Source organism: Sodalis endosymbiont of Henestaris halophilus (assembly GCF_900161835.1).
Lineage (GTDB): Bacteria > Pseudomonadota > Gammaproteobacteria > Enterobacterales > Enterobacteriaceae.
Genome location: NZ_LT897836.1, coordinates 1,268,775 through 1,326,445, shown reverse-complemented (window position 1 = coordinate 1,326,445; position 57,671 = coordinate 1,268,775). Strand labels below are relative to the sequence as shown.

Sequence of the window (57,671 nt, the reverse complement as noted above, 5' to 3'; positions counted from 1 at the left end):
TATCTTTTCACTTATTTATATTACGTCTTCTGCAGAACAGTTTGTTATGGCTATTATTTTAGCAATTACTTTGCTGGATAATATTTTTTGCTTCGTGGGATAGCACGACAGCACCGCTTAGTGTTTATAAGTACATAGATATTTTTATTGGCTATTATAAAACAATATAATACAAGATCTACCATGTAGCCGCATGATTTATTTAAGCCTTTTAAGGGATATCGTTAAGTTTTTAGCTAGATCGGCCTCCCTAAATTCACCTAGTTACGGGTGAAGCAAAATGCAGTACTATCGTCAGATAACCCATTACTTTCCTTATTTATATTTTAGTGATGTCACCTAATCAGGTTTTGCTGGGCATGTATCATGGCGAGCTAGCGATCAAAAATTTAGCATTATAATTTATTTGTTGCTACGCATCTGTATTTATAAGCCGTCGTTTGGCATCCGGTTAGTTAACTAAAAGCCTATCTTAAATCCAGTTAATATAAATTACGATGAAAGCGAATTTCTAGCTACGGCAGAGGGTTGTAACTATTAGTTGCAACTCTCTATCATGAGGCTGTGTTTGTTTAATAATGCGCAAAGTATAAGGTTTGTCAGTCTGGCAACGCCATAGTCAATAACTACCTGAGATAAACATCAAAATATAGCGCAGTCTATATAACTAATTATTGCTTTCTGAATCTCTTGATTACGGAGAGCTATTGAATGAGTTTAATATCAAGAACGCAGTCGTCTTTTTTTTTAAGACTCATGTATTTTATATTAAGACGTAATATCTTTTTTGAGAGCTATGAATTTAATCTATTTAGGAATTAACATCAACCTTTGCCGAGGTTTTTGTTGTTAGAAAACGATGTTTTTATTTAGCTAGTGATAGCTACTAAATTGACGTTCATAGTTTTAACTACATCTTAATTAGATGATATTCATCGAAGATTACTGTAACTATTCGTTCTTAAATTAAGTAACTAATTATTTTCTTATTAAGTTCCAAAAGAATTTTAGGAAAACCGAAATGCTTTAATTGTGGTGGCAAAATTTAGATGTACTTTCATACACCTTTTATTTAAATTAAATTTATTGATAGATGTTTTGCGGTTGTTTAATGTAAGATTTACAGTGTAGTTCGCTACGTCTTTTAATTTAAGCTATGCATGTAAGATATTATCTTACAATTATTAAAGTAAATGAGCATGCTATTTTGGCTATGAAATTTATTCCAGAAATTATTTAATAAACTTATGGCAAGTAATAATCATCAACTTATGGTTAATAGTATAAATCACCTTAATTAATGCAGTAACATTGCATATTTTAATTATTTATTTTGTAATAAATGCTTTCAATATTTAGATAGGTTCGACTAACTGCTTATTGTAAACACACGTTTATTGGTGGTTAGTAAAATGCGCAAGTGCACTCATTTGCATCTGCAACTACCTGACAAAATAGCAAAATTCATAAGTCAGTAACATAATTTATCTTGTGTGCCATTACATAATTACTTGATTATTTTATCTTTATTGCATACTACACGTAGTGTATGCACTACTTTGCATACGGTGAATGGCCATAATTGCCTAATATTTTATTGGCATTTGTAATGAGATACATTTCATCGTTCATCATGTCATGATGAACAGAGAAGCGTCTTCATGAGCTTCTTAAGCTACGTTCGGGTATTTTAGGTATTAAAGGCTATCGAAAAATTACAAGCAGTATGCTTAGTTTATTGCCCGCTAGCATTTACCATAAAAGCAAAATAGCTAGTTATTAATGTGGGAAATAAACTGCATCCCGTGCATTTTTTTGCTATTCTTTAAGCTTTTATGAAAATATATTTTAAATATAAATTTTCTATAATGAATAGGATGTATTTCATAGTGAGTGCAATCTTGAATTATGTGTTATTGCAAATTAGTTTTTCAGGTTTTTTTAAAACTAACAAGTGCAATCAAGTAAATTATTCCAATGTTTGCATGATTATCTAAAAAAGAGAATGCGTTGAATATGATGCTTTTGCAAAGTTCACAAAGCCTTAGCTTAGCCAGGGTCTGGCTTGCATTAAGTGAATTTTACTACAGTGCAACTGTGGTACACGATAACAATGACAGGTAATGTTGGTTTGATCGCACAGTGCTGATCTTAGTAGTGCTTTACTAACGATAAGTATGAATTACCTGTTTAGAGTACTGATAAAAACCGCGTACTATTCGAGATCATTAGTTTGACTGATTGATTGCTTCATTTTATAGAGCCAACGTTAGTATAAGCATGCTAAAGAGCATTTCATAACATTAAATTATTGCCTTGATTTAATTTATATTTGTATAATTATCGCAATTTAGTTGCCGATAGCAAATATAACGCTACCTATTGTTTTCTTGTTATCAATAGCCATGATGGCCATCATCGTCGTACTTAGTTACCCAATACGAGTTTGTAGCGTACGATATGCATTTGATTATAATAACGTTATGAATTTTACCGAGGTTAATTACTTTCTTTTCACAAGATGCTGTAGAGCAAACATATTATTTATGCTTAAGTATTTAACTGTAGCTAAGAAAAGAAGTTAAATGAAGCAGCAATATATTGTCATCAACTTTAATTTTGTTTCTTTTTTGCTTATCTAAAGCAATTTAAGCTTTGCAATATATGTGCAGTCTTTGTGATAAAAGTCAGCGTAACTTATTCTTATCTATTAAAATTTGATAAAACACAAGGCGCTGATAAGATGTATATTAGAAAATATTCCTGGAGATGCGATATATCTGTGTATATCTTAGGATATATATTAATAAACATTACATCATGTTTAGTATTATTTAATAAATAATTATAATTTAACTTATTCTTTAAAGTAACAGCAAGAAACTTTATTTAAAATGTAAGTCTAAACTTGGTACTTTAAATTATGGTAATGATTACTGTAGATAAGGTTATAGGTATTTTAAAGTGGTTAAGAGTTAGCCATAAATTATTACTTACAGTCTTCACTAATCTTTAGCAAACTAAATATCAGTAAAGACTGTAGAACCAACTCATCTAGTTATCATACAGCGTATCATTTCAATACGAAAAGTTTAATAAAAGAGTTTATTTAAATAGTGACTAACAGTTTAGTGCTAAACAATTTTTTAGTACTATAACCGTCCAGACTGGAGTCTGTATTATGTATGATACGTCTGGTCAGGTAATTTATATCGGTAAGGAAAAATTTTAAAAAGCGCCTGGCAGGCTATTTTGGCTCACAGGTTTGCTAGTCGCAAAACCAAGCTACTGGTGAGGAAAATTTATTATATTGATTTAATCAATACCCATACAGATACCGAGGCGCTGTTGATTGATTATAACTACATTAAGCAACATCAGCATGCTATAACGTATTGTTTTGCTATGACAAATTTTATACTTTATATTCCTAAGTAGAAATATGTATCCCGTCATCATGGCTTATCACGGCACTAAACATTCAAAAAAGGATTATTTTAAGCCGTTCCCAACAGTTATACAATCAAGAAAATGTTAACTTTGTTTCAAAAATTGTTTCCCATTTTACAATGATAGAATCGTGTATACCAAAAACGTTCACGCTCATGCTTGTAGTATCAGATAGGTCATTGATTGGGACCGTGCGTAAAGGAAGCTCTTTAACTATGAGTTATATCAGCAGCAGGTAAAATATGTACGCTTATTTCTATCCGACAAAAATCAACAGGTACTTAATAATCTTGTTAAACAGATGTAGCTGACTAGCAATGCGTTGAAATTTGAAGAAACGGCGCGCCCGTGCGATCAAATTCAGGCGGTGCGGTTTATAATGGAAAATAGTTCGTTTTAGGCAACAAAAAAATTAGACGCCATAATAATTTTATTAGAAGTTGGTATAGCTTGCATGCATGTTTTGTTTATTCGCTAAAGTAAAATATTAGGCAGTCGCAGTTTTTTTAAAAGTACCAGCTTATACCGAATTGGCAAAAGTAGTGCAGACATTTGTTGGATGATTTTATATGCACGGCAGTCAAATGCAGTCTTTACCGGAAGAAATTCCGTTGGACTTTACTCTGTCTAAAAAACGCTATTGGCGGCAGCGATCAAATAAGCAAAAATTCAAATACAGACGCAACCGTGTAGCCGATCGTGATCGCTAATTAAAACTGGCCAAAACCAAGGTTACTACGGCGTTGAAAATAAAAACTTCTCAGCAATCAACGATACATGAGCGTTTTGGATGTGCTGGCGGAGCTGTTGGCATCGAGGCGATTAACCGGATGGAGTATTTTGACATTAGCCATATAATGGTGGAAGCAGACTCCCGCTGCTTGTGCTGTTTTTGACAGCAACGGACCAGCTCGAGATGAATATCGTTATTATAATATTAAAGGCATTACCACACAATTATTATGCTGCTATGTATTAAGTACTACGTCGCCGTTATAGTAAGGTTTTGAACGAGAAAAATTCCTGACATCGTAATTATTAATAATAAAAAGGTTATTTAAGCATAACCAAAGCCGTGTTCAAGTAGTTAGATATTCCTTGGAATAAATCACATGTAATATTACTAGGTGTAGAAAAAGGGATAGATCGTCAGGCGGGACTAGAAACTTTGTTTGTAGAACCGGATAAGGCAGGAATAGCACTGCCATCAGATTCGCTGGCGCTGCATTTAATTCAGCATATCCGTGATGATTCACATAAACATGCTATTACTAGTCGTCGTAATAAACGTGCTAAGGTAAAAAAAATACCAGCGTGCTGGAATTGATTGATGGTGTAGGTCAGCGCCCGTAGATAGTCGCTGCTGCATTATATGGGCGGCTTGCAGACGTTATGTAATGCCAGTATAAAATATATTGCCTAAGTACCTGAAATTTCAGGTTATTTAGCAAAATATTTAATGCGTTGAAACAATAATATCAATATAGCAACATGCTTTTAATTTCTACTATTGCCAAATATTTAAAAAAAGCACTATGCAACTGAATATACCGACTTGGCTTACCTTATTACGTGTCTTCATGATACCGTTCTTTGTTCTGGCTTTTTATCTGCCTTTCAAATGGGCTCCATTAAGTTGTTCGTTATTTTTTATCTTCGCAGCTGCGACAGATTGGGTTGACGGCTTCTTGGCTCGTCGTTGTAAACAAATTACCCGTTTTGGCGCGTTTCTCGATCCTGTAGCAGATAAAGTCATGGTCGCCACAGCGTTGATGTTAGTGGCGGAACATTTTCATTCATGGTGGATAACAATTCCTGCAGCTACCATGATTACTCGTGAAATCATTATTTCTGCATTGCGTGAATGGATGGCAGAGATAGGTAAACGAAGTAGTGTCGCGGTTTCTTGGACTAGTAAAGTAAAAACCACAGCGCAAATGCTTGCATTGGTGGCGTTGCTGTGGCGGCCGGAAGATATCGTATCTGTGATAGGTATCATTGCGCTTTATATAGCGGCGGGGCTAACTTTCTATTCAATGTTTCAATATTTGTATGCTATCAGGCACGATTTATTTGGAGATTGAGAAAAATTTGTAGAAATTACCAACCGTGGTGGTAATATTTATTATGGTGTTCAACGCATATGAACTATTTTATCTGCACTGTTTATAAAACAGTATCACTAATACTTTTGTGATTATATCTTCATTATACGATTAAATCTTGATGTCGCTATAGTATTCTATGTAATATATCAGTATATATTATCTACCATTAAGGTAGCATTTAGATACTTTATCTCAGTATCTTTTCTGTTTTTAGAAACCATAAAGCAGTTTGAACAGATTTGTTATCCCAGCAATGACGTCGCGTTGTTCTTTTGTTTGCATGATTCGATAGCGCCAATAGTGCCTGCTAACATACTCCTGGTATAAAATTGTTTCCTTTGGTGACTTAATAAAACTTAACACTTAAAGATCGATTCCTAACCTTCCAGGTTACCTGCAGCTCTTTACGAATTAGATTAAGTCCCTGGCTAGGGGGATAACCTTACTCAAAACTGCCCGATTACGGGCGATCAAATATCGCACCACCATCTCAAATACGCTTAACCTTCTAACGTCGAAATTTCAGTGATGTAACCTAGCTAGACTTGACTAGTTTTGTATTATGTTGAAGTAGCGATCAAGAAGATTAAGTATTTCAAAGTTTTTGTTGATTACGTTTTTGTTAGCAAGCACTTTGGCAATTGACTATCGAAAAATATTTTAGACGATTAACTAATACGGATAATTTAAATATTATTTTTAGTATGAATGATGATGAAAGTAATGGTGTTGTTTCCTGAAGAGCTACCAGCTCTAGGCAGTTTCAAGCTTCTGTGATAAAACAAGGTTTGTTTAATGATTAACTTAACATAAGGTTTATCGATTTAGAAATGCCGTAAGTGATATCTACTGAGATAAATATCAAAAATCTAGTACAACAATTAGGTTGGGTATTGTTTTATAAATTTATCGCTTACCTAAATTCGTTGAATTAATTTAACATCAAAATAATTATTCTTTTCTAAGAAGTTACACGTCATGGTAAGACGTAGTGTTTTTTTCTTAAAAATTTTGCATTCCCTCTATATAAAAGAATGATGGCAATTATGTTGAGATGTTTACTCTTATGTTAGAGACTAATATTCTCACTTAGTTAGTCATGACTGAACGATTGGGATGTATTAATTTAACCTCATCTTCATCAGTGTAATCTTTATCAAAGACAACTTTAGTTTTTCATATAAATTTATCAGTAAATACTTTTATTATTGTATAACCTATAAATTCACCTTGAGGTGAGTAAAACAACTGAACTTAGGTTGCAAGTGTTACAGTATACGTTGCTATAGTAATTCATTGACGCAATGACTTCAAAGATGTTTCCTGGCGCTAGATATGCCTGTTGAATACTTGTAAGTAAAAGGCAAGATAATTTTTATTGCGTATTCGGTTTAGCTGTGATCTAATGCTTTGGTGTTTTTGTGTCAAAAAAATTAACATCGATGCTTGAGTAGATTTAAATTACATTTTTCCCAAAACATAAAACATCAGCAATTTGCTGATTAAGTAGTATTTAAAGTAAGTACAAACGATAAGATTAGGCGCGTTGGCAGAGTGGCCATGCAGCGGATTGCAAATCCGCCTACCTCGGTTCGACTCCGGGACGCGCCTTCAAGTTTTAAGATTCCGATGCCCGGGTGGTGAAATTGGTAGACACAAGGGATTTAAAATCCCTCGGCCTTTGGCTGTACGAGTTCAAGTCTCGTCCCGGGTAATAAACATAATATGTTAATGATTATTAATAAATTGTATTTACAGTAATAAATTATTTCTTGATTTTATTGTTTAATATTTTTGCTTTCTTATTATTAAGAATCTAAACAATTCAAATAGTTATATCTCAGCATGCTGTTAATATTGTATTTTACGTTCACATATAGCAACTCTTAAATTTAAGACGCCCTATTTTAGGTAGGAGCTGATTAACAAAATAAAACATAATAAATGCTTTTATTTTTTCTAGTCGTCATACAGATACATTATCTGTTGTATATAGCATACCTAATGAATATACACACATGAGTATTGATTATAAGTTTATTTAGTTTTACTTATCATTATTTATTAAAATACTTATGATTATGCTATATTTATTTTACTTTACTACATTGACGTAATGATTTTGCTTGTCAAATATTTAGCTTAATAAAAGTATCAATATATATTAATAATTATTTTCGTAATCATATCATACAAGGCATGAGATGCTTTTAAATTAACTCATAATAATTATGAGTTATATATTTATGTATGCACATTATTTATAATTATTTATATTAATTTATTTATATATTGCATGATGTGCTTTATGTCAATATGACATTAGTTTAATTTATCAATATAAAATTAAAAACATTTCATATAATGAAAATGTATTTATCTAATCATTAAGTGAAAGCGCCTGATATTGAACTGCTTAATAAGTCATTAAATAATGATAATTCATTGCTATAATTGTTGTGTGCTTTATATGTTATATAGGTGATAAGGTTAAATAACGCAGCGCAGAAAATATATAACATAACAAATATTTTTTAATTTGAGTTAAAGCATGAAATATCTATTTACCTAGAGTAACTCGTGGTAGTAGAGCATTGTTGTTATTATTTTTTTATCTTCATTAATCTCAACTTATGGTATATATAATATATTTATCTTTTTATTATGTATGGCTAAATATGTAGTTTTAAGGTTAATCCATGTTAAGCAATAAAGTTTATTTCTATGAAATAAAGAAAAACTTAAATTTTAAAATAGTTCTCATCACGTTTATAAAACGTAATATTATTAACTAGATTATCCTTACATTGACAAATATTATTTATAGAAATTTTAAAATTATCTTTTTTTAGTTCATCACTGCTAATGAAATATCTTCAACTTTGCTATGCAAGTTCGTGTGTGCTTGATAAGCAACGCATTTACTGGTGCCATTAGTGAAACTTTAGGTTTAGTGAATTAATACCAATCTTAGGAGTACGATTTGCACTCACCAGATAGCGCTGATGTGTTAAATAATTTGCTAATATTCCTTAATTTTCATATACAGTCAAAATGACTACCTTACTTAACTATTAATTGAATAGTCGATCTAATTTATTTATCATTCAATATCTATCATAATCATAACAAGTAAGGAGAGGCATTGATAATGCTGTAGTAGCTCACCGATAATATATTTTTTTAACAGCTCCGATAACTTTTTTGAGACACCCGTTCTATTTTAGGTTTCTGAATATCCGTATCAACTTGATATGATTTAGTAGAAATCTTATTTAGCTTATATTAAACGATCGGTCTAACCAACGGATTTATATTGTTGACCCCGTATGTTATGTACGTTAAAACGATAAATATATATACTGACTAAACCATGATTGCATGATGCCTTTTATGAGTTGATGAAGATCATAGTAGTAGCGACCGATAAGTTGGTATTGCAGTAGCAATAAACATTACTTCATGGTAAAAAATCTTTGTTTGACCCTTTAAAGTTATATATTTTTAGTTATAGCTTAGTATTTTTTAGATCCCTGTGACAGAGTCTACTAATCTCTGTCAAAATAGGTACCGTTGGGATAAATTAAGGTAATACATGCGTTAAACAACTCTTCGCTAACATTGCTATCATATGGATATATTTCTTCAGGAAAGATCATTTTCTTTAGCTTCAGCTTCACTTCCTTAAAAAGAAACGATCCTATTCAGCTTTTGCCAACCGTATTACCATTAAGCTTTTTAAATATTTTAATGATGCAAATCATATTAAATTATAAGCCCCTTATTCGCCGCGTTGATAAAAGAAATTAATTCGCATGCGAACACTGGCATAGAGAACGTTAACCTCAGCATAGCCAATGCGTCGCGTTGTTGTTGGGCCCAAACAGATCTGTACTCGGTGGGGATGGTACACTAAAGATGTATTTTTTCAGTAAGTCCTAGCATACTGTTTGCTAGAGTGGTCGTGGTTTTGCTTTTCAATTCAAAAATTGACAGCCCCCCGAAAACCTCAATGCATCGAAGATGCGTGACTGGATATGCACGTATTGCATCAATTATCTGATCAGCACCACCAATGATATTGAATATCAATTAGAGTCTTTACTTAACACTTGTGTATTATTAATTTTAGGATTACTTAACATAGATTGGTGCATCGTCGTTGTCGGTATAACCAGCGCTATTTTTATTTCATTACTACTAGATTGTAGTGAAGTTACCTCTGAACCAACCATTTATTAAGCAATAATATATAACTTACTGAGACTAAGATTACTTTCTTATCGTGATCATGAGGTGACTTTAAGTTTTTTCTTACAGAAAAATGTTACATTTCTTTTCATCATAAAAGTACGTGTAAGATTCAAGCAATTTATACATTGTATAGATATACTACTGCGCCGTTTTTGTCATAATCAAAATAAAAAAAACCTAAAGGTCGTGATAGATTGCAGAGAATGCTTAATAAGCTATCTATTAAAATAGTATACTCTCCAGACACCTAAGATCAGAAATAATGTTTTAATTATATAGGTCGCAGTAGATGTAAGTGATATTTGTTACTTGTCTTTAGCGGCTTGCCGTAAAAACTTACGTATTTGTCCGCTACATTTAGTTATAATCCTAGTTTTGCTAGGATGTTAACTTTTATACTGCTTCTACACTTTCTATTTAGATTTTAAATAAAAATACTTATTTTTAATAATCAAAAAATTAATATTTAGCTAATAAATTATTATATAAACCTTTCGCGGCAGATAAATGGTCTTGATAAACCGCAGAACATTCTCCCTGTAGATAACCTTTCAAGGAAATAAACCATAAATAATACCTAATGAATATTTGCGCGCATACAACACGCTTGTATTGTTAGATCCTCCTGGCGTCGTTATTCATCATCAGCACCGTCAGTAGATAGCAATTAATCTACCTTGGCTTTATTGCTTAAATCCGCATTTCACGCGAAATTTTGACCGTATTTTTCAAGAGGATATCTATTGTCACTCTTGATTAGCTAAAATCAACGCTCAGTTAAAAGATGAGTTAGTTTATAAATAAATTGAGATTCAAAAAATCTGCGATTTCGTTATATTTACCTGGTAATTATTACTTTCTGTTAGAACTTTATTTGTTTTTATCAAAGCAACCATTATACTTATATTTTATTCTTTAATGATTTTATTGTAAGAAATTAGACATTTTTGTTAAAAATAGCATCTTTTCCGCTTGGTTGAGAGTACAAATATAATAACCATCTCGGCAATATTTAACATTTTGCAATATGCAGTGAACTGATAGTGTTTGGTTCAACTTATTGTGGGACTGAAATACCTAAAGTTAAGCTATGAACATGTGTTTTTCATGATGAAATAGTAATCAACATGTTTTTCTCGGCGGTATACATGAAACCATGTATACAAAAGGATAATAACAATATTACCGTCGTTCTGCGCTAATTACTTGTGGCAGTGTTAATACCAATAATCTCGCTAATTATTGGTTAATTAGTTCATTAATGACATTGTCTCAGTTTATAACATCATCGGTCTAGATAAAGTTATCATGATTTTTGCTATTTAATCGGCTACGTCCGAGCAACTAGATAATATTTAGTGTCGTGGTTTCCTACAATCCTTAATAATTTCTGATGGCCACGATATAATCTACTACCTATAGCTAATTTGAATTAATTTATATCTAATAAAGATTAGATCTTTAAACTAAATTAGTTGTATCGGCAATATTTATAATCACAAACCCTAATTTGTTAAAGTTTATTCTTTATTAATATATTTTGTTTTGAAGCGTTATTCACTACATGATTGTTAGGCATTATTATATAAAGCTATATATCATAGATAATAATTAGATGTTTCCTAGTGTATTAAATTTATTTAATACTGTTAGTCGATTTTTGTTGCTTTCTTCATTCTTTATACTCTACACACCAATATCTGAAATAAGGAGTAATTTTGGTTCAGCGATGCTTTTAAGCAAAAATTAGAAGAATTATGTGAGCTAATCAAGAAGTTGCCGCGATATGATTAATGTGCAACCCTTAATGTTGAGATTCACTATTAAGGATATGATTCTTTAGCATCAGCGTCCATAGTTTAGTTTATTGCTGATGAATTAAGGTGGTCTATATCAACATAACAGAAATAGGACTTCGCTTTATATCTAGATTTAGAAGCATATTTATCCGGACGCATATAGATGTTTATTTATGATTTTGCGACCTAAAGTAAGATGTTGCTATGCATAATGATTTCTTATTCTATAAGAATAATGCAGCAATTTTTGTATATCAGTATAAAGTAAAGTTACAAAATACATAATCATATTGATTTAGATTATAAATTAACGTCATGTTCGCAGTTGCTCAGTAGCTTATCAGACTATGGAATTCATTTCAGCTATAATAAATTATTTTACTAATATTTAATATATTATTAAACTCCAGTAATAATAATATAAAGCTATAAGTAGCTGGTTGGCATAATAGCGGTTGACTATTTCATCATTTATTCATCTGTTAGATCATTTTGATAAATAGTTTATGAATACAGTTCAGCGAACGATGAGATGTACAGAATAGTGATCCTTTACTACCGATTGTTGCAAGATCACCTGTGATATTTTAAGCAGGGTTAATTTCTGGTAAATTTTTAATTATTAAATAACTTTTTAGTTATAATTATTTTAAGTAAAGTTAGATACATGTTAGATAGCATGTATCTACGTATACTTTAATAGCTAAAGTATCGTTATGAAGTTTTTATTAACGTTTGACTGTGAAATGTTATCGTAAATAAACACTAGATTATTTAGCAAGCGTTGCATTGTATGTGTAATTAACTGTTCATAGTATTAAAGCCTTTTAATACATAAAAACTAATTGACGATTACCTGCTTTTGGTAATCACCTTATTACGTTGCAAGCCTGTTCTGTATCGCCGCATTGATACAGATTATCTTTAACTAAACTGTTCCAGTTTTTAGTAAATGGTACAATTATTTAATAAAATATTTTCAACACTTTTACAGATCGATAATGAAATAAAATATAAATCATTAATTTCCAAAATATAAATTACCGGGAAAGTTTTACTAAAAATAATTTCCACTATAGTTTATACTATACTACATTGTTTGCGAGAGAAAACACAACTTCCCGTCATAAAATAGTTGCACGTCTACGGTCCAGACCAGTAGGTTGTCCGGTTGCATTTTAAAATGCAGCCGATCTGCTTATAACGTCAATTAATCCTTAGTAACTTAATGTACTATAAGGATTATATTAATGTTATTTCTGTAAATATAGTACAGATCGAGATTAATGGAGCCGTAATATGCATTACTATCTTTTTGCTACAAAGTGTGTTAGTACACAGGTTATTAATCTAGCAAAATCCTTACAAATGGCCTGCCTGCTTTAGACTAGCGATATTTATGTTGGCGACAAAACCTGTTGTTGATTATTACTTTGTGAAAATAGTGGATGATGCATTATCAATATTCTACGATACAGATCATCGTAATTAACTTTTGCATGGATTTTCTAACTGCAATATAAAATAATCCCAACGCATCACAATTTATCTCTATTGCTTTTGAGGAGATAAAAGATCTTTTTAACAATGCTGCTTCCGACCTACTGTACGATTATCATCGAGAGTACATTAGGCATAATGTATTATTAAGTCATATGTTGTGTGGCCTAGTAGGTGGTGCTTCGCTTTGTTAGAGCCGGCGTATATTGATAATGTGACAATAGAATTGCTGTCAAATTAGCGCCTAATAAAATTATCAGACTCGTGCTAACCGGCGTACTAAAATGTTAAAATTTATCTTTAGTTTAAATTAATATCAATTTATTTTCTTTACATCAAATTCATATCATCTATTAATTCTACAAACACTAGTCACACTATACCCCTGAGTAAAACGTATTAAAATGCGTTATTTTGACATGTATGTTATTTAAAAATGCGTTAACTCTTATTAGTAAGAGAATTCCTTGCATGCTCATTGGTATTATTTGCTCAATAAAACAGGAAATCGCGCTACTGCGCGATCGCTTAAGTTATTCGGTTATCTATTAAGCAGGCGTTTTATGAGATGATATTAATCAGTTATGCTTCGTTGATATAGTGCTAATGAAATTCGGTATTGGCAAGGTTCCTGTCGCTTTGAGTACTACGCTGATGCTAGATTATTTCGAACCATAGTTGTTCATCAATACTGGCTCTGCTGGTAGTTTAGCGCAGACTATTGAAAGTCCGTGTTATTGTAGTGCGTAATGAAGTGCTATATCACGATGTCGATGTCACTGCTTTCGGTTATGAATTTTGGCCAGATGTCTCAGTGTTCGGTATCGTTCAATTCTGCTCCATTGTTAATAGTTCTGGAAGAGAAGATGATCGATAGTCTCTGCATGCATGCTGTGATAGCTTTGGTGGTCAGAGGTGATACCGTTATAAAAGGTTCAGTAGAGGTTCCTGGCTCGTATCCGACAAACCTTCCCGCAGGCACTTCTTACTGTGGAAATGTGGAGTCTATCGCCATAGCTCATGTGTGTTACTAATTTTCTGTTCCTTTCGTTGTGGTGCATGCCATCTCTGATGTCGCAGAACAAGCGTCTCATTTAAATTTTAAAAATTTCTTACTATTGCGGTGAGTAGCTCGTTTCGTTTGGTCGAGGAAATGATACAAAAGCTAGTTAGCGGGCTAGTTAAGCGGTACATGAGCAACAAATGCGTAATGTTATCCATATTATTTTCTGTTACTAATTTATTCTGCAACTAGTATTGCAGTGTGAGTCAATGTGTTTATCACGCAAGCTGCGTTTTTACCTGCGTTACTAAGATAGAACTTGTCAGTGATCAATGCTATCAAACTGGCAGTGTTTGTTTTAGTATAGGGAATTAGTAAAACCGTTTGCCTGTGTCGTCTTGACGTTTGCGACAGTTTAATAATGGTAAAAGAATTACCAGCGTTATGTTGTGGTATATTCATTAGGGAATATATTGACCGGCCAACACTTTATTTATCTTCGTATTTTAAAATTTATGTAATGGCCTGTATTATCGGCAGTATTTGTGCATAGCGCAGCGTTTAGTGCATTGTAAAGTAACTTTTTTTTGCATTCCTTATTTTTTAGAATGAGTTAGATTAGCACTAATCAGCTAGCAGTTATTCGCTTACACCTAAAGCTATTGATTTTAAATTGGCTATCGGTGAAGTCACACATGCGTCGCGTTAGATACTGAATGATGACCCACAACCACAGGTAGTTTTAGCATTGGGATTGATTATTATAAAACGCGAACCTTCCAGCCCTTCGCTGTAATCCACTGACCCCCCTACTAAATATTGTAAGCTCATAGGATCGACTACGAGCGCCACACCCTGTTTCTCGATTATGAAATCGCCTTCGTTTACTTTATTGTCAAAGGTAAAGCCATACTGGAAGCCGCTACAACCACCACCGATTATATAAACACGCAATTTTATATTCGAATTAGAATTACCTGCATCTGCAATAAGGTTTTTAACTCTAATAGCTGCAGAATCAGTAAAATTTAATGGCAATGCTACCTTTTTGATCATTATTTTTATTCTCTGTTCATTATAGAATATAAAGACGCATTATTCTATTTTTAGTTCATTGTATATTATACTATTGTACAGTAGCAATTATATGGTGGGATACTGAATCCAGTGAATTAATTTAGGTATTATATACATTATTAATACTTTATAGGTAATTAAATAGGCAACACATTGATTACTAAATTTAAATGTGAAATAGTTAATTGCCCGGAACAAAATTATACTAATTAAGATACAATGAATCTATACATATCAGTAGTTCGGTAATAATTCTCTGTAATACAAGATTATTCTTGTATTACAGAGAAGATTTCGTAAGGTTTTCATCAATCTCTTTTGTTATCAATTTTTACAAACAGATTGAAGAACAGTCATCAAGAAAAGAAAAAAACATTTTGCATGAAGCATAAGATCCTAAAAAGATGACAGTGTTTTAGATGTAGAATTCATGCAGCGATTTTCGGTAATCGACAAATGAAGAATGCAATATTAGTTTCATCTACTTTGCTATATTTTCATATTATCTTAGTAGTTAGTTTATATCTTATTGTTAGGTAAATGAACTTGGTGCTCAGCTTTTCATTAAACAAATACAGTTTAAATGATAAATATTTAAAACCTTTAGCAACAGCTCTTTTGTTTTGATAAGTGTTGCTGCATAGCAATGCATACCCACTATTATAAGATAGGCTATGAGTTGGTAGTACAAAATAACTATCGGTAGTGCTTAATTTGTTTGTTAGTAAACAAAAATGAATATAACATATTGATCTTGCTATATTTAGTGCTAATCGTAAAATGTTTACGAATAGCCTGGAAGTTGCATTGTTAGATCTTTACATAACTATTTTACAGCCTTATCCAAGTCAACCACACCATAAGCTATAAATACTAGTAAGCGTTCTGGGCGCTATTGTATCAAGAAAGCATAAGTCTGCGATCTAACTGTTGATATAACCGTCTTCTCAAACGATTCTTCATTAGATTGAGGATAGAATATGTGCCGCTAATGAACAACTAAAAGATTTCTGGTACAACCATTATGTTTTTGCTATATCAAATAGTATTATAGGCGCTGTTAAGACTCACTTGTATTAATAGATGTTAATAATACACAAAGCTGCGCGGTTGTTTCAAAAATAGCTGAGTAATATTTAAGTATGAGTTAATTACTCATCTTAAAGAAGCAGGCTTTGACTATCTACTATATTATGATTGGAGATACGCTATCTTGTTCTCGATATTGCAAACTAGCGTATGAAAGAAGCGTTCTACAACAAGCTGTTTGATCTTTATTGCGTGCGAAGAGGTAAGTAGCGCAAATGACTTTGCCGTAGTAAGCAAAATAGAAACAAGTCTAGATTATTTTTAATAATCTCATTTTCTTACCTGCGATCGACGTGGTACGTACGCTTGAGCGTAATTTGCTAACTTCATATTATTTTACTTATGCTTGAAGTTTTTTAGTGAGGCACTGTCGATTATGAGAGGTAGTTTATTTAATGCGAAAATATAATATAATTGATGATGATTAAAGTGCCAAATAAGTTAGACGCACAGTTGCTGCCAGTTAATACATGCAGATCATGTAGTGATTTGATAAAATCACTTGTGCTTGCATAAGTAAGCAAGGAGAGATAAAGTTGTAGAGGTATAGTGCTTTAGCGCTAAGTATGCAAGTATAAGTGTTATGTGTTAAAATAGTTGGTTATTTTTTTAGCCGTACTATACAGTACGGCTAAGATCGTTTCCCGCAAATGCAATAACGCCCAGGCAATCGTTTTTTAGGCTGCAGCTTTCAAGGTATTAGGCTCGAGTAGAGAGTATCAACTGTGGTATTTATGTGCAGATGCATAGTTTTATTCCGCAATAGTATGCTGTGATATCAGCTCGTGTAGACGTATGTTCTTTTGAACATTTATTAAAGCAATTTTAAGAGTTAAAATCTGCAATTTAACGATGTCACAATCAACGATAATATTTCAACTTTCGGTGAAAGTCAGAGTTTTATGGTGCCTAGATGATCGATTGGAGTGTTTTTTTTGGACATAGTTTTGAGTAAAATTACAAGAATTGTGAAATAATAGTTTTATTGTCACTTTAATATCTTCATCTATTTCCTATTCTTGTAAATCAACGTCTAGAGCAACCTAATATTCTAATTTGTTATTATAGTTTTGGTCTGGAGAGCAATAAATAACCTTATAATAAATGATTGCTTTAAAATAAATAATGCATGTTCCTAATAGCTATGTTGGCGAAGCTGTCGCCAATAGAAAAGACTGAATTTTCACGTTAGCATGTATTGCTATTAACAATAAGACATTATTATCGGTTGCTAGAATGGTACCGCGAGGTTATCTCATCATTCTGATGACCCGATGATAAATATCTCCCACTGTGGCCGTCCCGAAATAAGCAGTCATAACCCCAAAGCGTAGCGTAGTACCGATTGCTTAATACTACCAGCGCGCTGAGCCAACATCAAGCCGAGATTGCGTGCTAGTATAAGTGCTGGTAGATTGCTGCTAAATATGTTATGGAATGCATCCATTGCCGTTTGCATCAGCAAGTTATCACCACGCCGGCGTAGTTTGTAGCGCTGTAATACCGCTAGCGTCTCCCAGGGCTCGCTACGAGAGCGAGCATTAATTAACACTTCTGCTAGCGTTTCAGCATCACGAAAACCAAGATTAGCTCCTTGTCCAGCTAGGGGATGAATGGTATGCGCAGCATCGCCAATCAGCGCTAGCCCTGGTTTTAGGTAATCACTGGTATGCCAGCGCATCAAGGGAAACGATGCTGTACCATGTATGGTTACCGGGCCGAGTCGCGCGGGAAAAGCTACCGTTATTTCTCTCTCCAGATCCTTTAGCGATAGTTTATTTAATTCGCGAATACGCGCAATGGTATCATACCATACCAAAGAAGCCCACTGGTCGTATAGCGGTAAAAATGCCCGTGGTCCGGTAGGATGAAACTCTTGCCAGGTCACGTCCTGTTGAGTGCCTTCTATTTTTGCACTAATCAGTAAACAGGATTGGCGGTACTGCCAGCCACTAGCCACGATGCCCGATTGTCGCCGCACCCATGATTGCGCGCCGTCAGCACCGACAACTAGCAAGCTAGCAATCCTACTGCCATTATTTAACGTTAACCGCCAACGGCCGCCCACATGAGTCATAGCATCAAGGGTGGCGGGGCAACGCATAGTCAACGTGTCACAGTCGGCAAATTTTTGCCACAAAGCCTGATGCAATCGGCGGTTTTCTACCATAAAACCTAGTTCAGGCAGGCCCAGAAATGCGGCATCAAATGTCACTGTTGAGGACAACCACTCCCAAGTTTCCAGACGGCGGTACGGCCTACAAAATTTTTCTCCGATGCGTTGCCAGACACCGATACGGCGCAGCAGTGCCACGGAGGTACAACTGATTGCTGACACTCGTAAATCTGGTGATGCGTCATCTTTTCCAAGGGTGGGGGGGGTCAGATCAATAACCAGGACTCGGAATCTTGCCTGGGCTAGGATCAAAGCCACCACCGAGCCAACCAGTCCTCCACCGACCACCACTACTTCATAGTACTTTTCATTCGTCTTCATTTTATATAATAAATGTGCTATGACTTAAAATCATTCTATAAAATATCAAAATACAAATTTACCATGTAAAGATGCGTTGTACCCGGTCGTCCTTGAGTACAAATACCAGCAGAAAATTATAATACACGCTTACGTAAGTCTTTCGAGCCAAGCTAAGGACTAAAATATCATCGATAATACCTACGGTCACAATTTGATGAACAATCTCGAAGAACAGATGCTATGTATTCTCAATACAACAAGTTTCATTTGAGAAAAGCGAATGAGTAAGTTGTTTTATCAGTTAACAAGCTAGTGAATTTTTGCAAAAACTTCAATAAATTTGGTTATTAGCGGCGTCATAGATTTCTGAAAGGTACCTGCTATATTCGTGTGTAGTTAATTATTGTGTATATCAATGTTCTAGTCGCAGACCCGTACACTTTGTTGCCGAAGTCAGCAAAGATTAATCATTTTTAAACATCTGTAGCTTATTAGGCTTTCAATTTCTCAGAAATTGAAAGTGTAACTTGTTCATATAAACGAGTGTAAAAGTACAACTTCTTTTCTAGATTATATATAAAATATAGCAAATACTACAGCTTTTGTCTCTTATTCCTACGCTAGGGAAGCAAGTAAGCCACTATTAATATATCACCAGATATATTTTATTGAGAGTGTATCTATATGACTTATGTCCCCACGACACCACGTAGATAGTTACGTGTTGTGCATTTACCGATACAAAGAGCGGGTTATAATCGTATTTTAACTATTATGATACACTCTCATGTCGCACTAAAATATAAATTAATTATTCGTCAGATACGCAAAGTCGCGTATAGAAATTTAAATAAACTCTAACTTTCTATTTTCTTATCCAGAAAAACCCAGAAGGAATTTTAGTAAATAAAAACAATATCGCCGTTATTCATATTGCAATATGGGTTCAGTTTTTTTTTTATTTACCATGACATCCATGACATCCATGACATCCATGACATCCATGACATCCATGACATTTCTGATACACCTGTGCTGCTTGATATGGTAGATCATGCCAGTGAGTAATAAAACAGTGGACCGCATTTTGCAAGACTATGTTAACTAACATACCATGCAATTCAGTCGCTTTATGTGTGTGGCAGTTCAATATTTTAGGATGATATACATCCACACAAAACGCGATGTAATCGTCTGGGCGCACTGATATAGTCATCGTTTAGTCAATTCTAAATCTATATCGTCTATGACGTATATAATTTGGCCTATTGTTTTTTTGCAAACTAAAAGATTAAATGGCATGAAGTAGTCATGAAGAAAGCACAGCGTTAATTATGTATTTTCTAATCAATAAAGATAACAAACTTGGTGTTTTGCATTTAACAGCCATAAGTCCCGTTATCCTTCTCACCCCTACGGGAGGAGAAGGCTGTTGTTGGAGCTTTTAGTTAGTTGCCTTGGTTACATTGTATTTTACATTTATTGTGCTTACAATATACATGTAATGATATTTATTCATAAAATTATATAAAGTACTTGATTTATTATTTAACTATATAGTTGCTGGTCCTGGTTGATAGTTTTAATAAGTTGTAATAATTGTATGCCAAGAAGAAAATTTGAAAAGTCAAAACCAAAAAATTACGCTATAAACCCACATCATAATAATTATCTATTTAGTCTTCTTGAAGAAGGGGTTACGATGATACATAAAGCAATTTAAAAGCTGGTGAGGTATTCAGAACAATCGGTTTTATAGTATATACACCCAATTTAAGTGGTAAGTCGCTGTAAACTAGTGCTGTCGCATTCATTATCACCTCACTTTATATATTATATAATATGGTGCTGTTACTTAGCATAATCACCAGTATTGGGCCAAAGTAAATTTATTTGGCTGAAAAATAAAACAAAGTCGGGTTATTGAGCAAATAACGAAATGTGTTCGTTTATAGCCACATATTGAATATAAAAACTAACCATACTATCACTAAATATTGTGTCCGAATTAAGCGTAATACATCAATCAAATTTTTAATTATGACATTATTGTTTGCATCGATTGACTGAAATCTATAAAACTTATCTGCTCTGCTTTATTTATGCTCTTTGAGATGTTAAACTTTTAAAGTTGGAAAATTAATTGTGCGCAATTTCATTTAAGTCTCGCCACTGAATTTACATGCGCTGGGTATAAACTTCGGTAATGCCTTAATTAATATTAAAAGATAGTCAGCACATTATTATGAAGCAGATAAGACTATTTTAGTCTTGTCTGACTTAATTCCAGAACAGTGATGATTAGAGACGTTACGTAGATAGATCTTTAGTATAACAGAAATAATAATTGTGTTACTTTATAAAAATACTTAAGAAAGTCGATGAAATTAGCTTCAATTTCTTTTATTACGAAGACATGGTTGCTACCGATTGTGGCGTGTATTGTCAATGTTTTTATGAATACTATAACTATCTGACCATAAATGAAAAGAGTAACTCGCTTCTAATAACAAACCCCCATTACCTACACTAGACTAACAGCGCTTCGCTAGAAAACTCAGGTCGCTGACTTTATGGAGCATCACATAACGCATGAGTAAAGTGATATTAGACTTGCAACTGGCTTGCAATTACGTGCGCTATTTGCCGACCGAGAAGGATTTTCTGCGCTGGCTTCTTGCAGTGTTACCGTTATTTTTCGATAACTCAGAAGTGACTGTGCGCTTGGTAGACCAAGCTGAAAGTCGTGCACTTAACCTTACCTACCGCGGTAAAGATAGACCCACCAACGTATTGTCCTTTCCTTTTGCAGTTCCCCCATGGTTGGAATTGTCGCTGTTAGGAGATCTGATCATTTGTTGCCAGATCGTGGAACTAGAAGCGATGCAGCAGAAGAAAGCATTAGAGGCTCATTGGGCGCATATAGTTATTCATGGTTCTCTGCATCTGTTAGGGTATGATCACATGTTGAATAAAAAAACTATAGAGATGGAATTATTAGAAATAGACATAATGAGAAAACTCGGCTACCCGAATCCATATTTTATAAAAGCAAAGGCGTAACGAGCTTTCTTTTAATTATTTCATAGTCGAACTAACTAAACATTTTAGGTAACTATAAAGAGCAATGATACCAACAGTTTAAAGAAAAGTTTTCTTTATTATTATATCACATCAGTTATTTGATGTTAAATTGAAAACCTTACTAATTTTAAGTAGTTATTTAGGATTCTGAACATCATGAATTGATCGATCAATATACCAGCAATATGTTAGAGCAATCATAAATATTGCCTTCACCGCTAGTGTAACATATCATGATTCCTCGTTTGCATATTGTTACACTGAAGAAAATCAATTCTTTCAAGAATTGCTTGGACGTGATCATTAAATCAGCTTATTTTCGCTTCCTGTTCATAATCGAAGATAAAGATATGTGTAAGAGATCTTGCTGGCCAAGAATTTGCTACCGTTCATATTTACCCACGCAAAATCTTTAATATTGAAAGGATTATGTGTTCATTGGTCGTAGTGTTAGAAAGCAAGCAGGTGGTGAACCACATGCGCAAGTAGCTCTGTTTTCAGCTTTATCATATAACCATTCGTAATAGATTAACTCAGTATCGAGTTCGGTCTGGTGATTATAGAGAATATCCTGGAGCTTATAGTCAGTAAAATTGAATATGAACACAATGATCCAGAGGATCAAAATATCTGCTAACTGAATTGCTACTACTTTACCATTCGCGCCATAACGATTTTAATAAGGTATTAAATATGCATGTCAGCGACGATGATGTAGATCCTATCGGTGGCTTGGTTATGCAAGAACCTTATTTATTTACTGGCGTGCGGAAAAGCCATAAATATTGACATAGCTATAATCTTAAATTGGAGAGTAGCTGATAGCAAGTTCATAATTTAGGTGTATGTCAAACTATCTAATAATGCATCGAATTTTACCATAGAAGATTAAATATCCAATGGTTATTCTCTCATTGTTTGCACGCCAGCGATTCCGTGCATTGCTAGCAGTCGTTACTGGCGCTTCCGGTATTCTAGCATTTTCCCCATACGATCTCTGGCTTGCGGCCATTATTTCTCTCGGTGGCCTGCTGGCTAGCACGCTCAACCGCAGCGGTTGGCAGGCTGGTTGGCTTGGCTTTGTTTGGGGCTTAGGCCTATTTGGCGCCGGCGTTAACTGGGTCTATATTAGCATCGAGCAATTTGGAGGTCTAACTAGCCTGGTAAAAGTGACACTAGTAGTAGTACTGGTAGTTTATTTAGCGCTATATCCCATGCTTTTTGCCATTCTGCTGACGAGACTATGGCGGAGTACCAGTCTATGGCAGTTATCGCTTGGCGCGCCGGTGCTATGGTCGGTTACCGAATTTTTGCGCAGCTGGGTGCTAACCGGTTTTCCCTGGCTGGAGTTCGGTTACAGTCAAATAGATGGACCGCTAAAAGGTATGGCACCTATCTTTGGAGTGCAAGCCATCACCTTTATGCTGATGATGATCAGCGGCTTGTTTGTCTTTTCGCTGGCGCGTCAACAACAACTACCAGCGCTTAGCGCGTTAGCTCTGTTGATGCTTCCTTGGCCGTTGCGTTTTTTGCAGTGGTACCAGCCTCAGCCGTCGCGGGCTATTGATGTAGCATTAGTGCAAGGCAATATTGCTCAATCCATGAAATGGGAGATCAGTCAAATTAAACAGATCATGAATATTTATATGCAAAGTACTCTGCCTGCTCTCGGCAAGGCAAAAATAGTCATTTGGCCAGAATCGGCCATCCCTGCCGCTGAAATTGCTCAGGATTCGTTTCTAAACCGGCTTGATGAGCTATTGCGGCAAGGACATACTCGGTTAATAACTGGAATCATCGAAGCACGCCCGACACTGAACGGCTACGATTATTACAATAGCATCATTGTATTGGGCGAAAACACACCTTATCGTTATCCAGCGATAGCCCGCTACTACAAACACCATTTGGTACCATTCGGAGAAACAGTACCCTTAGAGAATTTTATTAGGCCATTGGCACCGATATTTAATTTACCTATGTCCTCTCTTAGTCAGGGAAAGTACTTGCAGCCGCAGCTACAAGTGGCTGATATTAAGTTTACCGCAACTATTTGTTACGAGATTATTCTGGGCGGTCAGGTGCGGGATAATTTTTGCACTGACACCGATTTTCTTTTAACCTTGTCTAATGATGCATGGTTTGGTGATTCCATAGGCCCGTGGCAGCATTTACAAATGGCACGCATGCGCTCGCTGGAGCTAGGACGTCCGCTGTTGCGTAGCAGCAACAACGGTATCACCGCCGTCATCAACCCTGATGGGACTCTAAAGGCACAATTGCCGCAATTTACTCGTGATGTGCTCAATGTTCATGTCATTCCGACACGGGGGTTAACTCCCTACGCCCGAGCTGGCTCTTGGCGATTATGGACTTTTACACTTCTGGCCGGATTGACCGCGCTGGTATGTGATCGTAGTCAACTACCCTAGGAACGTAATACTGCTTGATAAACGTTATGTGTTAACATAACGCATAGTTACGAGACTATTATGCTGTCCCTCAGCTCGCGGCATGCTACATAAACAAATTGAAGATTAAGATGACTTTGCATAGTAGTTTATAGTTCTAAAAATATAATTTTATAACGTAAGTGACTTAGGATCTCCATGAATACTTTTGTTCCCTAAGGTAAGTGAACTAAAATTAATCCATAAGGAGAACGATAAAACGTTACAATATCCTGATCAAAGGGATAAAATTCTTTGAATGGATTAATCAAATTACTGAATTACTCCTTCCCCACCTAAAGTTTTTAATTACGAGCGTTTTGCAATCTGTTTTGTGAATAAAAGAACACAAATTGTCTTAGAGTAGGCACTATGCGCATTAGTTATCTAAGAAAGTGGTGCCAGTAAGTATCGTACTAGTAGTTATCAGAGTCGCTGAATTTTTTATTAATATTGATTATAGTAATCATCTTTGCCGATCTGTAGAAAAGAAACAAGCAGCACGATCCTTTCACGTTTGCGAAAGTCTTTAGATATTTTCAAAGTGCGCGCGTTCGTTACTCTGCATAAACTATCGCAATAGCGCGTATCTACGTAAGCGCATACCGCTATATATTTGCTTTCATTATCTGTTCATTTTTCTGAGAAAGCCTTTTTAAGGCTAATTTATCTTCACGATAGATTTTTAGATACAATGATCACTTGATCGAGGTAGTTATCAATATCGTTACTATGATTTTATCTAGCATTAATATTGTTATTAATTATTTTTTTGATCTTATCGGTGCGGCGATGCTATCGCATGTGGTAATCTATTTCAATAGCAATATTGCGTCATTTAATTAATGTTACGTGTAATTAATATTACTGTTCTTATATGAACAAGACGCTGAAGCTGATCTTGGATTTAAGGGTAATCTACCGACGTAAAATACCAGATGTTAAAATATTAGATAAGGTAATCACAGTAAAAGAGCAGGAATTTGCACATGCGCAAATTAGCATTATTCTAGTGATGATCCATTTGACTAGCAGTCAGACTCATGATTAAGAATTGACGGCTAAACTTAAAAATTAAAATAATAGTATCAGTGTGATATCCCCCGTAAATTATTTATTTTTTCTTATAAATTGTGGAGATTACCGCAGTCCCTTCAGGACCAATTTTACGTCATTGTGGAAGTTGTTAAACCTAAATTAGATTCTTTGAATATGCAATTATATTATCTGAACATTGCATCATTTAACCGCATTATTTTTATGATGTTACATGCGGTTCTACCATAAACAATCTGAAACTAAGGTGAACTTTTAGATATTGTGTTAACTATAAACACTAGTTTGACGGTGAAAAGAGCCTGATCAACGATTGTAACGTTTCGGGTGCAAACATTTTTCGTATTGATAGAATCACATTTGCAGTCCTGCTCAATTAATAACCAGTAGAAAATCCTTATGATTAGAATCATAAGGATTAAGGCTACTTGTTCCTTATGCTGGAAGGTTGTCACGCTATGGCTTTTATGATAAATAATGCCTTTCATAGCTGGCTATGGTAGCCTATCAATGTCAAGCAGTATATACTGCGCAAATGCGATACTTTATTTAACATATTGATGTTCTATATTATATCTTGTCTCGAGATATCTAGCAAAAATAGTACGGAATAGGTTAGCATATTTATATATAAAGAATATAAATATAGATTTATTCATATTTTGATTTCATCAAATCCCCGTTTAAGTTAACTGACTATAAAGATGTAAACTAATAACGGTAAAGATTACCCCGCCTGATTGATTGCTTATAAAAGGCTTAAATAAACAAACTAAAACCATTTTCCGAAGCATAGCAATATGAGCTATGCATAAATTTTCACGATAGTGCTTGCTATTTTACCGATGTTTTTGTGTCAAAAGATTTTATCTGATAAAATAAATTGAAATCAAAATATACGTTTGTAGCAACTTTGCTTGATAACATAAATACTGGTTTAAGTTAATTATAGTGAATAATTCAGTTCACTATACCGTGTTGTATTGTTTCTAAGTTATTACTTTTATCATGACTACTAATTCTAGAGGATCCTCCGCATCTCGCACAATTGGTCATTGTTTGAGATTTAATATCTTTTGTATAGATTTGTTCTGCAATAAACACACTAATTATGTATTAATTAATTTTATATCTGTGGTAGTGATGTATACTGCTGCCGGTTTTCATGGCACTTGTTTAAGGATCTAATTAAGCTATATAGCTTAGTTTTTTTGTATTTTTAGGCTGTGTATCTGCGGCTATTGACGTAGCGTGTTTCTGTATTTTGTGTGTGCACTAGTACATTTTCTTAATTTAATATCTTAGACCATTAGAAGATGTTTTCGACTAGGTAAGTGCTTAACTACATTATGCATTGCCGCTCAACACCCGATCAAATTATCGTTTTGCTGATAATCTTTAGACATAATCAAACATTGTAAAATTAGTCGGTTTTTTATAACGCTGGTATGGTTAAGATGTATAATCAAGATGGCGGTGCAAACAAGTACCTTGCTGAACTATGTTCTTCCTGCGTCTACTAATCATTTACTACTATTATCATGGATATATATGCTCATGAAATTCGTGATTGTGTTGGTCATGCATAGTGTTAACGAACGTACTCTTGCCAAGGTAAATTATGAAGCATAGAATGAATAAATTCAACTAAAGTTTTTACAAATGCTCTTTTTGCACAAAATATATTATGGAGCGATCGTCAACAAGTAAATATCTGTCTCCATATTCGCAAAAAAATGCATTTTGCGCTTTCAAGCGTCTTTTTTTCAAAAATCATCCGCGTCGTTATTGTCAGTATCGGCTGTGGATAATCTTTTGCCCCCGCATGGACTAGCTAGGTATGTTCACTGTCAGTCTATATATTAATTAATACTGCCAGTAAATTTTCTGCTAAATAGTACGTTGCTGTTAACGCAAGTCGTAGTGCGACTTAGGAATATTTCTTGCTAGCTTACGTATTAAGCCTACTATTTGACTGCTATGTAAATAGCAATTGGTACTTGCTTGCCTGTTTGTTGTGTTTTGTTATTGACTTTAGTCTTGCCAAACTATTAAAACACTTAAAAAGATGGTGAGATAATTTTCTGTAATATTTAAAGTTATATTATTATTTTCAGATGAAAATTAATACGTTACCAAGTTGAATCAAGGATGATTGTAGTAGTTTTATATGTCCTTTAAATCTACGTTAAATCGATACTGATAAAAAATGTTAACGGTCTAGAGATTTATTATGCAAAAGGTGTATCTTGCGTTAACGCGTTAGTTTTAGCTATAAAAGCACTAATTTAATACCGATACTTAGTAAAATTAATATGGTATTGCAATATGTTAGCTGCTCTTCATTAATTGAAGATTTATCAGAGTATTAATTATTTAACGCTAGCGCAGATCAATGGTATGAATAGAGAGTATAAAACTAAGCTTTCGTTAAAAAGTATGCCCTGTAGCCTAAGTTTAATTTGGTAATGTACGTTCATATATTTCTATATGAACTATTCAACAGCTAGCAGAAGTTCTTAGCACCGATAGAGAGTTAGCTGTACATAGATCACCCCCCGGTGCCATGGAAGTGTAGATTGTCATGTTAGAGTTTATTCCAAAAGGAATAAACCATGATAGTTGTCATGAATAATATGGTTTTGTGTGCACAAAATAGCTAATCATTGCATATATCGTAATATGTCGGAACTTCCCAGCCTAAAAACTTTATATGTGATTATGTTACCAGCGCGGTAGAAATGTCCATTATACTTTGTCGTACCTTGTACCCGCAGAGGTACGTAATTAAAAAACTAGCTATGAAATTTATCAAAGAGTGAATTCGGTCAAGATGAGGAAGGTCTCTGGTTTGTAAAATGATAATCTATGATTAGATATCATTTTCTCACTCGGTTGCCCAAACTGACTACTTAGTTTCTAAGATAAGTGATGTGATTGATGATATTCAAATATTTTGTCTATGCTTTTTATTTGGCTTTGTGCGATCGATAACTTTCCCTCATTGTAGCCATCGATTTTTATTTCTAGGCAGATGTATCTCGCGTACTTTGAATATTGGCAAAACAGTTTAGCCGGTCGCTGAGTATTGTTGATTATATCATTGATAAGTTATACTACGGTTAGTATAGTGTTTTAATAGTTCCCCACTAGTACAAAAAACATTATATATTTTAATGAGTAAATAGTTGTCATGCAAGAGTTTTATAGACCGGAAGAAATAGAATCTACAGTCCAGCAGCACTGGTATAAAAACGATACATTTAGGGTAACTGAAGATCCTAATAAGGAAAAATTTTACTGCCTCTCCATGCTTCCTTATCCGTCCGGACGCTTACATATGGGGCATGTGCGCAATTACACGATCGGCGATGTAATATCTCGCTATCAGCGTATGCTTGGCAAAAACGTTCTGCAACCTATCGGCTGGGATGCGTTTGGTTTACCAGCCGAAGAAGCCGCGTTAAAAAATAATATTGCTCCGGCTCCATGGACTTATGCCAATATCAATTATATGAAGAGCCAGCTTAAATTGCTAGGTTTCGGCTACGATTGGCATCGTGAACTTACTACTTGCCGTCCTGAATATTACCGTTGGGAACAATGGTTTTTTACCCGCCTATATGAAAAAGGTATGGTGTATAAAAAAACTGCAACGGTAAACTGGTGCCCGCAAGACCATACTGTTCTAGCTAACGAACAGGTAATCGACGGTTGTTGCTGGCGATGCGATACTAAGGTAGAGCTTAAGGCAATACCTCAGTGGTTTTTAAAAATCACCGCCTACGCTGACGAATTACTATATGATCTGGATAAACTTGATCATTGGCCCGAAAAAGTGAAAACCATGCAGCGTAACTGGATCGGTCGTTCGGAAGGGATAGAAATTATCTTTCAAGTTGCTGATAGCCAAGAGATACTCAAGGTTTACACCTCTCGCCCGGATACTTTGATGGGCGTCACCTATGTCGCGATAGCGACTGATCATCCGCTTGCGTTGCAAGCGGAGTCGTCCAAGCAGGCTGTAGCCAATTTTATCCAGGAATGTCGTACTATCAATGTAGTGAAAGCGAACATAGACGTGATGCAACTAAAAGGAATAAATACCGGCCTGCAAGCACTACACCCATTAACCGGTGAAATGTTGCCGATTTGGATCGTAGATTTTTTGCGGATGGATTACGGTACTGGTGCTATTATGGCGGTACCGGGTCACGATCAGCGCGATTTTGATTTTGCCCGCAAATATAATTTGCCCGTTAAGCTAGTTATACTTAACGCTGATGGCAGCAAGCCGGAGATCAGCACTCAAGCTATGACCCACAAGGGGATGCTATTTAATTCTGGTGAATTCGATGGCCTAGATTTCCAAGCAGGATTTAATGCAATTGCTGATGTTTTAGTGGCGCGTGGCGTCGGCGAGCACAAAATAAACTATCGCCTACAAGATTGGGGAGTTTCTCGCCAACGATATTGGGGAGCGCCAATCCCGATGATGATGCTTGAAGATGGCACTCTAGTTACAACCCCAGAGGAACAATTGCCAGTTACCTTGCCTGAAAATGTAGTGATAAATGGCCTTGACAGTCCGCTGAAAGCTGATCTTAATTGGGCCAAAACCAGCTACCGAGGCCAACTAGCACTGCGTGAAACTGACACATTCGATACATTCATGGAATCCTCCTGGTATTACGCTCGCTATACCTGCCCGGATTACGATCGGGGCATGCTTGATCCTATTGCCGCAAATTATTGGCTGCCGGTAGATCAGTATGTTGGTGGCATCGAACACGCTATTATGCATCTAATGTATTTTCGTTTTTATCACAAGCTGCTGCGCGATGCTGGCTTGGTTACCTCCGATGAGCCGGCTAAGCGCTTACTGTGTCAAGGTATGGTATTAGCTGATGCTTTTTATTATCTTAACAACAGCGGTGAGCGTATTTGGGTACCTCCGGAGGAATTGAGTTTGGAGCGCGATGAGCGAGGACACCTCGTCAAAGCTACCGATTTCAAGGGTAATACTCTAGTTTACACCGGCATGAAAAAGATGTCAAAATCGAAGAATAACGGTATCGACCCGCAAGAGATGGTAGAAAAATACGGATCTGATACTGTGCGGTTGTTTGTAATGTTTGCCTCCCCCGCTGAAATGACACTAGAATGGCAAAATTCCGGTGTGGAAGGTGTTAATCGATTTTTGAAACGGGTGTGGAAAATAGTGTATGAGCATGTTCAGCTAGGTCCAGTAGATAGTCTGGACGTAGCGGTCTTGAACGCTGAACAACAATCGCAACGCCGCGAATTACATAAAACTATCGCTAAAGTGACTGATGATATCGGTCGCCGTCAGGCGTTTAATACCGCTATCGCCGCCATTATGGAGCTGATGAACAAGCTGGCACGTGCACCGCAGCTGGCTGAGCAGGATCGCGCCCTGAGGCAGGAAGCCCTAATGGCAGTAGTCCGCATGCTTTATCCGTTCACCCCTCATGTCTGCTTCGTGCTATGGTCAGAACTGGGAGGCGAAGGGGATATTGATAACGTTTCGTGGCCGGTTACTGACGAAACCGCTATAGTTGAATATGCTAAACTGATAGTCATTCAGGTCAATGGCAAGCTGCGCTGTAGAATTACAGTGCCTGCGGACGCAGACGAAGCATTGGTTCGTGAGCTCGCTTATAAGGAACATCTAGTCATGAAATACCTGAAAGGGACTTCGGTACGCAAGGTCATTTATGTGCCTGGTAAATTGCTTAACCTAGTAGTAGAGTGACAGAAGGAGGATTTGTGCTACATTGGACTCTAGCACTGATATTGACATTAGGTTTAGCGGTTATTACCACGACCAAAGGCAGCGGTAACCTGCGCGTTGCCATCACCCAGGTGCCCACAAAAATAAAAACCATAACACTGGATAGTTATGATCCTTACGGATCACTAACTCGTGCCGTACGCGCTGAGCTACGCTTTAAAGATTTAACGTTGCTTGACAAAGCCAAGGATAAGAATGATACACTGCCGTCGCTGCAGATTGTTAATTCTTCAGAAAGTCAGGTGCCCGCGGCGGTATTCCAGGACGGTAATACCGCCGAATATCAAATGAGACTAAGTGTGCAAGCACAGGTTTTGATGTCCGGAAAAGATTATTACCCGATAAACGTGAAAGTTTCTCGGGTGTTTTTTGATAACCCCCTAAAAGCGCTTGCGAAAAATGCAGAAAAAGAGCGCATAAGACAAGAATTGCGCCAGCAGGCGGCGCAGCAACTAGTCCGCAAATTGCTAATCATGCCATACCACCAAGGACGATGATAACGCGCTAAACACGAAATGAAAATAGCATTATTAGTAGTCACCATAGGTGTCAGCATTCTCAGGATTGTGTACTTAGTGTCACTAAGGACGGCTCTATGATACGGCTTAATGCTGGGCAGTTAGGTGCGCAGTTGCAAAAGTCATTGCACCCTTGTTATTTTTTATTTGGTAACGATCCGCTGATGCTGCAGGAAAGCGAAGATAGCATTCTCTACCAGGCACAGAAAGAACATTTCAATGAACATTTTAGCATCACACTAGATGCTCGTTCCGACTGGAACACAGTCTTCGGATTGTGTCAAACTGGTCATCTCTATGCTACTCGTCAGACGCTATTGCTTGTCCTGCCTGATGGCGTCATTCAAGCTGTAATGGGAGAAAAATTACTTCAATTGGCAGCATTGTTACATAAGGATTTGCTGCTGATACTACGCGGTATCAGCCTGACCCGCGTCTTGGAGAAGAGTCCCTGGTTTAAAGCTCTTAGTTCAGGGTCTGTATTGGTAAGCTGCGATACACCGGAACAGGAGCAGCTAGATCTCTGGGTAAAAAGGCGCGCCAAAAACATGAAGCTAACGCTGGATGATGCCGCCTGCCAAGTGCTATGCTATTGCTACGAGGGTAATTTACTAGCGCTGTCCCAGGCACTTGAACTATTATCGCTGATTTATCCCGACCGCAGTTTAACACTGCAGCGGGTCAAAGATGCGGTGAACAACGCCGCGCACTTTACCCCAATTCACTGGGTCGACGCTGTGCTTGCAGGAAAAAGTAGACGCGCAGCACGCATTCTACGTCAGTTACGGCTGGAAGCTGTGGATCCGTTGATATTACTACGCAGTATTCAGCGAGAAGTCCTTCAGTTGTTGAAGCTAAAACGTCAAATAACTGCTGCCCAGATGCGGTCGCTATTTGATCGCGATAAGGTCTCGCAGAATCGTCAACTGCTCTTGACTCAGGTGTTAGCGCGTATTGCCCTGCCGCAGTTGCGAGAAGCGTTAGCGTTAATCATCAAAATTGAATTAGCTCTGAAGCAAAATTATGGTGATCCCGTCTGGTCTGATCTGAACGCGTTAACTCTCTTGTTATGCGGCAAAATGTTTCCCTTGGTGATGCTTGATGTCTAAAAGCGCTCTAACTGCTTTCTACGGCGGTACCTTCGATCCTATCCACTACGGCCATTTGTGGTCCGTTATTTCACTAGCTCGCCTTGTTAACTTGCAGCAAGTGATCTTCTTACCGAACCACGTACCGCCGCACCAGATGCAGCCGGTAGCGGGAGCGCAGCAGCGTCTAACGATGGTGCGCCTAGCCATAGCGGAGCTACCAAACTCGTTGTTTACCATTGATGATCGTGAACTACGCCGATCAACGATATCCCGAACGTTAGATACTTTTCAAGATTTGCGTCATGAATATGGCCATGATGCACCTCTGGGCTTCATTATTGGTCAGGATTCGCTGCTTACCCTGCCTCAATGGTACTGCGGCCTAGCTTTGCCGGATTTTTGTCATCTGCTCGTTTGTGCTCGTCCAGGCTATGGTGATGAGCTAGACGATGAACGCAATAATTTTTGGTTCTCTAGCCGCCTCACCAGAGATCCGCAGAAATTGCATGAGCAGCCTGCAGGGCTAATCTATTGCGCGGAAACGCCGGAAATTTTCATTTCCTCCAGCGACATTCGGGCGCGTTATCGAGAAGGACGTGCCTGTAATGGTTTGATTCCGCCTTCCGTACAAGATTATATTAACAAACAAGGTTTATACAGTAATCATGCTATATGATATCATGATTATTGTATTTTGTTATGTCGTCTAATAACAGGGCAAGAACTATTCAAGTTCATGACTGGGGGGTAAATGTTGCGTTTAGCAGCTATTTCATTGATTAATTCGTCACCCGATTCCTGCATGCTTCGTGCAAGGAATACTCGAGGAGGCAATCTTTGCAAGATGTCAAGCTCAAATAGCTTGTTTTTGGCAAGCTTTATTATATAAATGCTAATATATTATTTTCTGCTTCGTGCACTACATGTTTAATATTATAGATCAGATGGTAATCTACAATATATAGATATATTTGTCCCCTGGGTTTTCATAGCTGAACATCAGGGGAGGATATCTTGTACGCTGCCTGTTAAATGTTGTTGCGACTTGTGGTAACAAAAAATGCCGTTAACTATATTTTTCCATCTGACCCATTTAATAATGCATGTGATGCAGAAAGAAATCGTCGAAGGTATTAGCTGAAAAATTCTGAAGATGATATTTTCAATCTACAGTTGATCGCTGTAGATATTAAATCTTAGAATGAGTGCGTCTTGTGGATGGGGTACACTATTGTTAGTGTTTTTTCTCAAGTAGCCCTTCAACCTGACCAAATTTTTGGTTTTTTTAAGAGTAAACAATGCGAATATCGCTCGTTTTATAGAAAAGGAAGTTAAACAAATGCTGGGCAGTAGCAAAAGATAACCAAATTTTTGATCGATGTTATCTGGGGTGCGATAATAAACCTCATGGGTTGCGCAACAGTTTTAATGCTGAAAGCAAGCGGATCGCTATGTTAATCACTTATAGGTAGGCCAATTTTGTGGTAGTCATCGCCTTTAAAGGTTAGCTGACCTGAGAGAAACTCTAGTTTCTATTCTCGTTAATTTTTTGACCGTATGCGCTGGTCATGTATGCTGTTCGCGGAGAACCTTTACGGGTGCGTATATCATCTCTATCAAGTACTCCCTTCACTGCAAGTGAAGTAGTGAAGATTATTACCATCAAATAATTTCGCTGAATGAAAATAAAATGTATTCGCTTTCGCAATTATTCAACTGAGTCGACGCTATTCTTGCGTCGTGCTGTTGTTGCTTTTGCTGGCATTATAATATTAACTAGTATACTTATCGTTAATATATACCAATTGCAAATTATTCGTTTCGAGGATTACTGCACTCGCTCCAATGAAAATCGTATTAAATTGGTTCCTATCGCGCCTAGTCGCGGCATTATATACGACCGCAATGGCATCCCGTTGGCACTAAATCGCACCATTTATCAGTTGGAGCTGGTACCGGAAAAAGTGGATAATGTATCCCAAACAATTGCTGCTCTACGCCCGATAGTCGATTTGACCAATGATGACATCTCTAATTTTGAAAAAGAGCGAAAACGTTACAGTAGCTTTGCCTCGTTACCACTTAAAGTTAATTTGACTGAAGTGCAACAAGCATGTTTTGCCGTTAATCAGTACAATTTCCCTGGCGTCGAAGTAAAGGGTTACCAACGTCGCTATTATCCTTACAACTCGGCTCTTACGCATGTTATCGGCTATGTATCGAAAATAAACGATCACGACGTAGAACGTTTGGAGAAAGAAGGAAGCCTATCAAACTATGCTGCTACTCATGATATCGGTAAGTTAGGTGTCGAACGCTACTATGAAAGAATTTTGCACGGTAAAGCCGGTTACGAAAAGGTTGAGGTCAATAACCGTGGCCAGGTGATTCGTCAACTGCACGAGCAGCCGCCGCAGGCGGGTAAGGATATTACCTTAACGTTGGATCTTAACTTGCAGCAATATATCGAAAAACTGCTAGTTGGTAGTCGTGCCGCAGTGGTTGTGGTAGATCCCCGCGACGGTGGCATACGTGCACTAGTGTCTAACCCAAGTTATGATCCAAACTTGTTTGTCGATGGTATTTCTAGGAATGAATACCAAATGTTATTGAAAGATGAAAACTGTCCTCTTATTAATCGTGCCACCCAGGGTTTGTACCCGCCCGCCTCCACTGTGAAACCCTATATCTCAGTCTCTGCGCTAACTCTTGGCGTAATCAATAAAAGCTTTTCACTATTTGATCCGGGCTGGTGGCAATTACCTGGTTCCGAAAAACGCTATCGTGACTGGAAGCGCTGGGGGCATGGTTGGTTAAACGTTACCCGTGCGCTGGAAGAATCAGCGGACACTTTCTTCTATCAAGTGGCATATGATATGGGCATTGACAGGCTTGCCGAATGGATGACTAAATTTGGCTATGGCAGATATACTGGTATCGATCTTTTAGAAGAACGCGTTGGTGTAATGCCGACCCGAGACTGGAAAATATCGCGGTTCAAAAAACCCTGGTACAAGGGAGATACTATTCCAGTTGGAATAGGCCAAGGCTATTGGATCTCTACGCCAGTGCAAATGTCAAAAGCATTAATGACACTAATTAACGATGGCTTAGTTCGTATGCCGCATTTACTAGAAAGCACGCGGGAAGATGACCGGCAGGTTCCTTACTGTCAACCAGAATATGAGCAAATCGGCGATCCTTATTCTGATTTCTGGAAAATTGCTAAAGACGGTATGTATGGCGTAGCCAACCGGCCGAACGGTACTGCGTATAAGAGTTTCGCCGACGCTCCTTACAAGGTTGCGGCTAAATCTGGTACTGCTCAGGTATATGGGCTGAAGGCGCACGAAACCTACAATGCCTATAAAATATCGGAACGTATGCGCGATCATAAGCTGATGACCGCCTTTGCCCCCTATAATAAACCCACCGTGAGCGTGGTAGTAATTCTAGAAAATGGAGGTATTGGTACGTCGATGGTCGGTACCATTACTCGTCAAATATTGGATCACATCTTTATGTGCCATAATGCCACATATTTACCGGCGGAATCGCCGATTGTGCCCGGCAACCATATTGATTAACTGATCATGACTAGTAATCAGCAACAAACATCCCTTTGGCACAAGCTGCATATTGACATGATGCTGCTTGTTTTTGTAACCCTACTGTTGGCCTACAGTGCCTTGGCAGTTTGGAGTGCCAGCGGCCAGGATATCAACATGATGATACGTAAGATTATCCAGATTGTTATAGGTCTGCTAGTAATGCTTGTTATGGCGCAGGTACCGCCAAGAGTTTATGATGCATGGGCGCCATATCTGTATATTTTTTGCGTATTTTTGTTGATACTGGTAGATTTCTTTGGTCAAATTAGTAAAGGCGCGCAGCGCTGGTTGGATCTGGGTTTTATTCGCTTCCAGCCATCGGAAATAGCCAAAATAACCGTACCGCTTATGATTGCGCGCTTTATTAATCGCGACAGTTGCCCGCCTTCTCTGAAAAATACTGCTATTGCGCTGGTGCTGATTTTCGTGCCCACGCGGTTAGTAGCCTCGCAACCTGATCTAGGCACCGCTATTCTTATTGCTGCGTCCGGTCTGTTCGTATTATTCTTGTCTGGGATGAGTTGGAAGCTAATTGCCGTGGCGATACTGCTATTAGCAGCATTTATCCCCGTATTGTGGTTGTTTTTAATGCATGATTACCAGCGTGACCGAATTATGATGCTACTAGATCCTAAAACCGATCCCCTTGGTGCTGGCTACCATATCATACAGTCGAAAATCGCTATCGGTTCTGGTGGTCTGTCTGGCAAAGGCTGGCTACATGGCACTCAGTCACAACTAGAGTTTTTACCAGAACGCCACACTGACTTTATTTTTGCAGTGTTGGGGGAGGAGCTAGGGCTTATCGGAGTCTTGGTGCTGCTTGCCCTCTACTTCGGGGTCATCATCCGAGGTTTAGTCATCGCAGCGCGAGCACAAAACACTTTTGGACGTGTCATGGCCGGCGGTTTAATGTTGATTTTATTTGTTTATGTGTTCGTGAATATAGGTATGGTTAGTGGCATTTTACCGGTGGTTGGCGTACCGTTGCCTCTGATAAGTTATGGCGGTTCTGCGTTTATTGTATTAATGGCGGGAGTTGGTATAGTAATGTCTATACATACTCATCGAAAAATGTTGTCTAAAAATTTATAAGATGTAGTGAAGAGAGGAGACTATGCCCAAAGTATGTTCTATCTGGCAGAAATCGCAGCTGTTTGTGCCGACTGCGTCTTATGATTACCACCCGTCGGTGGTAATTCACCAATGACTAAGTAAATCACAATCGTTAAGCATTATTTAGAACAGGTAATAATATTAGAGCCAAACGTTCTTTATCTTTCGGCATAACAGCGAAAGTATCTGTGCAATATATGGCAAAAACTTTGCAGACGATTGGATATTTCCAAAAACACCAAAATGAATAGTTAACCTTAATTGAGGTTTTGTTAAATAAATTGTAAGCCAATGTGAAACTATCCTGCGTGCAATCAGGTTTATTTTAGTTCTTTCAACAGGATTATTTTAAGTTACAATGATTACATACAAAAGTCTAACAACAGCTAGTATTTATCGCCGCAAAATAATTACCGCGATGAGGTGCCTCATGGACAACATCCTTTTCATGCTTAACCATAATTTATAGGCCGAACATTGAGAAGTCCACAATTAATATAATTAACTAAAACAATGTGATTTGTTTAAGATGCGCGGGCTATTATATTATCTAATGCGGTCTATTTCTAACATCTAGTATAGACGCGATACTAATTTAAATTATTATTATAGATCCCGTTATCCTAGCATGAAATATGTAAAGACACCCTGTACTGATTTAGTCGGTTGAACCTTGGTAAGGTTGTGTGTCATAAATATTATTTGCTATAAGTTTTGTATTAGATGTTAATCTAAAGATTATAATTCTTGTGGTTCCGCAAAATTTTAAATACTATATTTCTTATCAATTAAATTTCCGATATAATCCAGATAATAATAAATATCGCTGCTTACTTATCTCCCTTCAGCTAATCTAACCACAATTAAAACCAGTTATGTGATTGGTTAAGTCATCAAAACTAGCAAGATCATTCCGAATGATATATTTTTTGTAAAAACCTCAAGATCAGGATAATTTGATATCCTAATACTTTTGGTAATACTTCTAACATTTGGCGATTGTGTGTCTGTATCGTAACTTAATCGTAGTGTGAATTTACAGTCAAGAAATAACACTTGCATGGCAATAGGGAATTTTACATAGCCGATAGGAAAGATGCATTTATCGGGTTAATGAATGATAATGTCATCGCGTTTCGTAGTGGGCTGTAACATACTCATTTTAAAGCTCATACACAGTTTGGAAGCATCAAATAATTTAGCTATGCCGGACGCGGGATATTGCTGCAATTACAAATAATAAGGTGCTAATTCGCGACGTGCGAAACTAATATACAACTTATAAATACAAATACTGTACTTTTAACAAGATTTTCCAGATGAACCGTAACGTCCTACTGTGGATAGTAATTATGAATATCGATGTCATTAAATCTGTAGTCGTCCCGAATCTGTTGGCTACAATCTAGTCGCTTTAGTTACAGAAGTTAAGATGTGCTTGATGTCCGCGGTACCACGCGAAGAAGATTTTATTCAATGACATCAAGATTTTTTAAATTGTGTTGCTGTTAAAAGCTGATAAATAGTGCGCCACCAAGCTTGTGTTAGTTTTGTAAGACTTGTAATTTTAAGCCAAGTGTGGAACAACAATTTTTATCTAATCATTTATTGTGGTTAGATGAAGGATATGAAACTAGAAATACGCTAAATCATCAAAAACTACGCGCACTACTGATAAAATTAGTGGGTCAGTGTTATTAATTGATAACTGCAAAGTAAAACTATAGAGCAACTCCTGTTGGCGTCGTGTTTAACTAAGTAAAAGACAATAATTTCTTCAATTGCATGGTCGATTAAGGCAATATTATACTGCATTATTGGTTTAGTTAATCCTTTTATAGATTGTGAGGGGTAGATTCTGTACCTTTATGATGACCCATTGTAGTTTGTTATACTGCCTCGGTGAGTTGTTGTTCTAAAGGACGTACGATAACCAAACTAACCAAATTGCTCAATTTACCTTGTTTGTTTACCTATAAAGTCATAAGTATTGTTCATCCGGAATTGGTAGATTTAAGTACTAACAGTAATGCAGCGCCACGTTTCTGGTGGTTATTAGCCGCAATTTAAACCCAGCAACAAAGGGCATTAGCACATTTGATTGCGAATCATTATTGCTACCTATGTGGAGCACATAGAAACACTATACGAAAAGTTAGGTATAATAAATATTATACATATAATGCTTTAAGACGGGAGATGATCGTGTCAGACAATCTGGTTATCCGCCAGCTCGGTCTGCAGCCTTATGAGCAAGTGTCTCGGGCGATGCAACTCTTTACCAATGATCGTGATGCTGCTAGCTTCGACGAAATTTGGCTGGTGCAACACCCGCAGGTATTTACCCAAGGCCATTCCGGTAAGATCGAACATTTGCTGCATCCGGGTGATATCCCGGTCATTCAAAGCGATCGCGGGGGTCAAGTGACCTTGCACGGTCCAGGGCAACAGGTAATGTATGTTTTACTGAACCTGCGTCGGCGCCTGCTTGGGGCGCGCGACTTAGTTACTCTGCTAGAGAGTACGGTTATTTCTACTCTTGCGCGCTTCAATATTTCTGCTTACTCCCGCGCTTCCGCGCCTGGAGTGTACGTGGGAGCTAATAAAATTTGTTCGCTAGGATTACGTATCCGCAAAGGCTGTTCCTTCCACGGATTGGCATTAAACGTGACAATGGATTTATCGCCTTTTTTGCGCATAAACCCCTGTGGTTATATCGGTCTTCGTATGACACAGGTAAGCGATCTATCGCCGGGTACTAGTATTGACGATGTTGCTTCAGTTCTTATCGAGGAATGCCTGCGGCTATTAAATGCCACGGGCAGCGAGACACAAGGTTGGGATCCGGCGCACTACGGTGCCTGAATCGTGGCAGAACGCTATATGCTAGCACCATAGCGCTCCATGTTATTTTATATTTATTAGCAATAAACAACATGTTTAAACTGATAATTTTTACACTCACTTTTCATGCTAGTATGACAGACTGACTTTATTTACTATTACAAGGCTGTAGACTTAGGAACTGGACGTGCATTATTATGAATAAGCCAACACAAATGAAACGCGGCGTTAAATATCGTCATCTTGATAAGATGACTTTAATTCCCATCAAAAATATCGCGGTGAAATTGCAGGACAGTTTACACAAACCTTCTTGGATAAAAATCAAACTGCCTGTCGACTCAAGTCGTATTCAGAGCATCAAGGCCGTTATGCGTAAAAACGGCTTGCACTCAGTGTGTGAGGAAGCATCTTGCCCGAATCTAGCAGAATGTTTTAACCACGGGACAGTTACCTTTATGATCTTAGGAGAGATTTGCACCCGTAGTTGCCCATTTTGTGACGTATCGCACGGCCGTCCTGTTATTCCAGACGCTAACGAGCCTGAGAAATTAGCGCAAACTATCGCTGATATGGGGCTGTGCTACGTTGTGGTGACCTCTGTAGATCGAGATGATTTGCGCGATGGCGGCGCCCAACATTTTGTTGATTGTATTCGAAAAATACGTTCCAAAAATCCCGATATACGCATTGAAATTCTGGTACCAGACTTTCGCGGTCGTATGGATTGTGCGCTAGATATCATTAATGCCGCGCCGCCCGATGTTTTTAACCACAATTTAGAAAACGTGCCACGTCTTTATCGCCAAGTACGCCCCGGCGCCAATTATAATTTGTCGCTCAAGCTGCTTGAGAATTTCAAGGCTGCTAATCCTCACCTCCCAACAAAATCAGGTCTTATGGTCGGACTAGGAGAAACCAACGCTGAAATCATTGAAGTGATGCGCGATCTGCGGCGGCGTGATGTCACGATGTTTACGTTGGGGCAATATCTGCAACCTAGCCGTCATCATTTGCCGGTTCAACGCTATGTTAGTCCGCAAGAGTTTGATAAAATAAGAAAACAAGCTCTGGCGATGGGTTTTACCCACGCTGCTTGCGGGCCATTCGTGCGCTCTTCCTATCATGCGGACTTGCAGTTAAAGGGATTCGAAGTGAAATAATCCCTATGCTTTAAATTTGGGTTTTGTGGTAACCTTAAACTTAACATTTAAGTTTAAGGTGTTGCACTCACCTGTAATTTTTTTATATTATTTCGCTAATAAAGTATTTATTACTGAATGTAAACTCGAAAAGCCAAACTTAGTTGTCAATCAACATCATATCGATTAATATACAGCTGATTTATAAACATCAATCTTACGGCTATTAAGCTTCTTGGCCAAAAAACTCCGGTTATTACGGTAAACAGTATGTAGGAATTTAACCAGATTTATTATTTATGTTTGATCAGGTTGCCGTATAAACATGAAGAAGAGGAAATTACGTTTTGAAATAAAATAACATCTTAACAAGGCCTGAAACTCTTAATGTCGTATTTATTCGACGAGTTGTAACCAGCGTTAAATTTATAACGCAACAACTCAGTTAACATCTCTATGTTAGACATTTATGTTGATCAAAGTAATTAATACTTATGGCATTATTATTCTGCCAAATCTAATGCTTAGCCAGGCATTAAAATGCAGTCTGATATATGGGGATAAAATGTATTTATCTGCAATCTATTGCTAGTAAGAGCGATGTTAATCTTTCTGGCTCGGGTGCTTAGTAAAAGTGTTTTAGATGACCTAGTGGCTGCGTAGCTTACTTCTAGTTTGATTTTTCTAAACGTGATTAAAGAAAGTTACTTATACTAGCTGTAAGTAACGGTTTAATGTTATGCTGATATCTAATAATGCAGAGCACAAGCTGTCAAGCAAGGCAAATGTGGTATATTAGTCAATACGTTTTTAGGCTTCTGCAGAAAAGAGATGAAGAGACTCAATGAGAGTCTGTTAATAGCTTTATGAAGCTAAATTCACGATAATGTATTATATCACTAGATTATAAACAACACTTAGGGTATTACAGCACTATCAGATTATATTAGCATAATAAAGATTTAACGCCCCTAAATAAATCATAACTTTTGTGCCAGTGAAGTTTTAATTTAGCGCATCAAGAACTAAGATTATAAAAAAATAACCCTTTAAATGGTATTTAATCTGTTTTAATTAACTTAGAAAAGATAGGATCCTTTAATAAGGATGTAACTCACTAAGTGAGTTGGTACACAATTAATATAAATATTAAAAATATTTATATTAAAATCATATTTCTTTTGGGTGTACTTAGGCTCATATATGGTGCGTGGATAGGTGGGGTATTTGAAATACTAGCGATAATTTTAATTAATCAGATGATTATGCGAACAATATGTTTTATCTTTTAATTACAGAAAAAACTCATTCGATTTTTTATATAGCCGTTAATGATAAATAATCTCTGCTGCAGTTTACGTAAGGCGGCGTGAATATCTATGATATTATTTCCCCCTTCCCCACAATCCAAGTCTGCGGGAAACCGATAATGTTTAATGCACGGAGTGAGTGCAAGAAAATAAACAGGTTTGGCACTTGGGTGTACACAGTTAAATGAGTCTGAATAATATTAACAATACTTCAATCTGTATTAAAAATCGTTAATATTGATTATTGTTAGGGATCCACGAAACACACTAGATTTTCTATCATAAAGATCCAGGCGGTGTCAGCATCATGTTTAGTCATAGATATTATTACACGTTACAAAAATAAGCCGCAGAACGTGTTAAAATATAGCGATCTCGCATCGCTAAGGAAACGATCTAACCTGGTAGTAGTGTTAGTTGCATAGATAAATGCGGCGTCAGTAAAAATATTTGCAGGTCAATAACTGATAGTCAATTAGACATATTTCAGCTATCTAACAAAGCGATGGCCGGTTAAGGTTACAACTTCTCACAAAAAATGTTGGGTATAAATACGTTGTATCATCAGAATCTTTTAAAAATATGCTGCTTCAGCAACTTTATCGTGTGGAGAAAAAGAAAAACGAAGCTATTGTCTAGATTATCTTGGGAAATACTACAATTATATAACTGCAATGGTTATAATAAAACGTTAATTTACATATCATCTGGTCTAAATTGTGCAATGCTGTCCTTTCTTCGGTGAAGAGCTATAGCGTAATAATATAAAAAAGTAATGGCTGTGTCCGTATACTAAGCTGCATATGAGTTAGTATTCAATCGCATAAGGTGCTTATCAGCTACGCGGTTGTATCTATTTTGATAATCAGTTTGTATAAAAAAACTAGACGTTTTGCAAAAACGGTGGCCGAATATCATTCGGATAAGTTAACTAATCTCTTATTAATATTTAGTGATATAACTTCAATAAGAAAAATACATTATTTTCTTAGACTAAATGATAACATTAATACATTATAACTAGCTAATACTAGAGATTAGTTCGTTACCGATTGCAGGTTGCGCTATGTTGATCGTTTATTTCCCAGCAAAAATAATGTAGTGTTTAGCTCTATGGCGCAGTAACAACGCTGTCGGAGGCGTTACGTATAAAAAACTGGATGGTAATTATAATGTAGCTAATATAGCTTATATAATTCATGGCAATTTAGTCTACTGATCACCTTAACTTCTCATCGGTTGTTTAAAAGTTTTTTAATTCATCAGTTATTCTTAGAACTATTAGGTTTAACCGAGACCAGGTAGTGTGGTATGCATTAGGTATTCATGAAAGTAAGTAATTTACTTATTTTAAGATTTTTTTACCATTGGTGCTTAAAGATATCTGTTTCTCATTGTTTCATATATTAAATGCTCCGGGGATATGTTATGGTCTTCGCTACAGTGATCACTCGGTTGGTTTCCTTAGCTATGGTATATCTACAACCCTTTTTCACACGTAGAGTTAGCATAGCTATCTGTAATTTTGTATTATGTTTCTTCATATAAACAAGATGTCTCTTAAAGACAAAGTAAAATATTTACCTTGTTCTGTAAGGTATTTGATAAATAAAAATAAGATGTCTTGTGATGGTTTGATTTGTACGTAACACAATGGTTTTAGCTTCTTTCCTGTATCGCCTTTTAAAATAGTTTAGTCGCATTATCGCGTGAGAATGACTATCAATCGATATTGATTTTATTTCTTTAAAATTCTGTGGCCTAGCCATAGTACTATGCTGGTCTATAACATCCTTACTTATCGGCTTTATAACAATAAACAAAGGGAGCTTATCCAAGTTTAGTAGTGTCTATGTTGTAATAACGCCATGTTTAATAAAAGATTGCGCGGCACTAAGTCTGCCTTAAAGCAGAGGCAAGAGGGAATAGTACAGTTTGTATTGTACAACTATTACGGCTAAATCGCCATATTTTATTCGAACGTACTCATACCTTTGCTCATAGCAATACATCTTTGCGTACATCAAGATGTATACTAAGTCGGCGGTAATTTTCCTAAATTATTAGATTACGATGCATTTTCTTATAACCAGTAATTAACTGATAATATTACTTTTATTAGCATGTATATTTATTTTCTGACGATGAAAAGGTATTGAACCAGGAAACCTAGCTGAATATTAATATAAATTATTATTTAATGTTGAAAAGCCACCCGCAATATGTGAGCTATAATCAATTTTAACTAAACAAAGATGGCAACAAAGCATACTAATAATTACACGCTAGTATCGTTGGTTGTAAAATTAATTAACCTAACGCTGGAGATAACAGGTTTAAGATATACCTGGCGGCCATGAGCAATGTTTGGTTTGAATAAAAAGCCTCCGGGTTTTATTCACTACTAGCTATTTTTTAAAATACTAGCGCTCTACTTTTAAACATCGTGCCATTGCGTTTTTTCGATTACTACGTATATCAATGATATTTACATTTTTGTTAGCGGACTAGCATGTTTAAGACAACACATCAGTAGTGCACATCACTGTTTTGTCATGTATTTGAAAAATTGGCCGCTGAATCAGTATATATCATATACGCATGAGTGTGGGGCACTGAGATAAGTTACTTACTCTTAAGTCTTATGTTAACCTAAAATTCTTTATATTATAGATAGACCAACGAGCAAAGCATTTACTACTGATTTAACTCTCAAAATCTAAATCAATCCTCTATCAACATTACATACTGATTATGAGTATGCAGATAAAAAAGATTTTTTATTTTGTTAGCAAGGTGTTTAGCGAAGTTTCTCGCAGTCATGAATAAGCTATAGAAAGATCGTAAAAATTTTAAAAATTCTACGACATTTCGTTAGGATAATAATTGTAAAATAACTATAAATCTTATTTAACATGCATTTTGCTACAATGAAGATTCGAAGCTAACACGTGAAAAAGTATGGCTCGTAAGAAAAAATAATATCTATGTATAAAATTGCTCTATCTTGCTACAATAATCTTATAAACGGCAAAGGGAAGTTAACGTTCTGATCTTGGTAGTGAAGTATTATCTAAATAAAAGATAAAAATAAAAGCCAAGTAGCATAATTTTATGCACTAGATTTGCTAATAATTCAGAAGTGAGTGTTTTAAACTTTGCACACTGAGATTAGCCACCAGTATACTGTCGGTAATAGTTTATTAACTATGTCAGTTGTAGTATCTTCTTTTAAATAAGCTTAATTATACGTGATTATCTTAGACAATCTCAGTTATTGATGCTTGATCGCTCATCATATCTAGATAGAATTTTTGTTCTTTAACATACTGCTATAGTTAGATATATACGACAGCATCAGTATTTATATCACGATATTCTATAAAATATGATAACATAGAACGATTTTTCTAATTATTATTGATTGTAGCTAATTTATACAATAATTTGTATGCAGATGCTGCATACAAGCTAGGTATGCATCTTGCGCCACCATTATTTTACCACTAAGTTCTATCAGCCGTTAGAGGTAATAAAAGAAGTTACTTGTTTCTTAATTACTAAAATATCGTTAGTAACATAAGATTTTTTTTAAAGATCTAATTAGAAGCAATGCGGTTTTAGTGCGTAATTATTTGGAATCGACGGTCAGGTCTGGCAAAACTTAAATATAGTAATTTTACGACAACCGGGAAACATTGCTGCATAAAGATGTCACTGCCTAGAAATAGAAAGAGTTTTAATGTAATACCAGCCAAGTCTGGCTACTTAACAACTCTTTTTGTTCGAGGTGCTACAGAATGCGATAAAGTATGGTATTCTGTAGCTTATCCGGTGTACATTGAAGCTAGCACATTATAATTAGGAAGATACTGAAAATGGGCTACGTGTTCCAGCATAATCTACTAAGATATTTTGATGATTTCCGCGCTCATTTCATTTATTTTTCAATGTTAGATGCTCGTATATCGCAACATGCCTGAGTGTCCGCAAAGTTGGGGTGCCGGCATTTTTCTAAACATATTGTCTGTCTTTGATGTAGTTAAAACGGCTTTTGATGGGTGGATGACATCATACGATGAACAATGTTATCCCGTCTGATAAGATGATTTTAAATTCCTATTATTATATATGCAAATCGATCACATGATCGATATCATAATTAAAGCGACTATGATTCAACAATAAAAATAGAAAATTAGAATATTGCTAAGAATAATTACTATTCTTTGATCGAAATATCTGCTATAGCTACTCATATGTCTTCGAGTTACACGCCTAATTTCAACCAGCGATAACAGTACACCCGGTAGGTTTAGCCTTTTTCGCATTATTTTCGCAAGATCAAAGATACAAAAAATAGCCGTGACAAATTATATTAGTGTTCTGTTAGCTGCATTTAGACGCGGTATAACTATATAAAACATTAATAGTGACATTTATTATGTTGTTATAAATATTAGCGCGATGAGAATCTATATTTGCATTTGGCAGTATTGTTTAAAAATGCCTAATTTTTTTATCGTTTGCATAAAATGCAAAGGAAAGTTCAGTTTTATGTTACGATCACTGTTTAATATAGTTGGCAAACAAAGTATCTTCTCAGCATTTGTCTTTCGGCTAACACGGTTGACTTGAGCACTACGATAGCGGATAAACCCGTGTATTTTGTGCTAATTTGATTATGATTCCTATAATTGCCGTGATGATAGTTTTCTATATTTTATTTTCTTTCATAAATTAATTAGTTAACAAAAGATATATTTAAATGCGCGTGATAGTTTATCTAACTTCTGAGATTCTATTATTTATTTTACGGAATATTGCGTGACATAAAGATGTTAGCGTATTGGCGCTACGCTAGTGATTTTGCAGTCGTGGACCAGAAAAGTTAAGTATCTACTTGTAAATTCCATACCATCCGCTTATCAATATGATTTTGATTGTTCATGTAATCGCGGTCAAAGGAAATAATAATCAATGAGCGAGATAAATCATGACACCGGCGAACGTATGGCTCTGCATAAATTTATAGAAAGTGCATACCGTAAATACTCAATGTACGTTATCATGGATCGAGCACTGCCGTTTATTGGCAGTGGGCTAAAGTCGGTACAATGCCGTATTGTTTAAGCGATATAAGAATTATGGCTGAATGCTAGTGCAAAATACAAAAAGTCAGCGTGCACTATTGGTGATGTATCAGGTCAATACCATCCTCACGGCAATATCTCCTGCTTACGAAGCCATGGTACTGATGGCACAACACTTTTCGTGTCCGTTACCCTATGGTAGATGGTTAGGGTAACTGGAGAGCTCCAGACGATCCCAAATCTTTCGCCGCCATGCGCTAGACAGAATCGCGTCTGTCTAGCTATGCGCTGAAGTATTGCTTGGCGAGTTGAAGCAGGGAACTGTTAATTATGTGCCTAATTTTAACGGGAAGTTAGAAGAACCAAATATGCTGCGTCTAGATTACCTAATGTGTTGCTTAATGGCACGACTGGAATCGAAGTTAGAATGGCAACTGATATACCGCCGCATAATATACACGAAGTAGCGTCAGCGGTTATTGCGCTGTTAGAAAATCCTGCCGCTACTTTGGAAAACTTAATGGAACACGTAAAGGGACCAGATTTTCCAACTGAGGCAAGTAATAATTACCCCCTTGAAGATCTGCGTAAGATGTATAAAACTGGTCGTGAATCCGTGTGCATGCGAGCGCTATGGACAGTCGAAAATAGTGAAGCGGTCATAATATCTTTGCCGTATCAGGTTTCTAGTACCAAAGTGCTAGAACAGATAGCCATTCAGGTGCGCGCGAAAAAATTATCGATGATAGAGAATTTGCACGATGAATCTGATCATAAAAACCAGACTCGCCTGGTTATTGTCCCGCGCTCTAATTGCTGTGATATGATGCCGGTTATGCATCATCTGTTCGCCACCACTGATTTAGAACGTGGTTATCGCGTCAATATGAACATGATCGGTTTGAATGGCCGTCTGGAATTAAAAAATCTGAACGATATTTTGTCGGAATGGCTGGTTTATCGTCGCGGCATTGTGCGCCGCCGGCTTAACTTCTGGCTAGAGTCAATAAGACGTCGGTTGTACATTATAACAGGTTTGCTGGTCGCCTACCTCAACTTGGATGAGGTAATTCATATCATTCACTCCGAGAGTGAACCTAAACAGATTCTGATACAGCGTTTCGAGTTAAGCGATATCCAAGGTTGACGCTATTCTTGAGTTGAAACTCTGTCATGTAGCTAAACTAAAAGAAATGCAGTTACGATGCGAACAGAATAATCTTGAGAAAGAGTGTAACAATATCCAGGCAATCCTGACTTTTGAACGCAAGTTCAAAAGCATGCTAAAAAAAGAAATCAAGCGGATGCTGCCACTTACGGCGATGTACGTCTTTTACCGTTGATGCAACGTGAAGAGGCAAAATATTGAGCAAAAGTAAGCTTGCTGCCGCCGGAACCAATTACGGTGATTTTGTCTACTATGGGATGGATACGCAGCGTCAAGGTCCATACAATCGATCCGCATAGACTCTGTTACCGTTCCGGTGATAATTATTGGGTGTCAGTGCATGGAAATAGCAATCATCCAGTGGTATTTATAGATTCCACCGGACGTAGTTACGCATTAGAGTCTATTAACCTGCCATTGCCGCGCAGCCAAGGTGAGCCCGTTGACCAGTAAGCTTACTTTACCTCTTGTAGCCTCGGTTAAGCAAATGCTCACCGGCGCAGCCGATTAGAAATTGCTTATAGCCTCCGATGCTGGCTATGGTTTCGTGTGTAGCTTTTAGCAAGCTAAGTCACACGTAATCGTGCCAACAAGGCTCTTTTGACGTTATCTCAACAAAAAAAGTGTTGTTGCCGTTATGGATAAAAGATACTGCTCATAATTTATTGGCGCTAACTACTGCCGGGCGGTTGCTTATGTTCCCCGTTGATACTTTATCTCAGTTGTCGAGAGGAAAAGGCAATAAAATTATTTCTATTCCTTCCGAGGATATTGTTTCAGGTAAGGATGACCTCGCGAGTCTTTATTTGTTGTCTAACCAGGCTTCTGCCATTTTTCATATCGGAAAATGCAAGCGCATTCTGCGTTCTAAAGACTTGCAAAATTTAGTGCCGAACGAGGTCATAATAGAATACTGTTACCGCGCGGATTGCGTCATATTGATTAAGTGGAAATTATCGATCCACTAGTTGGCGCAAGAAAAGAAAAAACAATATCACTTGCATGACCGATGCTATACGGTAATAAATAATAATACTATGCTGTTTTAAACACCGTCCGCTGATCGAGATAATTATTGTGTATTTTGTCTGTAAGTTATTATACTAATCTCGGCTAAAAGTTAAGTGTAACTATGATTGCTATTGTTCGCACCATTTTTGTGGTGTTACTATCTATAACTATATGCATTTTTGGCTTAATTTACTGCTTGTTCAGCCCGCGAGATCCTCGGCATGTTGCTACCTTTGGCCGCTGGTTTGGCAGTATGTCTCCTATGTTTGGCATCCAATTGAAAGTTCGCTATCCCGAGGGTGTGACTCTACCGCAAAATTGCATTTATATCGCAAATCATCAGAACAACTATGATATGGTGACCGCTGCATATGTGGTGCAGCCTCGTACTGTAACAGTAGGAAAAAAAAGCTTGCTTTGGATGCCACTGTTTGGACTACTTTATTGGTTGACTGGTAATTTGCTTATTGATCGCGATAATAACACCCGTGCTCATAGCACAATTAATAAAATTGTACAACACATTAAAAAACGTAATATTTCTATTTGGATGTTTCCTGAAGGCACCCGTAGTCGCGGGCGCGGTTTATTGCCTTTTAAAACCGGAGCATTTTACGCGGCAATTGCCGCTGAGGTTCCTATTGTGCCAATTTGCGTTTCTAATACCTCAAACAAAATTAAACTCAATCGCTGGTCTAATGGCTTAGTCATTATAGAAATACTACCGCCGATTGATACTGCAAGTTACAATCGAGCACAAGTGCGCGTATTGACCAGGTATTGTCGGAACTTAATGAAAAATAAGCTAGATGAACTGAACGTGGAAGTAGCTAAGATAGAAGCGCTTGATGAACGCTAAAGATATTGACTTTAATGCTCTTTAGATCTTGTTGTTGCTCACGACACGCGTTCTATAAGCATCGATGGTATAAGCCTGCTTTATTAAAAATCTATTACCTCTTAACTGTTATTGTATCGAACAGCAGACGGTATGCCTACTATCTGCACGAAATTCAAACCCTTACCCCCTCGGGTGAGGATTATTCTGCTTCGTTAAGAAAAATAATTCGTGACCAGCGCACAGTGGGTTGCTTATAAGGCTTGTGTTTAGCCTAAAAAATTTACAGATTAGTAACTTGCCGTGAACACCAACACGCAAACATGCTTATCGGCAAGGATAGATATCGTTGTTGATGAATTTCGGACTCTAATTAGGTTTTATACCTTACATTACACTATTAATATTAAGGCAGTGTTAAAGTTTTTTATAAATAATTTCGCTAAGGCGGAAATGGCAATACATACTCCCCACCGAGTATAATGAATAATACCTTCTGCCATGATTAATAGCGACGTCGTTATTATCCTTCCTGAACATAAACTCATATTACTAGACCGCCTCCTTTTGAAAATATAACTTATTTTTAATAAAAGGTCCGGCAGATCTAGCGTAACGAACGATTGCTCACTGCTTTAATATTCTCGCCTGACTATAATTTTCCGTGACATTGTTTGAATTTCTTACCTAAAACGCTCGGACAAAGATTATTTTGCCCGATTTTAAGGTTTTCTAGCGCCGCGGAAGTATTACTCCCGTAACGAGTTTTACCGTCGACACCTGATAGTTCATATGCATGCCGTTTATGCCGTTTTTCCCCGTGGTCTCTACTTCTTCCGGTATGCGCACTTGCACTTTGCTAAGAGTGCTAATTACTTCATATTTTAGCGATTCGAGCATGAAAGAAAACATCTTAAAAGATTCGCGTTTATACTCTTGTTTCGGGTCTTTTTGCGCATAGCCGCGCAGATGTATGCCATGACGAAGATAATCCATTGCTGCTAGATGTTCTTTCCAAAATAAATCAAGCGATTGTAGCATGACACTTTTCTCGAAATTGCGCATTATGTCGCTGCCGACGATCTTTTCCTTATGTTGATATTGCATCAACGTATGATTAAGCACGCGCTCTCGTAAGGTTTCTTCTTGCAGGCCCGGTTCATTGTTCACCCATTGTGCAATAGAAAGATCCAAATCAAAGTCATCTTTTAAACATTGCTCTAATCTCTGTACATCCCACATTTCTTCTAGTGATTGGGGTGGAATATAGTTATTAAAAATAGTTTTTAGTACATCGTCGCGGATACTTTTGATGGTAGCGCTAATGTCGGATACGTTTAGCAATTCGTTGCGTTGGGTATAGATTGCACGTCGCTGATCGTTAGCGACATCATCATATTCAAGCAGTTGCTTGCGGATATCAAAATTACGGCTTTCCACTTTATGTTGAGCATTGGCAATCGCCTTGGTGATCCAAGGGTGCTCGATGGCTTCACCCGGTTTCATTCCCAGTTTTCGCATCATACTTGAAACGCGATCGGATGCGAAAATACGCATTAGGGCATCCTCCATCGATAAGTAAAAACGGGATGAGCCCGCGTCTCCCTGACGTCCTGCACGGCCTCGCAGTTGATTGTCTATACGACGCGATTCATGACGCTCAGTGCCAATGATATGAAGACCTCCTGCTGCCAACACTGCCTGATGACGCTGTAACCAGGCTTTCTTGATGGCAACGATCTTCTGCTTGTCCGGCGGCGTTTCCAGGGCCGCGATTTCTACTTGCCAGTTACCTCCTAATACTATATCAGTACCGCGGCCGGCCATGTTAGTGGCTATAGTAACTGCTCCTGGTTGGCCGGCCTGCGCGATGATTTCTGCCTCCATAGCGTGGAATTTTGCATTAAGCACCTTATGTGCAATACCGGTTTTTGTTAGTTCTCTGGAAATTAACTCCGATTTTTCAATGGAGATTGTTCCTACCAGTACCGGCTGACCACGTTGGGTGCAGGATTTAATATCCTCAATAATAGCGTCAATTTTTTCCTTTTCTGTCATATAGATCAAGTCAGAGAAATTTTTGCGTATCATCGGCTGGTTTGTAGGCACCACGATGGTGTCTAGTTTATAGATAGATCTGAACTCAAATGCTTCTGTATCAGCAGTCCCGGTCATACCCGCTAGTTTCTCATAGAGTCGGAAATAATTTTGGAAGGTAATGGACGCCAGTGTCTGGTTTTCATTCTTAATAGTTACATTTTCTTTAGCTTCTATCGCCTGGTGTAACCCTTCAGACCATCGTCTTCCTGGCATGGTGCGTCCAGTATGTGCGTCGACGATAATTACTTCATCGTTTTTAACAATATAATCTACATCGCGATTGAACAGTACGTGGGCGCGCAATGCCGCGATCACATGATGCATCAGTATGATGTTGGTGGATGAGTAGAGTGATGCTTTTTTATCCATAATACTGGCTTTTACTAGTAATTCTTCAATCATAACCAGTCCCCGTTCAGTTAAATTTACCTGACAAGATTTCTCATCTACCGAAAAGTGTCCCTCGCCCTGAAAATTATCGGAATCTTCTTTATCTTGGCGAATAAAATGAGGTATTAATTTATTCACGCGACGATACATATCGGAGCTGTCTTCCGCAGGACCGGAGATAATAAGAGGGGTGCGTGCTTCATCGATCAAGATGCAATCTACCTCATCCAGAAGTGCATAATGTAGTTTTCGCTGCACTCGTTCTTCTAGGCTCAACGCCATGTTGTCGCGCAAATAGTCAAAACTATATTCGTTATTGGTGCCGTAGGTAATATCGGCGGCGTAAGCCGCGCGCTTATCCTTCGCTGGCATCCCCGGTAGGTTGATGCCGACGCTTAGCCCCAGGAATTTAAATAACGGAAGGTTGTTTTCCGCATCACGCTTAGCAAGATAATCGTTCACTGTTACGATATGTACGCCTTTTCCACTGAGAGCGTTTAGGTACGCTGGCAAGGTGGCTGTTAAGGTTTTTCCTTCACCGGTACTCATTTCGGCGATGCAACGATTGTTAAGCACAATGCCACCCATCAATTGCACGTCAAAATGACGCATGCCGAACACACGTTTGCTGGCTTCGCGCACTACGGCAAAAGCTTCCGGAAGCAGACTATCGATGGTCGTCCCTTTTTTAATAAGCTCGCGAAATTTGATGGTTTTGGCTCTTAGATCTCTATCACTCAACTGTGCTATTGCTGGCTCCATTTGATTGATGGCATCCACTGTTTTTTTCATGCGGTGCAGGATACGATCGTTTCGGCTGCTCAAATATTTGGTAAATAATTTTGTTAACATAATTAGTTACATCTCATCACGGTCCCCGTTTATCGGCGACCAAAAGGCGTTGGTGGTAAAGTTACGATCTTTAAGGATTAAGCAGTAGCCCGTGGGCCGGCCCGTATTCTATGCAGTTGCATGAGACGAATATTGATGATGTAGTCGTAGATAAAGGCCATATAACTAGTTTGATGCAGTATGCTCATCGATACGCCTACTGCAGGCACCCGAGCAAAAGATAGATGACGAATGGCGGTGCTGATGATGACATGTTGGTGCCAATAATCAACAATGTAGGCTTTACGTCGTAGGGTTTGCTTCAGCATTGTCCGTTGGCTGCAATAGGTTTGATAAACTATTAACAGGCTAAGACTAGCAAAGTAATCGATCTTGTGCAGCATCTCCTGAACGTCGTCACGCGATAATAGCGAGTCAAATCCGGATACGATTATTTCCCCCTTGGGATGCAGACAGAAATATTTTATATTAAAGTGTTGACAACGATTTAAAATACCCATTACCAACTTATTTATTCCATTGGAGTTTTATTATGCGCTATAGTCATCCATATCCAATCGATAGTCTATTTGACGCCTCTACTGAGAGGCGTCTCGTGTCCTTATCGCAGATTAAACAACAGGCCATAATGTTGCTTAAACTTAACCGTATGGTCAACGCACTATTGCCAGCACCGATGCGTCCTTCCTGCCGTGTTGCAAATTTCCGACATGGCATGCTGGTGCTAGAAACCGCTAATGCTAGTTGGCAAATGCGATTACGCTATGAACAACCTCAACTATTATCTAAGTTAAGAACGCAAATTTTACCATCATTGTCGTGCATCGACATCAGGATTAACCCTAATTTGGCGAAAACACAGGCATTGACCGCTCAAAAGAATGACAACGACTGGCAACTTTACCGTCAGCTATGTGGAGAAAATACATGGCATTTGAGCTTACAGAGTGCCGCTTTTATTCGTCATGTGTCAGCAAGCAGTGAAGGGAAATTAAAGAATGCGTTGGAAAGATTAGCAGATCTTGCCGGAAAAAGTACTGATTACGTCCATCGAAAAAAATAGGTGCTTTACTGCTAATCCTTGCTTGCGCAAAGTCTTATCGGAAATCGCTGTGCATAGCTTTATTATCGCGCGAGGAGTACATTCAAGGCAGAACGAAAGAAGGCATTTTGAATGCTAGTGGAAGTTTTGCTACGTCCTCGAAAGTTACGAATTCGAAAGTTTCCTGCCGCGACAGCACTGCCTGTAATAGCTTGTTGTTCATAGCGTGTCCGGATTTAAAGGCGGTAAATGCTCCGATGATGTTATGACCACACATAAATAGGTCACCGATGGCATCAAGCATTTTGTGGCGGACAAACTCATCTGAAAAACGGAGTCCTTCTTCGTTTAGCACACGGTAATCATCGACTACGATAGCGCAGTCAAAGCTGCCACCTAGGGCCAAACCGTGAGATTGCAGGTACTTAATATCTCGCATGAATCCAAAAGTGCGCGCGCGGCTTATTTGGCGAACAAACGATTCAGCAGAGAAGTTCAAGAAATAACGTTGCGAGCTAGAATTTATCGCAGGATGTTTGAAATCGATGGTGAAATCGAGCGTAAAACCATTAAACGGTGCTAACTCAGTCCACTTATCTCCATCCGCGACACGTACTGCTTGTTTGAGACGCAAAAATTTTTTTGCGCTGTTCTGAAGTTCTTTAATGCCAGCATTTAGCAATAAGTAAACAAAAGGGCTAGCGCTGCCATCCATGATCGGAATTTCAGGAGCATCAACTTCAACGATTATGTTATCGATCCCTAATCCGGCTAGCGCCGCGTTTAGGTGTTCAACAGTAGAGATCCGCACGTCATGCTCGTTTACCAAGCAAGTGCACAACATGGTGTCACGCACTGCCTTGGCATTTGCGAGAAAATCTACCGGTGGGCTTAAATCGATTCTACGATAGACGATCTCAGTGTTTGCCGGTGCAGGTCGTAGTGTCAGTGTGACCTTTTTACCGGTATGTAACCCCACACCGGTAGCCTGCACGATACGTTTTAATGTCCGCTGTTTGATCATCTTTTCTTCTCATGATTTAACCATATCGGCTATAACTCTTTTATAATTATACGAGTCTAGTTAACGAAACAGTTAAACATAAAGAGCTATTGTTTTAACATAACATATAGCATGGGTTAATCCGCCTGCTTGCGCAGGAAAGCAGGAATATCCAAGTAGTCTGGTTCCGTATCCCCATGTGTGTTTTGGTCACTGACCATTTTTGCTACTGTTTTGAGCGAAGACATGCCTGCAGCGTGATCGCGGTAGCGATTATCCATGATAGGCGAGTTGCTTTGTTTATTATTCACCAGCGTAATTTCCGGTCGTTTATCCATGCCGATACCAGTTGCTACGACGGTAACGCGCAGAGAATCTTTCATATCTAGATCTAGTGATGTACCTATGACCACGGTGGCGGTGTCAGAGGCAAAAGCACGGACATTGTTACCTACTATTTCAAATTCTTCTAGTCGCAGATCGAAGCCGGCAGTTATGTTGACTAGTACCCCGCGGGCGCCAGACAGATCGATATCTTCCAGCAGAGGGCTAGAAATTGCTATTTTTGCTGCTTCTTCCGCGCGATCCTCGCCGCAGGCAACACCAGAACCCATCATGGCGTAACCCATTTCTGACATTACGGTGCGCACGTCAGCAAAGTCGACGTTCATTAGTCCCGGCTGGGTGATTAGTTCGGCGATACCCTGTACCGCGCCTTTCAATACGTTGTTGGCGGCGCCGAATGCATCGAGTAGAGAAATGCCGCGGTCTAAAACTTTCAGTAACTTATCATTAGGAATAGTGATAAACGAATCAACATGCTTTGAAAGTTCAGCAATGCCTTGTTCAGCGAACGCCATGCGTTTTTTGCCTTCAAAGTTAAACGGCTTGGTTACCACGGCAACAGTTAAGATACCCAGTTCCTTAGCGATTTCCGCTAGAACAGGTGCGGCGCCTGTGCCGGTCCCTCCGCCCATGCCGACAGCAATAAATACCATGTCGGCTCCCTCAAGTGCGGACCGCAGCGCTTCGCTGTCTTCCTTGGCGGCGTTGCGGCCCACTTCAGGATTAGCGCCGGCTCCAAGTCCTTTGGTAATGTTGCTACCGATCTGAATCGTTTGACCCACAGCCATTTTACGTAATGCTTGAGCATCAGTATTTACCGCGAAAAAGTCTACGCCTTCAATGCGCTCGCGCACCATATGCTCTATGGCATTTCCGCCGCCGCCGCCGACACCGATGACTTTAATCACCGCGTCGTTGGTTAATTCCATAGGTTCGAACATTATTCCTCTCCTTTTGTGCCTGTGACGTTGGAATCGGCTGTTTATATAACCAAATTCTGTATTGAATATCATTAAAATTCTTTGCACAACCA

Annotated in this window: 21 protein-coding genes, 2 tRNA genes and 4 pseudogenes (1 of these 27 only partly in view); 19 read left to right on the top strand and 8 right to left on the bottom strand. The window is 37.6% G+C overall.

Annotated elements, in window-relative coordinates; translation table 11 throughout:
* Window positions 1-3,181 precede the first annotated feature (3,181 nt).
* The 5 genes and pseudogenes from uvrC to mtnN form a co-directional block, all read left to right on the top strand.
* Window positions 3,182-4,873: pseudogene (gene uvrC / locus HBA_RS02845) on the top strand (excinuclease ABC subunit UvrC).
* Between the two features lie 112 nt (window positions 4,874-4,985).
* Window positions 4,986-5,534, top strand: coding sequence for a CDP-diacylglycerol--glycerol-3-phosphate 3-phosphatidyltransferase (pgsA, locus tag HBA_RS02840; RefSeq protein WP_097032502.1), 549 nt, complete (start codon window positions 4,986-4,988; stop codon window positions 5,532-5,534).
* A 1,564-nt stretch (window positions 5,535-7,098) separates the two neighbouring features.
* A tRNA-Cys gene (locus HBA_RS02835) sits at window positions 7,099-7,169 on the top strand.
* Window positions 7,170-7,189: 20 nt separating this feature from the next.
* Window positions 7,190-7,272 (top strand) — tRNA-Leu (locus HBA_RS02830).
* A 6,310-nt stretch (window positions 7,273-13,582) separates the two neighbouring features.
* Window positions 13,583-14,288, top strand: a pseudogene (gene mtnN / locus HBA_RS02825) (5'-methylthioadenosine/S-adenosylhomocysteine nucleosidase); the annotation flags it as partial.
* A gap of 531 nt (window positions 14,289-14,819) precedes the next feature.
* Here mtnN and erpA read toward each other — a convergent pair.
* From erpA to HBA_RS03525, 3 genes are all read right to left on the bottom strand, one after another.
* A complete protein-coding gene (erpA, locus tag HBA_RS02820) occupies window positions 14,820-15,170 on the bottom strand; it encodes an iron-sulfur cluster insertion protein ErpA (RefSeq protein ID WP_097032501.1) in 351 nt (116 codons plus the stop codon).
* Between the two features lie 2,425 nt (window positions 15,171-17,595).
* Window positions 17,596-18,777 (bottom strand): 3-demethoxyubiquinol 3-hydroxylase, encoded by a 1,182-nt coding sequence (gene ubiF, locus HBA_RS02815; RefSeq protein WP_097032500.1) that lies wholly within the window; start codon window positions 18,775-18,777, stop codon window positions 17,596-17,598.
* A 906-nt stretch (window positions 18,778-19,683) separates the two neighbouring features.
* On the bottom strand, window positions 19,684-19,845 hold the full coding sequence (locus HBA_RS03525; protein ID WP_157774259.1) for a hypothetical protein: 162 nt from the start codon (window positions 19,843-19,845) through the stop codon (window positions 19,684-19,686).
* 1,506 nt (window positions 19,846-21,351) lie between these two features.
* On the opposite strand from HBA_RS03525, the gene ybeY reads away from it, so the two are divergent.
* The 13 genes and pseudogenes from ybeY to HBA_RS02755 all read left to right on the top strand — a co-directional run bounded on the left by ybeY (window position 21,352) and on the right by HBA_RS02755 (window position 50,927).
* Window positions 21,352-21,822 (top strand): rRNA maturation RNase YbeY, encoded by a 471-nt coding sequence (ybeY, locus tag HBA_RS02810; RefSeq protein ID WP_097032499.1) that lies wholly within the window; start codon window positions 21,352-21,354, stop codon window positions 21,820-21,822.
* Window positions 21,823-22,742: 920 nt separating this feature from the next.
* Window positions 22,743-24,275: an apolipoprotein N-acyltransferase gene (gene lnt / locus HBA_RS02805; RefSeq protein ID WP_097032498.1), complete on the top strand. Its 1,533-nt coding sequence runs from the start codon at window positions 22,743-22,745 to the stop codon at window positions 24,273-24,275.
* A gap of 895 nt (window positions 24,276-25,170) precedes the next feature.
* Window positions 25,171-25,344: a hypothetical protein gene (locus tag HBA_RS03620; protein ID WP_457920922.1), complete on the top strand. Its 174-nt coding sequence runs from the start codon at window positions 25,171-25,173 to the stop codon at window positions 25,342-25,344.
* A 3,198-nt stretch (window positions 25,345-28,542) separates the two neighbouring features.
* Complete coding sequence (leuS, locus tag HBA_RS02800) at window positions 28,543-31,125, top strand: leucine--tRNA ligase (protein ID WP_097032497.1); 2,583 nt, start codon at window positions 28,543-28,545, stop codon at window positions 31,123-31,125.
* Between the two features lie 14 nt (window positions 31,126-31,139).
* Entirely contained in the window at window positions 31,140-31,661 is a 522-nt protein-coding gene (gene lptE / locus HBA_RS02795) for an LPS assembly lipoprotein LptE (RefSeq protein WP_097032496.1), read from the top strand.
* Window positions 31,662-31,759: 98 nt separating this feature from the next.
* Complete coding sequence (holA, locus tag HBA_RS02790; protein WP_097032495.1) at window positions 31,760-32,791, top strand: DNA polymerase III subunit delta; 1,032 nt, start codon at window positions 31,760-31,762, stop codon at window positions 32,789-32,791.
* Window positions 32,784-33,449: a nicotinate-nucleotide adenylyltransferase gene (gene nadD / locus HBA_RS02785; protein ID WP_097032494.1), complete on the top strand. Its 666-nt coding sequence runs from the start codon at window positions 32,784-32,786 to the stop codon at window positions 33,447-33,449. The genes holA and nadD overlap by 8 nt, the downstream gene beginning before the upstream one ends.
* Before the next feature lie 1,003 nt (window positions 33,450-34,452).
* On the top strand, window positions 34,453-36,360 hold the full coding sequence (gene mrdA / locus HBA_RS02780; protein WP_097032493.1) for a peptidoglycan DD-transpeptidase MrdA: 1,908 nt from the start codon (window positions 34,453-34,455) through the stop codon (window positions 36,358-36,360).
* 6 nt (window positions 36,361-36,366) lie between these two features.
* Entirely contained in the window at window positions 36,367-37,479 is a 1,113-nt protein-coding gene (mrdB, locus tag HBA_RS02775; RefSeq protein WP_097032492.1) for a peptidoglycan glycosyltransferase MrdB, read from the top strand.
* Between the two features lie 2,220 nt (window positions 37,480-39,699).
* On the top strand, window positions 39,700-40,365 hold the full coding sequence (lipB, locus tag HBA_RS02770; protein WP_097032491.1) for a lipoyl(octanoyl) transferase LipB: 666 nt from the start codon (window positions 39,700-39,702) through the stop codon (window positions 40,363-40,365).
* A gap of 176 nt (window positions 40,366-40,541) precedes the next feature.
* Window positions 40,542-41,507: a lipoyl synthase gene (gene lipA / locus HBA_RS02765; RefSeq protein ID WP_097032490.1), complete on the top strand. Its 966-nt coding sequence runs from the start codon at window positions 40,542-40,544 to the stop codon at window positions 41,505-41,507.
* A 6,269-nt stretch (window positions 41,508-47,776) separates the two neighbouring features.
* A pseudogene (gene parC, locus HBA_RS02760) lies at window positions 47,777-50,003 on the top strand (DNA topoisomerase IV subunit A).
* Between the two features lie 186 nt (window positions 50,004-50,189).
* A complete protein-coding gene (locus tag HBA_RS02755; protein ID WP_097032489.1) occupies window positions 50,190-50,927 on the top strand; it encodes a 1-acylglycerol-3-phosphate O-acyltransferase in 738 nt (245 codons plus the stop codon).
* 631 nt (window positions 50,928-51,558) lie between these two features.
* On the opposite strand, the pseudogene secA reads toward HBA_RS02755, so the two are convergent.
* A pseudogene (gene secA, locus HBA_RS02750) lies at window positions 51,559-54,248 on the bottom strand (preprotein translocase subunit SecA).
* Between the two features lie 77 nt (window positions 54,249-54,325).
* Window positions 54,326-54,748 (bottom strand): hypothetical protein, encoded by a 423-nt coding sequence (locus tag HBA_RS02745; protein ID WP_097032487.1) that lies wholly within the window; start codon window positions 54,746-54,748, stop codon window positions 54,326-54,328.
* A 32-nt stretch (window positions 54,749-54,780) separates the two neighbouring features.
* Here HBA_RS02745 and HBA_RS02740 point away from each other — a divergent pair, with 32 nt between their 5' ends.
* Window positions 54,781-55,311 carry a DUF721 domain-containing protein gene (locus tag HBA_RS02740; protein WP_097032486.1) on the top strand — a complete coding sequence of 177 codons (531 nt, stop codon included), beginning with the start codon at window positions 54,781-54,783 and terminating at the stop codon, window positions 55,309-55,311.
* Between the two features lie 82 nt (window positions 55,312-55,393).
* On the opposite strand, the gene lpxC is transcribed toward HBA_RS02740, so the two are convergent.
* The 3 genes from lpxC to ftsA all read right to left on the bottom strand — a co-directional run.
* Window positions 55,394-56,314: a UDP-3-O-acyl-N-acetylglucosamine deacetylase gene (lpxC, locus tag HBA_RS02735; protein ID WP_097032485.1), complete on the bottom strand. Its 921-nt coding sequence runs from the start codon at window positions 56,312-56,314 to the stop codon at window positions 55,394-55,396.
* Window positions 56,315-56,430: 116 nt separating this feature from the next.
* On the bottom strand, window positions 56,431-57,579 hold the full coding sequence (gene ftsZ / locus HBA_RS02730; protein WP_097032484.1) for a cell division protein FtsZ: 1,149 nt from the start codon (window positions 57,577-57,579) through the stop codon (window positions 56,431-56,433).
* A 71-nt stretch (window positions 57,580-57,650) separates the two neighbouring features.
* Window positions 57,651-57,671, bottom strand: partial view of a cell division protein FtsA gene (gene ftsA, locus HBA_RS02725; protein ID WP_097032483.1) — the 3' end only. Its footprint extends 1,236 nt past the window's final position; only the last 21 of its 1,257 coding nucleotides appear in the window; the start codon falls outside the window, past its right edge; its stop codon occupies window positions 57,651-57,653.

Bases quoted from the DNA above. Each gene is read 5' to 3' on its own strand.
- nadD (WP_097032494.1), top strand. From the start codon at position 32,784: ATGTCTAAAAGCGCTCTAACTGCTTTCTACGGCGGTACCTTCGATCCT.
- HBA_RS03525 (WP_157774259.1), bottom strand. From the start codon at position 19,845: ATGCGGTCCACTGTTTTATTACTCACTGGCATGATCTACCATATCAAG.
- HBA_RS02740 (WP_097032486.1), top strand. From the start codon at position 54,781: ATGCGCTATAGTCATCCATATCCAATCGATAGTCTATTTGACGCCTCT.
- lipA (WP_097032490.1), top strand. From the start codon at position 40,542: ATGAATAAGCCAACACAAATGAAACGCGGCGTTAAATATCGTCATCTT.
- lnt (WP_097032498.1), top strand. From the start codon at position 22,743: ATGGTTATTCTCTCATTGTTTGCACGCCAGCGATTCCGTGCATTGCTA.
- leuS (WP_097032497.1), top strand. From the start codon at position 28,543: ATGCAAGAGTTTTATAGACCGGAAGAAATAGAATCTACAGTCCAGCAG.
- lipB (WP_097032491.1), top strand. From the start codon at position 39,700: ATGATCGTGTCAGACAATCTGGTTATCCGCCAGCTCGGTCTGCAGCCT.
- mrdA (WP_097032493.1), top strand. From the start codon at position 34,453: ATGAAAATAAAATGTATTCGCTTTCGCAATTATTCAACTGAGTCGACG.
- ybeY (WP_097032499.1), top strand. From the start codon at position 21,352: ATGAGTAAAGTGATATTAGACTTGCAACTGGCTTGCAATTACGTGCGC.
- holA (WP_097032495.1), top strand. From the start codon at position 31,760: ATGATACGGCTTAATGCTGGGCAGTTAGGTGCGCAGTTGCAAAAGTCA.
- ubiF (WP_097032500.1), bottom strand. From the start codon at position 18,777: ATGAAGACGAATGAAAAGTACTATGAAGTAGTGGTGGTCGGTGGAGGA.
- HBA_RS03620 (WP_457920922.1), top strand. From the start codon at position 25,171: ATGAACAAGACGCTGAAGCTGATCTTGGATTTAAGGGTAATCTACCGA.
- pgsA (WP_097032502.1), top strand. From the start codon at position 4,986: ATGCAACTGAATATACCGACTTGGCTTACCTTATTACGTGTCTTCATG.
- lpxC (WP_097032485.1), bottom strand. From the start codon at position 56,314: ATGATCAAACAGCGGACATTAAAACGTATCGTGCAGGCTACCGGTGTG.
- HBA_RS02755 (WP_097032489.1), top strand. From the start codon at position 50,190: ATGATTGCTATTGTTCGCACCATTTTTGTGGTGTTACTATCTATAACT.
- mrdB (WP_097032492.1), top strand. From the start codon at position 36,367: ATGACTAGTAATCAGCAACAAACATCCCTTTGGCACAAGCTGCATATT.
- HBA_RS02745 (WP_097032487.1), bottom strand. From the start codon at position 54,748: ATGGGTATTTTAAATCGTTGTCAACACTTTAATATAAAATATTTCTGT.
- erpA (WP_097032501.1), bottom strand. From the start codon at position 15,170: ATGATCAAAAAGGTAGCATTGCCATTAAATTTTACTGATTCTGCAGCT.
- ftsZ (WP_097032484.1), bottom strand. From the start codon at position 57,579: ATGTTCGAACCTATGGAATTAACCAACGACGCGGTGATTAAAGTCATC.